The organism is Bacillus sp. FSL K6-3200 (assembly GCF_038630485.1).
Lineage (GTDB): Bacteria > Bacillota > Bacilli > Bacillales > Bacillaceae > Bacillus > Bacillus safensis.
This window is the reverse complement of record NZ_CP152032.1, coordinates 57,672-114,541: the sequence shown is the minus strand read 5'-3', so window position 1 is coordinate 114,541 and position 56,870 is coordinate 57,672. Positions and strand designations below refer to the sequence as shown.

Below are 56,870 nucleotides of genomic sequence, written 5' to 3'. Positions count from 1 at the left end.
ACCTCACAAGATGAACACGGTTTTTCTAAAGTGTATCAGCTTGATATTGAGCAAAAAGAGCTCAAATGGTTTGATACGATCAAAGGACACGGTTTTCGTGTAGCCAATCAAAACGAAAACTTTTTCTGTGCAGGTTTATATGAAAGTAAGTTTGTCAGGCCATATGAGGAGCCTGTGTTGATTCATTGATAAGGAGGAAGAAAAAGTGACAGAAAAGGTTTTATTGGTGTATGCCACGATGTCTGGGAATACAGAAGCGATGGCAGATTTAATTGAAAAAGGTATAACGGAAGCAGGAGCCAGCGTAGACCGGCATGAAGCGATGGATATTGATGCCGAGCTGCTCAATGATTACTCGCACATTATGTTAGGGGCGTATACATGGGGAGATGGCGATCTTCCGGATGATTTTATTGATTTATATGAAGAAATGGAAGAGCTTGATTTAACGGGAAAAGCATTTGCAGTATTCGGTTCTGGCGATACATCTTACGAACATTTTTGCGGAGCTGTTGACCTAATAGAAGAAAAAGTGAAGGAGCTTGGCGGTGACATTGTCCTGCCATCCGTTAAGATTGAGCTGAATCCAGAAGGAGAGGAAGAAGACGAATTAATTTCTTTTGGCAAACAATTTGTTCAGCTTCATCAGCAAGAAGCGGGATAATCGGTCCCGCTTGTTTTATTTTCCATTGTAGAGATGACTCTTTCACTTGTCATTAAAACTCTCCTTTGGTACAGTAATGAAGTATAAATTAAGAGGAGGACATACATACATGAAACAAATGGACGCTAATGAAATTATTTCATTTATTCAAAATAGTACAAAATCAACACCTGTCAAAGTCTATATTAAAGGTGACTTAGAAGGTATTGAGTTTGGTGAACATGCAAAAACATTCATCACAGGAAACACTGGAGTTGTTTTCGGTGAGTGGAGCGAAATTCAAGAAACTCTAGCATCAAACAAAGACAAAATTGAAGATGTTGTCGTGGAAAATGACCGCCGCAACTCTGCAATTCCGATGTTAGATTTGAAAAACATTAAAGCTCGTATTGAGCCAGGTGCCATCATTCGTGACCAAGTTGAAATCGGTGATAATGCAGTCATTATGATGGGTGCTTCTATTAATATCGGTTCTGTGATCGGCGAAGGTACGATGATTGATATGAACGTGGTGCTTGGCGGCCGTGCGACAGTAGGTAAGAACTGTCATATCGGTGCTGGATCTGTTCTTGCAGGTGTCATTGAGCCGCCGTCCGCTAAACCAGTTGTTGTAGAAGATGATGTTGTCATCGGTGCGAACGCTGTTGTTCTAGAAGGTGTGACAATTGGTAAAGGTGCAGTAGTAGCTGCCGGTGCAATCGTTGTGAACGATGTAGAGCCTTACACAGTTGTAGCAGGTACACCTGCAAAGAAAATCAAAGACATTGATGAAAAAACAAAAGGTAAAACTGAAATCAAACAAGAACTGCGTCAGCTTTAATTCTTATAATTCGCAGCTGAAGACAAAGACGTGGATGAGATATCCACGTCTTATTCGTATAGAAGAAAGGAAGCGAGTTCACTTGTTAAATCGTGAGCAATTAATATCCATTCGAAGAGATTTACACCAAATCCCTGAGCTTGGGTTCCAAGAATTTAAAACACAAGCGTATCTCATTGAGCATCTGGGCGCCTATTCAAAAGATCGAGTTGAGATTGAAACGTGGCGAACTGGCCTTTTTGTAAAAGTGAAAGGAACAAATCCAACGCGCATATTTGCTTATCGTGCAGATATGGATGGACTATCTATTCCTGAGGAAACAGGGTATCCTTTTGAATCTGTGCATGAAGGAAAGATGCATGCATGTGGACATGACCTTCATATGACCATTGCACTTGGTATCATTGATCATTTCGTTCATGAACCGATTAAAGAGGATGTATTATTTATCTTCCAACCGGCAGAAGAAGGCCCAGGCGGTGCCGAACCAATGCTTGCAAGTGATGTTCTCAAAAAATGGACACCAGACTTTATTACAGCGCTGCATATCGCACCTGAATATCCTGTTGGAACAATTGCTACAAAGCCGGGGCTGTTATTTGCCAATACGAGTGAGCTTGTAATTGATCTTGAAGGAAAAGGCGGACACGCTGCATATCCTCATTTAGCAAATGATATGGTTGTTGCTGCAAGTGCACTTGTAGGTCAGCTGCAATCGGTCATTTCGCGTAATGTCGATCCTCTTGATAGTGCGGTCATTACAGTCGGCACGATTACCGGTGGAACGGCTCAAAATATTATTGCGCAGCATGCAAAGCTTGACGGTACCATTCGCACACTTTCGCCAGAGTCTATGGACAAGGTGAGAAAACGAATTGAAGCACTGGCAAAAGGGATTGAAATTGGCTACGAATGCAAGGCAACCGTTCGATATCCTTCATCTTATTACGAAGTGGACAATTCAAAGGATTTAACAGAGGAATTTATGTCATATGTAGCCGAAGAAGGACTTGCGAATGTGATTGAATGCAGAGAAGCGATGACAGGAGAAGATTTTGGATACATGCTGAAAAAATATCCCGGCTTCATGTTTTGGTTAGGTGTCAATTCAGAATACGGCCTGCACCATGCAAAGCTCCAGCCTGATGAAAACGCGATTGAAACAGCTGTGAATGTGATGACGGCTTATTTTAAAAAGCAAGCTGGTGAATGAATAATCGAGCTGCCTCCTGTACACCTTATGAACAGGAGGTGTTCTTGATTATGACAAGAATTGGTGTAGAACAATCTTTATCCGATGTAGAAGAACTATTGAAGCAAAAAGGGTATGATGTTGTACGTATTCAAAATGAACAGCAAATGGATCAGTGTGACTGTTATGTCGTCACAGGACTAGATTCAAATGTTCTTGGCATTTCAGACACAACAACAAAGGCATCTGTTATTACAGCATCAGGTATGACGGCTGATGAAATTTGCCAAGAAGTAGAACAGCGTGTTCAATAAAACAAAAAAAAGAACCGGTAGATTATGATCCCGGTTCTTTTTGCTCTTTTTCTATATCGAGTACTTCTTTCATTTTTTTGCGCAAGATTCGTTCTACCCGCCATTGCTCCATTGTTTCAGTTTTCGCTATGATGCGCAGAACAAGGGAAGAAGAACCGAACGCCTCTACGCCGACAACTTGAGGACCTTCAATAATTTGAGGAGTTTCCTCCCGCACTTCATCACAGGCAGCTTGAAGGGCTGTGATCATTTGATCCACATTTTCATCTGGTGACAGCTCAATATCAACGAGTGCCTGCATCGTTCCTCTTGAATGATTGCTCACATTCAGTATGCTGCGATTTGGAATGAAATGAAGGGTGCCGTCAAAGCTTCGAAGCTGCGTGGTCCTTAGTCCAATTTGTTCGACAATCCCATCAAAGCCAGCGACTGTTATATATTCTCCTACATCAAATTGTTTTTCCAATAATATAAAGAATCCGGTCACAATATCACTCACTAACCCTTGAGCGCCAAAACCGATCGCAAGTCCCACAACACCTGCACCTGCAAGCAAAGCGGTCGGGTTATAATGAAATAAGTCGAGGATCATCACAACTAGAATAAAAATCAATAAGTAGGCGAAAATATTTAACGTCAGACTTTGCAGTGTCTGAGCTCTTGATAAAGAGACTTCATGCTTTTCAGCGAAAGTTGAATAGGCGCGCTTAATCATCTTGTTTCCTATCGCTCTGATGATAAAGTAAATGGCAAAAATGGCGACTAGTTTTAGCAAAATCATACTGCTATTGAGGATAATGGAAACCCAATCTACTTGTTGAAATACTCTCATAATCTTCAAAACCTTTCTATGTATGCTCTAAAAGAGAAGCTAATCATTTGTTCCCTTATGCAAGTCATGTTAAACTTTTGTTAAGTGGAGCAGGAAATTGTGACAAATCGTTAATTAAATTTATTATTAATTAATATTGACTAAAAATCGCATAAGTATTATAATTGTAATTGTGAAGTTATTAACTAAATGAGAATTTTAAGTTTTGATTCTCATTTTATATACAGCTAAGAAGCCTGTATAAAGATATTATTTTTTGGAGGGATTTACATATGGCAGAGCGTTTTGTAGGAAAACAAGCTCCACGTTTTGAAATGGAAGCAGTACTTGCTAACAAGGAATTTGGTAAAGTAAGTTTAGAGGAAAACATGAAGAATGACAAATGGACAGTTCTTTTCTTCTATCCAATGGATTTCACATTTGTTTGCCCAACTGAAATTACAGCAATGAGCGATCGTTATGATGAGTTCGAAGATTTAGATGCAGAAATCATTGGTGTATCTACTGATACAATCCACACGCACCTTGCTTGGATCAATACAGACCGTAAAGACAATGGTCTAGGAGAATTAAAATACCCGCTAGCTGCTGATACAAACCACACAGTATCTAGAGAATACGGCGTTTTAATTGAAGAAGAAGGAATTGCTCTTCGCGGTTTATTCATCATTAACCCAGAAGGCGAACTTCAATACCAAACAGTATTCCACAACAACATCGGTCGTGATGTAGATGAGACATTACGTGTTCTTCAAGCATTACAAACTGGTGGACTTTGCCCAGCGAACTGGAAACCTGGACAAAAAACACTTTAATTGATAGCTGAAGAAACAGGAGGGTCTAACTAATGTTAGACCTTTTTGTTTCGACACATACAATGGATGGAGGCGCTTCATAATGAAATTACGTCAACCAATGCCAGAACTAACTGGTGCAAAAGAATGGTTAAATGGAGAAGTAACAAAAGAAGATTTGATTGGTGACAAACCAACATTGATTCATTTCTGGTCAGTCAGCTGTCATCTTTGTAAAGAGGCAATGCCTCAAGTCAATCAATTCCGTGATGAATACAAGGATCAACTAAACGTTGTGGCAGTTCATATGCCTCGTTCAGAAGATGACCTAGATCTAGAAAAAATCAAAGAAGTTGCGAAAGAGCATGAAATCACGCAGCCAATCTTTGTGGACAGTGATCATCACTTAACAGAAGCCTTTGAAAACGAATATGTACCCGCATATTATGTATTTGATAAAACAGGTGCATTGCGCCACTTCCAAGCTGGCGGAAGCGGAATGAAAATGCTTGAAAAACGTGTCAACCGAGTGCTTTCTGAGTCTGAAAAGGCTGCAGAATAGGCTTCTCCCCCATTAATGGGGGTTTTTTCATGGGCAAAAATAGGCGGCATATTGCACTGGACGAGCTTTTATGTAGGTGTTATTCCTAAGAAAAGAGAAAATGAGGGAGTTTATTAAAAAATATCCCTGAAACAAAAAGGTATAAAGACCTATTTACATTTTTGTTTTGAAATGAAAATGTAAAGATTTTAACTTTTTACTATTCAGAACGTTTTTGCACAAAAGAAATTTCAGTTAGGTAAATAACTATATAAATCAAGTAGTATAAGCGTTTATTCAATTTTTTTACAATATTTTAAGGTTTGTCAAAAGCCTATAGTGGCAATGAAATGGGTGCCGATTTTTCCTCTTTGGCAAAATTTTAGTTGAAAATACCTATCTGTTAGCAAACTGTAAAATGATAAAAAAATAGTTGATAAAATTAGTTTTCTAATCTAATATTTACTATAGAATATTTTTTATATGATGAGGGGGAAATCCATTGTTTAATGAGAGGGAAGCGTTACGTTTACGATTGGAACAATTAAATGAGGCAGAAGTAAAGGTCATCCGTGAATATCAAATTGAGCGAGATGCGATTTATGCAAAATTAAGAGAATTAGACCGTCAAGGAACAGGTCTAGTGTCAGATACAAAAAAAGAAGTGCGTACAGAGAGAAAGACGGATTCACTCCCTGTATTAGCTGAGCTTGCTGCGCAAGAAATGAGAAGCTACCAGCAGCCGGCACAACCACAATCATCTTCTTTAGGAACAGGACAGCTAAACGGTGCACCTGTAGGTATTCCTGAAGGATCGACAAGACGCAGAAGAGGCACAGCCCGCCCTGGTTCAAAGGCAGCGAAGCTTCGTGAAGCTGCGATTAAAACGTTAAAGCGTCATAATGCAGCGATTAAAAGCTCAGAGCTTCAAAAAGAGATCGAAAAAGAGAGCGGTCTTGAAATCCCAAATATGACAACGTTTATGCAAAGTTTAATTAAAATGTACCCTGAAGTGAAGAAGCCTTATCGCGGACAGTATATTTTAGAAGGCGACATTCAAACAGAAGACGAATAAATAAAAAACTGCTGGGCGTAAAGCCAGCAGTTTTTTATTTCGAGAATTACTTCTTTTGATCAACTGTATAGACAATTTTGCGTTCCTTAGGCAGGTGATCACGCTGTTTTTTGAAGCCGTCGATTTTGACTGTCATGACCTCTCCATTACGCTGCACTGCATCGACTTGTTCCTGAAGTGTTTGAACTTGTTCGTTGAGTTTCTTCAAGATCGGTTCGATTTCTTCTGTCGTTTGCAGGATGCGGTCTCGTGAGAATGGCTGTGCATTTGTTTGTGCTGACTGGTCAATATCAGCAAAATGAGAGGCGATCCATTCTTCGCTTTCTGCTAACTGTTTTTGATAGCTTGTGAGCGTTTCGTAAAAAATCGCTTCTTTTGCTTTTTCAATTTGCAGTAATTTCTCCTGTGTTTCATAAAAACGCTCTTGAAGGTGTCTGACGCCTTCCTGTAATACATGGAGATCTGCGTTTTTATCGCCCAATGTTTGCTGCAGCTTCTCAATCACAGCGGATAAAGTATTTCCTTTTTTCTCCTCTTTTGCAAGTCGTTTATCTTGATCCTCTATCCGTTCATTTAATTGTTGGGAGATTTCTTTATATTTGACAACTTTCAAATGCAGCCTGTGTTTTTCTTCGGTTTCTTTTCTTCTATGATAGGTTTCCTTTTGCAGCATCTCGTGAAGAAGGACAATTTTATGTAATAATTCTGATTTGCTGTAGGAGAGATTCTGTATTTTTGAGGCAGCATCATGTTGATCATTGGTCATTTCATCCAATTGTTGTTTTAATTGCGTGAAATTCTTTTTCATCTCATGATATTCTTGAGTTAACTTCTTATTTTTAGAATACGTATATGAGGACTGTAAATCAGAGATCATTTGTTGATATTTGGCAGTTTCAGCTTTTAAGTATAAATTCTCTTGAGATAAATCATGGAATAGGGGAGAAGCATTGCGCCTGTTCATCGATAGACCCTCCTTATTCATGTTACCAATAAAGTATGCGAAAGGAGTGCGATTAGAACAACCATGTCAAAGGAGGCCTTAGGGGATGCACGTAGTGAATGTAATTTTAGCTGGAGGAGCTTCCAGACGCTTTGGAGAGCCAAAAGCAAGTCATATGTATCAAGGGAAACCATTATATGAGCATGTGAAAGAGCAGCTTTTAGAAGGGCAGACGGTCATCATCAGTCATCCATCACTTCTTTCTTTTTTCAAAGCAAGTGGTGAACAAAGTGTGTGGTTAGATGATGACGAGGTGCGCGGATGCGGACCACTTGCTGGTATATATACGGCGATGCAAAAGCAAGAAGCAGATTGGTATTTAGTGACGGCATGTGACATGCCTTTCATACGTAAGGAAACAGCGGAAGTGTTATCGTCTTATTGCAGCGAGCACGCAGACGCCATCATTCCGCTTGTTCAAGGCAGATTACAGCCTTTATTTGCGCTTTATCACCGCCGTTCTCTGCCGTTTATCCGCGCGTGTTTAAAAGAGAATCAATTTGCCGTCAAGGACTTGCTTCAAAAGCTTCATGTGCGCATCGTTTCAGAAGAAGAACTAAACGTGACATCAGACGAATTTCGTAATATCAATAAAAGAAGCGATTTACCTGAAAACGGTATGATATGATACATAAAAAACGGTGAGGAGAGAACAGCATTGAATGACCGATATTCAAGACAAATCTTGTTCCCTCCGGTTGGGGAAAAAGGACAGCATGCGCTGGCTGAAAGTCATGTTCTGATCGTTGGAGCAGGTGCACTTGGTACCGCCTCTGCGGAAGGGCTTGTCCGGTCTGGCATCGGTACGCTGACGATTGTCGATCGTGATTATGTGGAATTTTCAAATTTACAGCGGCAGCAGCTGTACACGGAACATGATGCAAAGGCACATGTGCCAAAAGCAGCTGCGGCAAAAAAACGTCTCGAGCAGATCAATCATGAAGTGACCATACACGCTCTGATTGAAGATGCAGGGGCGGAGCTGTTAAGGCCGTTATTCCAGAGAGCAGATATCGTCATTGATGCAACAGATAATTTTGAGACAAGAATGGTCATGAATGATTTATCTCTAGAAACAAAGACGCCATGGATATATGGCGCTTGTGTGAGCAGTCAGGGGATGTATATGACCATATTGCCAGATAAAACGCCATGTTTATCATGTGTGTTCACGGCAATGCCCGTTGGCGGCTTGACGTGCGATACAGCGGGGGTTATTTCACCTGCCGTTCAAATGGTTTCTGCTTATCAGCAAACAGAGGCACTCAAATATTTAACAGGTCATGAAGATCAAATTGAGCGGAAATTTGTCACGTTTGATCTTTGGCAGTCCACATCATTTAAAATGGATTTATCTCGCACTAAAGAAAAGAACTGTCCAACTTGCGGCACGGCAAGAACCTATCCTTATTTACATGACCAGCGTAAAAAAACGACGGTTCTTTGCGGACGTGACACCGTTCAAATTGTTTCAAAGGATTTAGCAAAACTATCATTTCAGCATATGAAAGAGCGGCTCTCATCTATATGTGAGGTGGAAGTGAACGACTTCTTAATCCATGTACGATACGAAAATTATCGGATGGTCTGTTTTAAAGGAGGACGTGCATTAATCCATGGGACAAATGATGAAAAAGAAGCCAATTCATTACTAGCAAGACTGCTAGGGATATAGGAGTGAAGTGTGATGGAAAGACGGCAGCCAATACCAGTAGAAGAGGCCATAAAGAAGGTTCACCAATACGAAAAACATGGAGAAATAGAATGGGTCCCTTTAAAGGATAGCCTTGGACGGTTTATTGCAGAAGATATTTTGGCAGACCATGATGTTCCGGCATTTGATCGTTCTCCTTATGATGGCTTTGCACTTCGGGCAGAAGATACAAAAGAAGCGTCAAGTGCGCATCCAGTTGAATTCGAGGTCATTGATCATATTGGTGCAGGAATGGTCTCAGCAAAAACCATCGGTCCCTTTCAAGCCATCCGTATTATGACAGGGGCAAAAATTCCAAATGGAGCAAATGTCGTCATCATGATCGAACTGACGAAGCCTTTCGAAAAAGACGGCAAATCATTCATGTCACTGAAAAGACCGCTGAAAAATGGAGACAATATTTCTCGCCAAGGAGAAGAGGTACTCAAAGGAAACGTGATGGTCAAAAAAGGAACAAACGTTACTCCTGGCGTCACGGCTCTATTGGCAACATTCGGATATGCGGTAGTACCAGTTGTCAAAAAACCAGTGATTGGCATTATCTCAACGGGTACAGAGCTTCTTCAAGTAAGTGATGCCATGGTGGACGGCAAGATTAGAAATAGTAATCTTAGTATGGTCTATGCGCAGGTACTTGAGGCCGGAGCTGAGCCGCTTGATTTAGGCGGAGTCTCCGATGATTTTGACAAAAGTTATCATGCAGTAAAAGCAGCCATGAGTAAGGTAGACATTCTGATCACAACAGGCGGTGTGTCAGTGGGTGATTTTGACTTTCTGCCTGCCATTTATGAAAAGCTGGGAGCCAAGGTCCTGTTTAATAAAGTAGCCATGAGACCTGGAAGTGTGACGACTGTGGCTGCAATGCCGAATGGTCAATTGCTGTTTGGGCTGTCCGGAAACCCTGCTGCCTGTTTTGTAGGCTTTGAATTATTTGTGAAACCGATCATTTATAAATGGTATATGAAAGAAAATCCGTTTCCCGCTTTTGCTGAGGCGAAACTCACACATGATTTTCCAAAAGCCAATCCGTTCACTCGATTTGTCAGGGCTGCCCTTCAATTCACTGGCAGTCAGATCAGTGTGACTCCTACAGGTCTTGATAAATCAAGTGCAGTGACCTCTATTGCAGAGGCTGACTGTTTCATCGTGCTGCCTGGGGGAACAAGAGGTTTTCAAGCAGGTGATCAAGTTGATATTCTGCTGTTTCAGCACAAAGGCGGTGGTTCCTCGTGCTGGATGACAAATTAAGCATATTACAGGTGGTCGGTTATCAAAATAGCGGCAAGACTACCTTGATCGAAAAGCTCTGTCAGCTGGCTGAACGTGAAGGGCTGAAGCTAGGCTGCTTTAAACACCATGGACATGGCGGGACACCAGATCGTCTTTTCAAAGAAAAAGATACCGATCGATATGTAAAAGCAGGGGCATATGCCGCAGGTGTTGAAGGAGAGGGTGAATTTCACTTTTCGATGCAGCACATCACGTTAGAGCAGCTGCTCAACATGTGTCAGCATCTTCCGTTAGACGCTGTGCTCATAGAGGGGTACAAACAGGCGCCTTATCGCAAAATCGTTTGTGTAAAGAATGAAGAGGAGCTTATTGACCTTTCGACACTTTCTAATATACAAGCAGCTATTTATTTTTCTCAAGAGGACCAATTAATCAAAAATTACCCGTTTCCTGTGTTTTCAGCTTTTGATAAGCGCGGGATGACATTTGCTTTTCACTTATTGAAGGGAGGCGGCACGTTTTGAACGAACTTTTTAAAATAACAAAAACGCCGATTGAGGTAAACGAATTGATTCAGCATATCACAAGACGAAAGGCAGGGGCGATTACAACGTTTATCGGGACGGTCAGAGAATGGACAAATGGCAAGAAAACATTGCGTTTAACGTACGAAGCATACATACCAATGGCAGAAAGCATGCTAAGGCAGATTGGACAAGAAATAAAGAATCGGTGGCCTGACACTGAAGCAGCGATTGTGCACCGAATTGGAACACTTGAGATAACGGATATTGCTGTTGCGATCGCCGTTTCGTCTCCTCATAGGAAGGCTGCCTATGAAGCCAATGAGTATGCCATTGAACGAATCAAGGAAATCGTTCCCATTTGGAAAAAAGAATATTGGGAAGACGGAGAGGCCTGGATAGGTGATCAGCTTGAAACGGTTTCATATCCAGAAGGTAAACCTAGCAATCTTCAACTTGCAGAGAAAGAAGGTGATCAGCATGATTAATGTATTATTGTTCGCCGGCCTTGCTGAGAAGGCCGGTAAACAACAAATCATCATTCAAAAAGATCAAACAACGGTTGATGAGATTAAAATAGAATTACAGGAGGTATATGGTGTTGATGCTGCACAAAACGTGATGGTTGCAGTCAACGAAATATATACGAGGGAAAATGCTGAAGTGCGTAGCGGGGACACTGTTGCACTCATTCCTCCTGTAAGTGGTGGATAATAGATATTAGAGGATTTGGTTATGGCCACCCGGCTGTAACCAATTTTTTATGTGTGAAAAGTTTGTAGAGGTATTTGGGTGTGATCTTCGTAAATAAAACATCCCCTTCTTGCTTTAGAAATGTGAGGATCGAGCTGCTGAATGAGATCATACAATTCGCTGATTCGTCTCACATTGAAATCTGTTTGGGCTTGAAGCTGTTCCTTTAATTCCTTTGTGCTCACAATGCTTCCCTTTTTCTCTTTAATAATATCTACACATCTTGCGGCGTAGTATATTTTGTCATTAGAAGGTCTGCTTTCTTTCATATCAAGTAATTTGAGCTCATGATAAATCGATTCTCGTTCCTTTCGAAAGTATTGCCATGCTTCTTGTTCCTTTTCATACAGTAAAATCAATTGCATTTTCAATTTTTCTCTTAACATTCACTTGACTCCATTTCCACTATCATTTAACCTACCTCTATTTTACATTATATGAAAAAATAACTTTTGATCAAGTAAAATCCTTTTATTTTTAATTTTTTAATATGAAAGTATTGATACTAAAGACTTATTTGTTCTGTAAAAGAAACCAATCATAGTCCTATAAAGCCGGGATTTGTCGAAATTACTAGGATTATTTTAACAAAAAATTGTTGTGTCTATCTAAGACCATGCGAATCCAAAAGAAAAGGATATTTATTCCGAAAGACATATTGTTTACTTAATAAAATGTTTTTAAGTCAGTAAAAGCACGATTCTTGATATGAATATGGTCGGATCAAGGGGGTATTTGAAGAGTTTCATTCGTGAAAATAGAATAATAGATAAAAATTTTTCTCAAGGAAAATAAGAAAATCAAATGATCGGTCACTTATTGGCAATCTTTTGATAAAATAGAAAGAAAAAGAGCGTCATTATGCGTTTACATACTTGTTTGAAATAGAGAGGATGACATTTGATGAATGAAAACATGCAAAAACCTACGATCATTGGAGTGAGTACAAGACCATCAGAGCACCTGAAAAGAGTATGGGAAAATCCAGTTGTTTGGTGGCCTTTATCTTGTGTACTTCTTTTAACAGTCGTTGTGACTTATTTGTCTGAGCTTGTAAATAAGGGAATGTGGGCAGATTTAAGCTTGCCGGTACCTGTTGTTTATGTGGTGACGCTTATTGGTCTGGTCTTTGGGATTGTCATCAATGCTGCTATATATAAGTTCATCGTATTTTTAGCGAAAGGTGATGCATCATTTCGGCAGCTGTTTTCAGCGGTCCTGTTCATTACTCCCGTTACGATCATTGGGACGATTATTTCTCATTTCGCAGTAATCTTTTTTCATGTTCCAAAAGACATCACGGTTACCTCGTTAAACGCGCTCATTCGAATTTCTGGTCCATGGCATGCGGTGTTAGCCAATATTGATCTATTTGTGATCTGGAATCTTGTTTTAACAGGCTTTTTATTCATCAAAGTGGGGCGTATATCACCGAGAATTTCTTGGGTGATTATAGGCGTCTTTTATATCTTATCGTTAATTTTTCAATATGTAGGAACAGCAATTAACATATCAGTAAGCTGGGGGTAGAAGGTTTTTATGAGAAAGAAAATCATCATCGGATCTATTTTAATTATTGTGATTGGGCTATTTATTGGATTTAATATTGCGAAAAACCAAGCAAAACCTGCTTCTACAGCAGCGATTAAAACAGTCAAACTCACGTCAAAAGAAATCACATCTACGGTGATGACACCCGGGACACTTTCATTCTCTGAAGAGCAGTTTATCTATGAAGAAGAGGAAAAGGGGAAATTGAAGGGAATTGCTGTGAAAGAAGGGGAAAAGGTAAAGGCTGGAACGCCGCTTCTTACATATGAAAATAAGGAACTGGAGCTTGAGGAGCAGCAGCAAGCGCTAGCAGCTGAGTCAAGTACATTAAAACTGGAACAATTGCAAAATAGGCTGAGTGAATTAGATGAGAAAAAAGCAGGCGGATCTGACGCTAATGCCAAAAGCGAGCGAGATCAGCTTCAATTAGAACTGAAAGCGGCTGAATTAGAACAAAAGCAAGCAGAGATCAGCCAAGAAAAAGTAAAGGCGCAAATAGAAGATTTAACCGTACATAGTAAAATTGATGGAACAGTGATTTCCATTGAGCAAGAGGCCGGGGCAGAGGGGCCGGAAGAAAGGCAGCCGATCATCCATATTGGTAATGAGAAAAAAATGATCGTGCGGGGTTTGATCTTAGAGTATGATGCCATAAAAATCAAAAAGAAACAAAAAGTGAAGGTAACGTCTGATGTCATTCGCGGGAAGAGCTGGCAAGGAGTCGTGAAAAAAGTGGGCGCTGTTCCTGTCCAGACAGCAGCTGAAACAACTTCGAGCGATCAAACGGTTCAATATCCTGTTGAAATTGAAATAAAGGGAAAGAAACCTGAGGCGAAACCTGGTTTTAAAATGATCATGGAAATTGAAACAGATAAGCGCCAAGCGCAAACGATTCCTGAAACAGCAGTAAAAAAAGAGACTGATGGACAATACGTTTATGTTGTTCGAAAAAATGTACTGAAAAAAGTAAAAGTGGTCATAGGGGAAACGTCAGGTCATGATCTTGAAGTGACAAAAGGTGTCAAGGCAGAGGATCAAATCATTGTTCATCCAACAGATGACATGTATGACGGAATGGAAGTGAATGCTGAATGATTCAGCTTTCCAACGTGACAAAAAGCTATGAGGTCGCACACGAAACATTTGATGTATTAAGTGACATGAATCTTGTCATTGAAAAAGGCGAGTATATGTCCATTATGGGCCCGTCCGGCTCTGGAAAGTCAACATTAATGAATATTATTGGCTGTTTAGACCGCCCGACGAAAGGACATTATCATTTTCAAGGTACAGAGCTGTCAGCAGCAAAGGATCAAGAACTCGCGGTCATTCGAAATCAATCCATCGGATTTGTTTTTCAGCAATTTCACCTGCTGCCAAGGTTAAATGCGAGGCGCAATGTGGAACTGCCGATGATTTACGCTGGGATCAGCCAAAAGGAAAGAAAAGAACGTGCGGAATTGGCACTTGAAAAGGTTGGTTTGGCAGATCGAATGAAACATATGCCAAGTGAGTTGTCAGGAGGACAAAAGCAAAGGGTGGCGATTGCACGAGCAATTGTCAATAAACCTCAGCTTATTTTAGCAGATGAACCGACTGGTGCTCTCGACTCAAAAACAAGCATCTCTATTATGGAACAGTTTACACAGCTGAATGAGGAAGGGACAACGATTGTGCTTGTCACCCATGAAGAAGAAATAGCTGCGTATACAAATCGGACGGTCGTTGTGAGAGATGGACGGCTTGTTGAAGATAGATGGATACAAGGGGACGCTATGAATGAAACTCTTTGAAAATATCAAAATAGCGCTGAATTCGGTTTTAGCTCATAAATTACGTTCTATTTTAACGATGCTTGGGATTATTATTGGTGTTGGATCAGTCATTGCCGTCGTGGCGATCGGTCAAGGCGGTGAGCAAATGTTAAAAGGATCGATTTCAGGTCCAAACAATACCATTGATATGACATATACGCCTTCTGACGAAGAGTTAAATGCGAATCCAAATGCCTTATTCGAAGCCGCATTTACTGAGGAAGACATAAAAAGCATTAGGACAATCAACGGGGTGAAGCAGGTCGCCTCCTCGACTGCACAAGGAATGCAGCTGAGATTTCAAGATACGACAGTTGATGCGACAGTTAACGGTATAAATGAAGGGTATACGGATGTACATTCATTAGAAATCGCAGAAGGACAGAATTTAAGAGATATTGACTTTAGAAGCGGCAGAAGAGCTGCCCTCATCTCAGATGGCTTACAAAAAGAACTATTCAACGGACAAAAGGCATTAGGCAAACTGATTTGGATGAACGGACAACCAGTTGAAGTCATCGGTGTTCTAGCAAAACAGAAAGGGATGTTTTCATTTGATATGAATGAAATATATGTTCCATTTGCGATGCTCACCTCCACATTTGGTATGAATGAATATGATAAGTTGTCTATTCAAGTCGCACATGCTGATCAAATGAAGGAAGTAGGAAAGAGCGCGGCTGCCATATTAAATGAAAATCATCATACAGAAGATGCTTACGAAATGATCAATATGGAAGAAATCGCAGAAGGGATCGGTCAAATAACGTCGGTTATGACAACAATTATTAGCTCAATAGCCGGAATCTCTTTACTTGTCGGCGGCATCGGTGTGATGAATATTATGCTCGTTTCTGTGACAGAGAGGACAAGAGAAATCGGTATTCGAAAGGCGATGGGAGCAACAAGGGCGCAAATTCTCGTTCAGTTTTTAATTGAGTCTGTCGTTTTAACACTCATCGGCGGGCTGATAGGGATCGCACTTGGTTTAGGCGGTGCTTCGTTAGTATCACTTTTTGCCGGCTGGCCGTCACTCGTATCTTGGCAAGTAGTATCGGGAGGCGTACTGTTTAGTATGCTCATTGGTATTGTTTTTGGGTTGATTCCTGCGAATAAGGCAGCGAGATTAGATCCCATTGAATCGCTCAGATATGAATAATTCGAAGAAGAATAATGCATACAAACGGTTTACATTTGCCTTCATTACTCATCAAAAGCTTTTATGCAAATCGCATAAAAGCTTTTTTTAGTTCGATTGAATGAAATAAAAAATGATAGAAATGCTAATATCATGACTTTCATCATTAATGTCACATATTTTTCAGTTTACAAATGGTACATATAAAGGTAAGATGACCATGGTGAAAGATTTTGATAGTTATTGAATGTATTTGATTGTTTTGTATTGATAATGTTGAAAAAAGCGATTACAATAAAGGTGCGCGCAAAATGAATACGTTTTCAAAAAAGGGGTGTTTTCGTGTTAACACCAGAAAGACATCAACTCATTATCGACAGCTTAGAAGAAAATGATGTCATTAAAATACAGGACTTAACGATGATGACGGATGCGTCTGAATCTACAATTAGAAGAGATTTATCAGCCCTTGAAGAAAAAGGATTTCTGAAAAGGGTTCATGGGGGAGCTGCCAAGATTTCGAGTATTCGCCTTGAACCAGATGTATTTGAGAAATCTGCCAAAAACCTTCAAGAAAAGTCATTAGTAGCAGAGGCAGCGGCATCTCTTTTAAAACAAGGTGACTGTATTTATTTAGATGCTGGTACAACCACACAGCAAATGATTGAATATATCGATGCAGATCAAGATATTGTCGTGGTGACAAACGGTGTGATGCACATTGAAGCACTCATGAGAAAAGGCATTACCTTTTACTTGATAGGCGGATCAGTGAAACATCGAACAGGAGCCATGGTGGGAGCCGCAGCTTTGACAGCGATGGAAAATTATCGTTTTGACAAAAGCTTTGTTGGGACAAACGGCATTCATCCTGAGGCGGGTTTTACAACACCTGATCCAGAGGAAGCGCTCATGAAAAAAAGAGCCATGAAACAGGCGAAAAAAACCTATATCTTATCAGATGCCTCGAAGTTTGGCGAAATATCGTTTTCAACCTTTGCTAGTTTACAGGAAGCCACCATTATCACAAACGACGCAAAAGAGGATTCATTCGATAATTACCATGAAAAAACGGTTATAAAGGTAGTGAAAACATGATTTATACAGTTACTTTAAACCCATCAGTTGATTACATCGTACACGTGGAGGATTTTGCAGTCGGCGGTTTAAATCGTTCAACCTATGATCAAAAATATCCAGGTGGTAAAGGAATCAATGTCTCAAGGCTATTAAAACGTCACGGTGTTGAATCAAAAGCACTTGGATTCATTGGTGGATTTACAGGCAAATATATTCAAGATTTTCTACAGAACGAACAATTACAAACAGCCTTTCACGAGGTGTCAGAAGATACAAGAATCAATGTGAAACTAAAAACAGGTGAAGAGACAGAAATCAACGGACTCGGCCCATCTATTACTGAAGCGCAATTTGAGTCGTTTCTATCTCAATTTTCTTCATTGACTGAAGGAGATGTCGTTGTTTTAGCTGGCAGCATTCCTTCTTCATTACCTCATAACACATATGAGCGTATTGCTGAAGTTTGCAAAGAGCAAGGTGTAAGAGTTGTTCTTGATATTTCTGGTGAAGCGTTAAAAAAAGCAGCAGATATGAAACCATTCTTAATGAAGCCAAATCACCATGAGCTGGGTGAAATGTTTGAGACGAGTATTTCATCAGCAGCAGAAGCAATTCCTTATGGGAAAAAGCTGTTAGAACAAGGTGCTGAACATGTCATCGTATCTATGGCTGGAGATGGCGCCCTTTTATTCAGTAAAGAAGGGATCTATCAATCCAATGTTCCAAAAGGAACGCTCGTTAATTCAGTTGGAGCAGGGGATTCAGTCGTTGCAGGGTTTTTAGCCGGCGTTTCAAAAGGTCTTTCAATTGAAGAGTCATTTAAGCTTGGTGTCACGTCAGGAAGCGCAACAGCTTTTTCTGAGGAGCTTGGCACAAAAGAGCTTGTCGACACACTATTACCACAAGTAAAAGTCACACGCATTTAAAGGAGGAGTCATCATGAAAATTACAGAACTACTCACGAAGCATACCATTAAGCTTCAATTAGACAGCCAGCAGAAAGAAGCAGTCATTGAAGAACTGGTCACTGTTTTAGATACAGCCGGCAAGTTAAATGATAAAGAGGGCTACAAAGAAGCTGTGATCAATCGTGAAAAACAGAGCTCTACCGGTATTGGCGAAGGAATTGCCATCCCGCATGCTAAAACAGCAAGTGTAAAAGAGCCTGCCATTGCATTTGGCCGCTCAACTGCTGGTGTAGATTATGAATCACTGGACGCGCAGCCGAGTCATCTTGTCTTTATGATTGCCGCAACTGAAGGCGCAAACAATACGCACTTAGAGGCACTTTCTCGTTTATCCACACTTCTTATGCGTGAAGAAATTCGAAAGCAGCTCCTTGAAGCGGCGACTGAAGATGAAATCATTGAGATCATCAATACACATGATCAAGACGATGAAGAAGAAGAGGAAGTTCAAGAGGAGCCGGCTGCAGAAGGAAAACCTGCTAAAATTTTAGCAGTAACAGCTTGCCCGACCGGCATTGCACATACATTTATGGCAGCAGATGCTTTGAAAGAAAAAGCAAAAGAAATGGGCGTTGACATTAAAGTTGAAACAAACGGCTCTGGTGGTATTAAACATGCCCTTACAGCAAAAGAAATTGAAGAAGCGCCAGCTATCATTGTGGCAGCGGACAAGCAAGTTGAAATGGAACGCTTTAAAGGCAAACATGTCATTGAAGTACCTGTAACAGCTGGTATCCGCCGTCCGCAGGAATTGATTGAAAAAGCAATCAATCAAGATGCACCGATTTATAAAGGTTCAGGCGGCAGTTCTTCAAAAGACGAAAATGAATCATCTGGCAAAGGAAGAAGCGGATTTTACAAGCACTTAATGAGTGGTGTAAGTAACATGCTTCCATTTGTTGTCGGAGGCGGTATCCTTGTTGCGATTTCATTCTTCTGGGGGATTAACTCAGCAGATCCTAAGGACCCTTCATTTAATTCATTTGCAGCTGTATTAAAAGGAATTGGCGGAGACAATGCGCTTGCCTTGATCGTTGCTGTATTAGCTGGATTTATTGCCATGAGCATTGCAGATCGCCCAGGTTTTGCACCAGGTATGGTCGGTGGATTTATGGCGTCAGCAGCAGGTGCAGGGTTCCTAGGCGGGCTGATTGCTGGTTTCCTAGCTGGTTATATCGTTGTGCTGCTCAAAAAAGTATTCACATTCGTACCGCAGACACTCGACGGGATTAAACCAGTTCTGCTCTATCCATTATTCGGTATTTTCTTCACAGGCATTATCATGCACTATATTGTCAACACACCAGTGAAAATGGTGATGGACGGATTAACACATTGGCTTGAATCATTAGGTACTGGAAACCTTGTCTTAATGGGTATTATTTTAGCTGGTATGATGGCAATTGATATGGGTGGCCCAATTAACAAAGCGGCTTACACATTTGGTCTTGCCATGATTGCTGCTGGCAACTATGCACCGCATGCTGCGATTATGGCAGGCGGAATGGTTCCACCACTAGGTATTGCACTTGCAACAACGATCTTTAGAAATAAGTTCTCAAAACGTGACCGTGAAGCAGGGATTACATGTTACTTCATGGGAGCTGCCTTCATCACGGAAGGGGCGATCCCGTTTGCGGCGGCAGATCCTCTTCGTGTCATTCCTTCAGCTGTTATTGGTGCAGCAGTTGCTGGTGGATTAACGGAATTCTTTAGAGTGACGCTTCCTGCACCGCATGGCGGACTATTTGTTTTCTGGGTAACAAATCATCCAGTTCTTTATATCATCAGCATCTTAATCGGTGCCGTTGTGACAGCGATTTTACTGGGTATTTTGAAAAAACCAGTCAGACAAGAAGCGTAATGCAGAAGAGAAGCATCGTGAAAAACGGTGCTTCTTTTTGTTTAATCATCAGTGAATTAGGAAAAAATATCTAATTAAATGGTTGTCTTGTGAATTTTTAAATGACATATGATAAAGTAAAGTTATTCAATTCACGTTTTATGTCTTTTAGTAGAAAGTCTTAGGAGGAAGCAGTATTTTGAACGAAGAAAACAAACAAAACGAAAATGAAATTCAATCTGATGCGAAGCAAGCCAAAACAGAGAAGAAAAGTTCACTGTTTGAATGGATCAAAGCCATTTTAATTGCACTTGCGCTCGTCTTGCTCATCCGTACATTTATATTTGAACCGTATGTAGTGGAAGGAGAGTCAATGGAGCCGACACTTCATGATGGGGAAAAGCTGTTTGTCAACAAAACCATTAACTATCTCGGTGGTGTGAAACGCGGTGACATCGTGATTATTAATGGAAAAGATGGTCAGAAGATTCATTATGTCAAACGATTGATCGGCCTTCCAGGTGATACGATTGAAATGAAGGATGATACGCTTTACATTAACGGTAAAAAAGTAGATGAGCCTTATTTAAAAGAGAACAAGGCGCATGCGAAAGAGTATGAAGTGCATTTAACTGGAGATTTTGGTCCAGTGAAAGTACCGAAAAACGATTACTTTGTAATGGGGGACAACAGACTGAATTCCATGGACAGCAGAAATGGACTTGGCCTCATTGAAAAGGATCGGGTTGTCGGGACATCAGAATTTGTTTTCTTCCCATTTGGCGACATTCGACAGACAAAATAAAAGCACCTTCTCGTGGGCAAGAGAAAGGTACTTGAACGAGCGACCCTTACAGAAGGGTCGTTTTTAATTTGGCGTGAGCACTGAAACAATGATCACAATCGCTAGAACAGAAACGAACACAGATCCGGTAATGGCTAAAACGGATCGAAACAATCCGATCTTTTGGTTTTCTTTGCCCCGCTTTTGTAAAAAACGTTTGGAAAAGATGTGGACCAGTGTGTAAATGAGGACAAGCCCAATATAAAGGCCAAAGTCCTTCGCATTAAAACCTGTTGCAGATAAATAAATGCCCATAAAGAAAATCAATAAACAGTATTCCATCAGTGTGAGTAATCTCAAATCGCACGAACTCCTTCAATCAATCATTCCTGTTTATTATACCATAATAGACAAAAAGCCTTCGTTCTTAGCGAGAGACGTTTCTATCAAGCGTTATTCATGTTATACTTCATAATGATGAATGAGTGATGGAGGATTAATAAATGATTGCAGTAAATAACGTTAGTTTGCGCTTTGCTGATCGTAAACTATTTGAAGAAGTAAATATTAAATTCACTCCTGGCAACTGCTACGGGTTAATTGGTGCCAATGGAGCTGGTAAATCAACGTTCCTAAAGATTCTTTCTGGAGAAATTGAAGCTCAAACGGGCGATGTTCATATGAGTCCTGGTGAGCGTTTAGCGATTTTAAAACAGAACCACTTTGAATACGAAGAGTTTGAAGTGCTAAAAGTCGTCATCATGGGTCACAAACGTCTATATGATGTGATGCAGGAGAAAGATGCGATCTATATGAAACCTGATTTCTCAGATGAAGACGGAATTCGTGCAGCGGAGCTTGAAGGTGAGTTTGCTGAATTAAACGGCTGGGAAGCTGAAAGTGAAGCAGCGATCCTATTAAAGGGTCTTGGCATTCCTGAAAGCCTTCAATCGAAGAAAATGTCTGAGCTTGGCGGTTCAGAAAAGGTAAAAGTTCTTTTAGCTCAAGCTTTATTTGGTAAGCCTGACGTTCTTCTTCTTGATGAGCCAACGAACCACTTGGACTTACAAGCGATCCAGTGGCTTGAAGAGTTCCTCATTAACTTTGAAAATACCGTCATCGTTGTTTCGCATGATCGTCACTTCTTAAACAAAGTATGTACACATATTGCGGACCTTGATTTCGGGAAAATCCAAGTATACGTCGGTAACTATGATTTTTGGTATGAGTCCAGCCAGTTAGCGCTGAAACTAAGCCAAGAAGCAAATAAGAAAAAAGAAGAACAAATTAAGCAGCTTCAAGAATTCGTTGCCCGGTTTAGTGCGAACGCTTCTAAATCGAAGCAAGCGACATCAAGAAAGAAATTGCTTGATAAAATCTCTTTAGACGACATTAAGCCGTCTTCACGTAAATATCCGTATGTTCATTTTGCGCCAGAGCGTGAAATCGGAAATGATGTTCTTCAAGTAGAAGGTCTATCAAAAACAATTGATGGTGTAAAAGTACTGGATAACGTCAGCTTTATTATGAATCGCGAAGATAAAATTGCGTTCTTAAGCCGTAATGAGCTTGCTGTGTCCACTTTATTTAAAATCCTTGCTGGTGAAATGGAGCCAGACAGCGGATCATTTAAATGGGGCGTCACAACGTCACAAGCCTTTTTCCCGAAAGACAATAGTGAATACTTTGAAGGGAACGACGTTGATCTTGTTGATTGGCTTCGTCAATATTCTCCGAATGATCAAAGTGAAAGCTTCCTGCGTGGTTTCTTAGGACGTATGCTTTTCTCTGGGGAAGAAGTGAAGAAAAAAGCAAGTGTCTTATCAGGAGGAGAAAAGGTTCGTTGTATGTTATCAAAAATGATGCTGTCTGGAGCGAATATTTTGCTGCTGGATGAGCCAACGAACCACTTAGACCTAGAATCCATTACAGCGCTGAATAACGGCCTCATGAGCTTTAAAGGAGCTATGCTCTTCTCATCTCATGACCATCAGTTTGTTGAAACAGTCGCAAACCGGATTATCGAAGTGACGCCAAATGGTATCGTTGATAAACAAACAACATATGATGAGTTCTTATCAGATCGAGATATCCAAAAAAGACTCGAAGAGCTGTACGCATAACAAAAAAAGACATCCTATGGATGTCTTTTTTGATTAAATCGCCCAGTTTCCATTTCGGAAGATCGGTTCGCGTTTCCCGTCTTTTGTGATTCCGTCAATATTCATTTCCTTTGAACCAATCATGAAATCAACGTGTGTAATACTGCTGTTCACACCCGCTGCATCCAATTCTTCTCGTTTCATCTCTTTTCCACCTTCGATATTAAACGCATATCCACTGCCGATGGCAAGGTGGTTTGATGCATTTTCATCGTAAAGTGTATTGTAATAAAGAATATTTGAGTTAGAAATTGGTGAATCATCTGGTACGAGGGCAACCTCACCTAGATAATGAGAGCCTTCATCTGTTTCAACGAGAGATTTCAAAATATCTTCGCCTTCTTTTGCTTTCACATCCACAATCCGGCCATTTTCAAAGGTTAATGAAAATTCATCAATGATGTTTCCAGCATAGCTGAGTGGCTTTGTGCTTGAGACTGTCCCGTTTACACCGTCTTTTTTCGGTACGGTAAAGACTTCTTCTGTCGGCATGTTGGCCATGAAGGAGACGCCGCGTTCACTTACGCTGCCAGCACCTACCCAAATATGCTGCTCTGGAAGCTCGATCGTTAAGTCTGTGCCTGGTGCTTCATAATGAAGCTTGTGATAGTGGCGTTCATTGAGTATTTTGACCTTTTCATTTAATGACGCATCGTGGTTTTTCCAAGCTTCAACAGGATCTGCTTGATCAGCGCGTGCGACTTTAAAGATTTGATCCCACAATAAAGTGACAGCTTCTTCATCTGTATGATCAGGGAAAATCTTTTTCGCCCATTCTTTTGATGCAGCGCCTACGACCGTCCAAGCCACTTTGTCTGATTGAACGTACTGGCGATATGTATGAAGGGCGGATCCAGCGGCTTTTTGCTGTGCAGCGATTTTTTTCGAATCAATGCCCCGCAGAAGGTCAGGGCTTTCTGACAAGATCGTGATAAAAGCGCCGCCACGTTTTGCGATGGTTTCCATCATCTGTGCTTCCCATTCTGGGAATTGCTCAAACACATCTTGCGGTGCATGTTCATATTTTAAACGAGCAAGAATACCATCACTCCAGCGGATATGTACATTTTTCGCCCCGCGCTCATACGCATGTTTCGCGACAAGACGAACAAGGTCTGCAGATTCAGTAGATGCAGATACGACGACTTCTTGTTCTTTTTGAACATTCACACCAACTTCAACGATGGTCTTTGCATATTGATCTAGTTGTTTTTCAAATGAACTCATAAAAACCCTCCTTTAGTCATGTTCATCATATCAGATTTAAGACCGAAAAGGAAAATGGAGAGCACGCTTAAAGCCAAAATAAAAAAGCCGCGTTCGTGCGGCTTTTTTAGCGGTTCAGTTGTTTCACAGGCTGTGCATTAGAAGGCGGCATATGTGAAAACGACAAGCTCATTCCTCCTAAAATAATACCCGTTAAAATGACTGTGACAACGACCCGTTTACCTAAATCAAGCAACATGTTCTTCCTCCTTCACGTTTATCCATTTCTCACAATATGATCGAAATGACGAAAAAAGAAGTATAACAAGAAGATTATTTTAAAGTTTTTTGCAATTTGTCGATCACTTCTAATGAACGGCCTGTTCCAATTGCAACAGATTCAAGTGGATTGGCTGCAATATGAACTGGAACAACAATCTCTTGAGAAAGCCATTCTTGTATTCCATTTAAAAGAGCACCGCCGCCAGTTAAAATAACGCCGCGGTCTACAATATCCCCGCTTAGCTCTGGAGGGCTGTCTTCTAATGTAGCACGAATTGCTTCTAAAATATGAAGAAGTGATTCGCGCATGGCGCCTTGAATTTCATGAGAGACAAGTGTGATCGTTTTTGGCAGACCTGTCACAAGATCACGCCCGCGCACTTCTAATGATTCAGGCTCATGCTCAATAAGACCATACCCAATTTCCATTTTCACCTGCTCGGCAGTCCGTTCGCCGATTAATAAGTTATATTTCTTTCTGACAAACGTAATGATATCTTCATCCAGCTGATCGCCGCCAATTCGGATCGAATGACAAGAGACAACGCCGCCAAACGAAATGATCGCAACTTCTGTTGTTCCGCCGCCAATATCGACTACAACGTTCGCAACAGGCTCGTCTACCGGAAGATCAGCCCCGATTGCAGCTGCAACAGGTTCTTCAATTAAATGCACATGTTTGGCTCCGCAGTTTTTCACAGCATCGCTGATCGCGCGGCGCTCAACAGCCGTTGAACCAGAAGGTGTACATACAACGACAGTTGGCTTTCTGAAGGTAAACCCGATATTTTTTCCTGCTTTTTTCATGATTTGTTTAAGTAAATCTGTTGTCATATCATAATCAGCGATGACACCGTCTTTCATCGGACGGATCGCAACAATTTTCCCAGGTGTTTTCCCGATCATTTCTTTTGCTTCTGATCCGACGGCAAGTACAGTCTTTGTTTCTGTATCGACTGCCACGACGGACGGTTCATTTAAAATAATTCCCTTATTTTTACTATAAACCAATATGTTAGCTGTTCCTAAATCAATTCCAATTTCGGCATTTTGAAACATGTTTTCACCCAATCTCTATTTTTGCTGTTTTAAACAATTTTACATTTAAAAGTTCAGAGGGTTGATGACATTTGTGGGGGTTTGTGATGACCTTGAAATGAATCTGTAAAATTCAAGTATCATTTTGACAATCACAATAAATTTTCCCTTTGTTTTTTCTTTTATGAAAAAAATTTTTATCGAGGAGAAACCTTTTAAGAATCTCTTACGTCTACGATATATCAATTGGTGAAAAACAGATTGATCTTGAGCTAATGAAAGAAAGAGGGAACGAAATTGAAATCTATCGGAGTCGTAAGAAAAGTAGACGAACTAGGGCGTATTGTCATGCCAATCGAATTGAGAAGAGCACTTGATATCGCTATTAAAGACAGTATGGAATTTTTTATAGATGGAGATAAAATCGTCTTGAAAAAATATCAGCCAGAGGGTGTTTGTCTCATGACTGGTGAGATTACATCAGAGAACCATGAATACGGAAATGGTCAAATTACATTAAGCGCTGAAGGCGCAGAACTGCTGTTAAAAGAGCTGCAAGAAGCTCTTCAGCAGTAATCAAAATAGCCTGCTCTCTTCCTTTGTGCTGAGAACAGGCTATTTTTCTTTAAAAAAGTTCCTTAAAAATGCCCCATCTCCCTCAAAAAATAAGTGGAAAATGGTACAATTGACAAAGAATCTCAGGGCGGCAGGTGGAATCATTTGAACAAAACATATCAAGTACGGATCATGTTATCTGTTCTTGCATTTATCTTAATCTTAAGCTGGGATTTCTTTTATTATCTGGGCGGCTATCAAATTAATTGGCCGCTCGATCTAGCCTTTACAGTTGTTGTGTTAGCAGGGATCTGGGTTGTCTCAGGTTATGTAGACCGTTTGAATTTACTGGTGTCAGATCTAAATAAGAGAGAAAAAGAAGCACACGAACTGACAGAGCGGCTGAATCGAATTACAGATAACTTGCAAGAAATCGTCTTTGAAACAAATGAAAAAGGGCAAATCATTTTCTTAAATCAAGCATGGAAACAAATGACCGGCTATGATATAGATGAATGTCTAGGTACGATGTACAATCAGTACTTTGATCAAGAAGAAAGAGTTATTCAGCATTTGTCATCTGTCATCCAAGAGCATAAGGATTCAGGGCGGATCGAGCTGCAGCTTCTTCACAAAGAAGGAAAGAAAGTATGGGGAGATGTTCATTATAAGCTCTACTTTGATGAGAAGCACCAGTTCACTGGAGGCATTGGAACAGTTGCAGATATTACAAAACAAAAGCTGGCAAAGCTTGAGCTTGAAAGATCAAATCAACAATTGCAAATGCAAGCGCAAAAACTGGCCGTTGCAGGACAAATAGCCGCTGGAATCGCTCATGAAGTCAGAAATCCGCTGACCTCAGTAAACGGCTTTTTGCAGCTGATGAAAACACAATATCCTGAAAGAACCGATTATTTTGACATTATCTTTTCCGAAATTAAACGAATTGATTTTGTTTTAAGTGAGCTGCTTGTGCTGGCAAAGCCGCAGTCGGTCCATTTTCAAGAAGTTCAGCTTCATGGATTGTTAGAGCAGGTCATTACATTGCTAAAAACAAATGCTGTTCTTTCGAATATTGATCTTAAACAGCCTTTTAAAAAGCAGGATGCCGGTGTTATATTAGCAGACGCTAACCAAATGAAGCAGCTGTTCATTAATTTAATCAAAAATGCCATTGAGGCAATGCCCGAAGGCGGAAGCATATACATATCAACAGAAAAATTGATGAACGAATGGAAAATTACCATTCAAGATGAAGGAAAAGGGATGTCTGAAGAGGATATTCAGAAAATATATGATCCTTTCTTCTCCACGAAAACAGAAGGGACGGGGCTTGGTCTCACCATCTGTGCAACGATTTTAAAAGATCATCATGGTAGAATGGATGTGTCTAGTGAGCTGGGGAAAGGTACAGCTTTTCATATCTATTTACCTGTGTGTCAAAAAAGCAGACAGCAGCAAGGCGAGAGGGCGTGATTTCATGACAATGAAAGCTTTATTTGTATATGGAACGCTTCTGCAGCATGAAGAGCACCATGAGACGTATATGAAAGAAAGCAGACCATTAGCTAAATCAGCTTGGATCAGTGGCAGAATCTATGATACAGGTCATGGGTACCCTGCGTGCGTTCCTGAAGAAAAAGGCACAGTATATGGAGAATTGTACGAGGTAACCACAAGCACGTTGAATAAGATAGATTTACTTGAGGAAGGGTATGACAAGCAGGTGGTCGATGTCATGACAGACCAAGGGCCGGTGGCGGCTATTACATACACTTTACCAAAGCAGAAAGCATCATCGCTGAAGGAGATTGAGAGCGGCTGCTGGAAGGAATATAGAATGTGGCAGCAGAAGCCGGCATCCTTCTATTATTTTGCCTATGGATCCTGTATGGATGATGCAAGATTTAAGCTGGCGGAGGTCGATCATTATTTTAAACAAATCATCGGTGGCGGTGCACTGAACGGCTTTACAACTAGATTTACATTGGTGAGACCTGATGGATCTAGAGCCGATATGGTAGAAGATGGCGGAGAAACAGAGGGCGTTTTATATGAGGTTCCTTTTGATGCCATTCGATATTTGTACAAACGAGAAGGTGTATATGAGGGCACATATCGTCCAGCTTTTGTCGATGTCAAAATAGGTGATCAAATATATGTGGACTGTTTAACCTTTCTTGTTCTTCAAAAGAGCGAAGAAATTGCTCCGCCAGGTCATTACCGCAGTGAAATTGAAAAAGGAGCAGATCTTTACTTAAGTGAAGCGTTCCGCAAAAAAATTCGCTCGCATATGGATTCATTAATCAAACCGTAGTAAAATGCATGGTAAGTGAGATAAAAGGAGTCTGAACATGAAAAAGGAATATGCAGTCATTGGTCTTGGACGCTTTGGCGGAAGTATTTGCAAGGCGCTGAGCGAAGAAGGACTTGAAGTCATGGCCATGGATATGAATGAAGATCGAGTGAACGAATACGCGAAAATTGCCTCACATGCGGTCATTGGTGATTCGACGGACGAATCTGTTTTAAAAAATCTCGGCATTCGCAATTTTGACCATGTCATCGTTGCGATTGGTGAAAACATTCAGGCCAGTATTTTAACGACGATCATGCTGAAAGAGCTTGGCGTTAAAATGGTCACAGTAAAAGCGCAAAACGACTACCATGAAAAGGTGCTAAATAAAATTGGAGCTGATCGCATCGTTCATCCAGAGCGGGACATGGGCAGACGAATTGCACATAAAATCATCTCCAACAACGTATTAGATTATCTTGAGCTGTCAGATGAGTACAGCCTCATTGAAATCGTTGCAAACAGCAGGCTTGCAGGGCATTCTCTTCTAGATCTCGATATTAGAGCGAGATATGGCATTAATATTGTGGCGATAAAGCGCGGAAAAGAAGTGATTGTTTCACCGCTCGCAGATGAAATGATTCAAAAAGAAGATATTCTGATTGTCATTGGGGCAGTTGCCGATATCGGACGCTTTGAAAAACGTGAAATGCAGAACGATTATTAAACACTCCTAGGCGGGGTGTTTTTTTATATGATTGTGTACACATGAGGTGGACAGTGGAGAGGAAAGAAGACATTAAAAAGGACTGGTTTGTTCTGAAATAAAAGCAAAAATCAATCATCATATTTTTCGTGCAATTACCACTATTCAGAAATAAAAATCAGTCTTTTTATCTGGTTGATTTTCTCTAAATGTCATTGACTGGGCAAACAGATTCGTTTACGATAAGAAACATTATATTGTTTACTTGGAGGAGGCAGTGTCGTTGGATAAGGAGCTTTTCAGACATCAAATTGAAGTAGCTGCAAAGAGAAAAAAAGCAGCCCTAGTGATTAAACATGCGAAGGTTATGGACGTGTTTAACCAGGAATGGATAGACGCTGATGTCGCTGTTGAAAATGGACAAATAGTAGGGATTGGAGAGTACGAGGGAGAACAGGAGCTGGATGCAGCAGGTCAAATGCTTGTACCCGGTTTTATTGATGGCCACGTTCATATCGAGTCCTCTATGGTGACCCCTGCTGAATTCTCCAAAGCTGTCGTCCCGCGCGGTGTGACAACTGTCGTAACAGACCCGCATGAAATTGCCAATGTGTCAGGAATCACAGGCATCCGTTTTATGCTGGAAGAAGCGAGAAAAGCTGCCTTAAATATTTATTTCATGCTACCTTCCTGTGTACCGGCAGTCAGTTTTGAACGATCAGGTGCTGTTTTAAAAGCGGAAGATTTAAAGCCCCTTTATCAAGAGAAGGAAGTTCTTGGCCTTGCCGAGGTGATGGATTATGTCGGTGTGGAGCAGGCAGAAGAAGATATGCTTCAAAAGCTGCTTGATGCTCAAAACGAGAATAAATTGATTGATGGCCATTTAGCAGGCTTAACGGACCGATTAATAAACGTTTACCGCACAGCGAGTGTCCAAACAGATCACGAAGTGACAACAGCTGAGGAAGCCCTTGAACGTGTAAAACGAGGCATGTATGTCATGCTGAGAGAAGGCTCTGTTGCCAAAAACGTGAAAAACGTTTTACCAGCTGTGAATGAAAAGAATGCGAGACGCTTTTTCTTTTGTACCGATGATAAACATTTAGATGATTTAATGGCGCAGGGAAGTATTGATGAACAAGTACGAATGTCTATAAAAGAAGGGTTAGACCCATTTTTAGCGTATCAAATGGGAAGTTTAAACGCAGCAGAGTGTTTTGGCCTCAAAACAAAGGGAGCCATTGCGCCAGGCTTTGATGCTGATTTTATGCTTGTCTCTGATCTTCATCAAGTAGACATCACCAGCGTATTTATTGCAGGAGAATTGATGGCGCAGCATGGAAAGTACAAGCCAAGTGTCGAAAAGATTGTACCGAGTCCAGCATTATTACAATCTGTTCATGCTATAGACGTTCAAGAGCAAGATCTGGTACTGCCTATCACAGACCATCAAAAAATGAATGTCATCCGCATTATTCCGAATCAGCTGGAAACAAAATTAGAACAAGTCCCTCCTTCAGAAACGAACGGACAATTCACTAGTGATACAGAAAGAGATGTATTAAAAATGGTGCTTGTCGAACGTCATCAAGGCTTATCTGAAATGGGGATAGGGGTTGTCAGCGGCTTTGGATTAGAAAAGGGTGCAATTGCAACAACGGTTGCGCATGATTCTCATAATTTAATTGCGGTTGGCACAAATGATGCTGATATCGTGAAAGCCATTGACGCGTTAAAAGAAGCAGGTGGTGGTTTGACTGTTGTCAAAGATGGTCAGTCTCTTCATACGCTTCCATTACCGATCTCTGGTCTACTTTCAGATCAGCCGGCACATCTTGTAAATGAAAGCCTTCATGCGCTCCATGAAGCGTTAAAAGAAACAGGTTTTACTTTAGACTTTAATCCGTTTTTGACGCTGTCCTTCTTGGCACTCCCAGTCATTCCTGATGTGAAAATGACGACAAAGGGCTTGTTTGATGTCAGAAGCTTTCAGCATCTCCCAATTCAATCATAAAAAAGAGACACAGCCAATCGGCTTGTGTCTCTTTTTGTGATTACACTTCCATAATAATCGGTAAGATCATTGGGCGGCGTCTTGTTTTTTCATAAAGGAAAGGTGCAAGAGTGTCAGTAATTTCGTTCTTAATTTCAGACCACTGAGTTGTCTTACGTTCCATTACTTTTTCAAGATGCTTTGAAATTAAATCCTGTGCATCGTTGATCAGGTCTCCAGATTCTCTCATGTAGACAAAACCTCTTGAGATCAAATCAGGCCCAGCAGAGATTTTAAATTCTTTCATGTCCATGCTGACGACTACAATGACAAGACCCTCTTCAGAAAGAATGCGGCGGTCTCTTAAGACGATGTTTCCGATATCGCCAATACCACTTCCGTCGATATACACGTTGCCTGATGGAATTTTGCCAGCGACACTTGCTTCGTCACCTTTCAGTGCAAGAACTTCACCGTTATCCATGATAAAGCAGTTTTCCTCAGGGATGCCGCAATCATTCGCAAGCTTGATATGCGTTTTTTGCATGCGGTATTCACCGTGAATCGGCATAAAGAATTTTGGTTTAATTAAACGGAGCATGAGTTTTTGTTCTTCTTGTCCGCCGTGACCAGATGTATGAATATTATTAAGCGAGCCATGAATGACCTCAGCGCCGGCACGATAAAGCTGGTTAATGGTGCGGCTTACGCTAATATTGTTACCTGGAATCGGTGAAGATGAGAAGACAACAGTGTCTCCAGGGTTAATGGAAATCTGGCGGTGAGTACCGTTCGCAATACGAGAAAGAGCTGCCATCGGTTCACCCTGGCTCCCAGTACAAAGAATGGTTACTTTGTTTGCTGGAAGGCGGTTGATTTCATTATGTTCAATAAACGTGTTTTTTGGACATTTAATATAGCCAAGATCTTGTCCAATATCAATAGCAGACTCCATACTGCGTCCAAATACAGCGACTTTTCTGCCGTTGGCAACAGCAGACTCAATCACTTGCTGAAGTCTGTGAATGTTTGAAGCAAACGTGGCAAAAATGATACGTCCATCGACTTTTCTAAAGATGTCATCAATGCTTTCACCTACGCGTCTTTCAGACATCGTAAATTCTGGGATCTCACTGTTTGTACTATCAGATAAAAGACAAAGAACGCCTTCTTTTCCGATCTCAGCCATTTTGGTTAAATTGGCAGGTTCGCCAACAGGAGTAAAGTCAAACTTGAAATCACCTGTATGTACGATGTTACCAGGAGGAGTCTTGACGACAATTCCATAAGAATCTGGAATACTGTGTGTCGTTCTAAAGAAAGACACAGCTGTTTTTCTAAATTTAATGGTATCTTCTTCTTCAAAAATGTGAAGTTTTGTTTGTCTCAAGAGACCATGCTCTTCCAATTTATTACGAAGTAGGCCGATTGCGAGTTTGCCGCCGTAAACTGGAATATTCACTTGCTTGAGAAGGTAAGGGATACCGCCAATGTGGTCTTCATGTCCGTGAGTGATGAAAAGACCTTTGATTTTATCTTCGTTTTTAACTAAGTACGTATAGTCAGGGATGACGTAGTCAATTCCAAGAAGCTCATCCTCAGGAAACTTAATACCTGCATCAATTAAAATGATTTCATCTTGAAATTGAACGCCATACGTGTTTTTACCGATCTCGCCTAAACCGCCGAGCGCAAAAACCGCCGCCTGATCGTTTTTAACAAATTTCATTCCTCTCATAGCTCCAATACTTTAAAATTTTCACTTTCTCGTTCATAGTCTAAAAAAGCACCGTCTACAGGCTGAATGAATTCAATGTTGTAGTTATGTTTTTTCAACTTATCGCGTACGTCTCTTTCAGAAACCGCTTCAACGTATAGTGAATCTGTGTGTTCTCTTACAGGTACCTCAGTAGTACTTGCCTGAAAAAATACCTTATATATCATCCAAATCTCTCCTTAAATACCGTATGTTACACTCGCTTATTCTATTATATTAAAAAAACGCGCATAAGAAAAGTCTCTGAGAAAAAAGGACCTTCGGCAAATGTGCGGAAGATCCCTTTAAGCAATCGATTTTTTACGAAGCATGTCCTTCCATTGTCTTCGGATTTTCTTGCGCAGACGACGAAGCATCATATGCCGCCTCCTTTCGGTTTGAAGTAAGCTAAAACAGCGTTTCCGGTCTCTCTATATACTTGTATTATATGATGTTTCTAATGAATGTTACATGGATATATGTGGGAAATAGGCGTTTTCATAAGGAATTGGTTTCGAAAGCGGAAATCTTTCTGTATGATGAAAAGGAGTGTGTATACATAACAAAGGGCAGGAGGGCGAGATATGAATAAAAAAGTCATCTTCTTTGATATCGACGGTACTTTATATGACCATGATAAAAAAATACCTGAGTCAACGAAGCAAGCAGTTCATTTATTAAAAGAAAAAGGCCATCACCTCTTTATTGCATCTGGGCGTTCTCCTTTTCTGATTCGGCCCATTTTAGAAGAATTAGGGCTTGACTCATTCATTGCTTATAACGGTCAGTATGTCATGTATGAGAGAGACGTTATTTATGGCAATCCGCTGAAGCAGGAGCTGATGGAGCGGATTTATGAGACAGCGGATCGTCATGATCATCCGCTTGTTTTTATGGGAGAAGAAACGATGAAGGCGTCTGTGCCGAATCATCCGTTTATCCATGAAGGAATCGGTACTTTAAAAACAGAACATCCTGAGCATGATTTGTCTTTCTTTAAAGAAAACGACATTTTTCAAATGCTTTTATTTTGTAAGGCAGAAGAGGAAGTGCAGTATAAGGCATTCCGCGAAGAGATTGATCTTGTCAGATGGCATGAGCTGTCAACAGACGTTCTGCCAAAAGGCGGATCAAAAGCTGAAGGGATTAAACGTGTCATCGAAAGACTTCCTTACGATCAAAAGGACACCATTGCCTTTGGAGACGGACTGAACGACAGAGAAATGATTTCGTTTGCTGGAACAGGCGTTGCGATGGGAAATGCTGTGAGTGAACTGAAAGATTTGGCCGATTTTGTGACAAAGCCAGTAGATGAGGACGGAATATTCCATGCAGTGACCCATCTTGGCCTCATTGAAGAATAAAAAAAGAAGACCCTTAGATCGCCGGGTCTTCTTTTTATGTTATGATCTGCCGATTGCAACAGAGTTTTCTGGTTCAGCGAATGGCTGATCCTTTTGGATATGATCATAAAACATAATGCCATTTAAATGGTCAATTTCGTGCTGAAAGACAATGGCGGGGAACCCTTTTAGGCGGATATCAATGTCCTCTCCTTCAAGAGTTGTAGCCTTGACTCTGATTTTTTGATATCGAGGAACAAATCCAGGGATAGCTTCATCAACAGATAAGCAGCCTTCACCAGTCGCTAAATAAGCTCTTTTGACTGAATGACTGACAATACGCGGGTTGAACAGAGCATAGCTGTATTCTTCTCCGTCTTCATCTTCGCAGTGAACAGCGATCATCCGTTTACTAATATTGATTTGCGGAGCTGCCAATCCAACGCCGGGTCTTAGTCCATATTTTTCAGCAATGTCAGCATCCTGACTGTTTTTAACGAATTCGATCATGTCAGCTAATTGCTGTTTTTCCTCTTCTGTCGGCGGGAGCTCGACCGCTTCAGCTGTTTGTCTTAAGACGGGGTGTCCGTCCCTTACGATATCATCCATGGTAATCACAAAACTTCACTCCTATTTCCTTTGTATGTAAAGTATATAAAATGATACACAACATATGCAATGAAATAAAGAAGACCGGTCCTATGAGACCGGTCAGAGGCTTAAGCCGCCTTAGCAGCAGCCACCGCCGCCTAAGAATGCTGCACCAACGATGATTAATAGGATGAAAAGCACAACGATTAAAGCGAATGTACGTCCGCCACCGTATCCGCATCCGTATCCACCGCCATAACTTGGGTAACAACAGCCACCGCCGTATCCATACCCGTAACCGCCGTATCCACCGTATCCACCATACATACTTCCATGACTATAATTAGACATACTTTTGACCTCCTTTGGAAATACACTCGGCCTCTCATAAGTGAAGGCGAAGCGTGTAATATAAACTATGTATGAATGCACTATTTGTATAGTCATGCGCCTATGGCTTGAAAAAAATCTTCTCCGTCTCATCTGACTGACCTCTTTCCTTGTCACAAACGCCTATAAAAATTATAGTGGTATGTGGAGATGTAAAGGGGGACCTTGTAATGAGACAGATGAAAAGAAGCATGAAAGCAGGTGCTGCTTTAGCGGGGATATGTACCCTTTTGCTGGCAGGATGCGGAGGTCAAAGTCCGTTCAATGATATGCAGGATGCGATGACGAAAATGAGTGAAAAAGAAGCATCTTTCGAAAAAGAGCAAGGTACACTGCAAAGCTATGAGAAAAAAGAGCAGAAGCTGTATACAAAAATGATTCAAACAACAAAGGACCATACAAAAACAGTGTCAAGTCTTTCTGATCAGGCGTTAGCATCAGCAGCGAAACGAGAAGAACATTTAAAAACAGAAAAAGACAGCATGGATCAATCGAAAAAAGAATTGAAAACGGTAAAGGAATCTGCCGGGCGATTGAAGGATGCGGAGTTAAAAGAGAAAGCCGATCAAACGGTCAAATCGATTGAGAAACGATATGCGTCATATGATCAGCTTTACAAGGAGTATCAAAAGGCGCTGAAACAAGATCAGCATTTGTATCAATCTTTAAAGAAAAAGGATTTAGGATATAAAGAGCTGAAGTCTAAGCTGAAGGCCGTGAATCGTTCATATAGTAAAGTCAGAAAAGAAAGTAAGAAGTTCAATCAATATACAGACCAATTGAATGAGTATAAACAGGCTTTGTATAAAGCGGCAGATCAAGAGTCAAAAAAGAGCTGAAAAACAGCTCTTTTTTTATTTTTCGACAAAAACAAACATTTTCTATTGTAGTACAGCAGTACACTCTATACTAGTACAGTTCGGGTTGTTTGTTAAACAGATTGATACAGTTCGCCATAAAAAGTAAAGCGAATACATTTATTTAAATAAAGCCGTTAAATCAATTGACGGACTATTTTTCTTGTTGTAAACTATTCCTTGTTAACAGAAGTTGTATTAGTTTTTTGTGAACTATCGTTAATACAGTTAGAAGGACTCAAAAACGAGTGGTCAACCAATGTTTCGACAACGATCTTAGTGGCTATTATATACAGGAGTCATATGAGTATTTTGGGTTATCCTATATCTGTATGTATAAATGGATTCACGACAAATGGACTGTTAAAAGAAAGGAAGAGGTGACTTTAGAATGGCTGCAAAAACAAAAAAAGCAATTGTTGATAGCAAAAAGCAATTTGATGCCATCAAAAAGCAGTTTGAAACGTTTCAAATTTTAAACGAAAAAGGCGAAGTCGTAAACGAAGCGGCAATGCCGGATCTTTCAGATGACCAATTAAAAGAATTAATGCGCCGTATGGTGTTTACACGTGTATTAGATCAACGTTCAATTTCATTGAACCGTCAAGGACGTCTTGGCTTCTATGCGCCAACAGCTGGACAAGAGGCTTCTCAGCTTGCAACTCACTTTGCACTTGAGAAAGAAGATTTCATTCTTCCAGGATATCGTGATGTACCACAATTAATCTGGCATGGTCTTCCGCTAACAAAAGCATTCTTGTTCTCTCGCGGACACTTTGTTGGTAACCAAATGCCTGAAGATGTGAATGCACTTTCACCGCAAATCATTATTGGTGCACAAATCATTCAAGCTGCTGGTGTAGCTCTTGGTTTGAAAAAGCGCGGTAAAAAAGCTGTTGCAATCACTTACACTGGTGACGGTGGAGCTTCACAAGGTGATTTCTACGAAGGTATTAACTTTGCAGGGGCTTACAAAGCGCCAGCGATTTTTGTTGTCCAAAACAACAGATATGCGATCTCTACACCTGTTGAAAAGCAGTCTGCTGCACAAACAATTGCACAAAAAGCAGCTGCAGCTGGTATCGTAGGCGTACAAGTTGACGGTATGGATGCATTAGCTGTTTATGCAGCAACTGCTGAAGCTCGTGAGCGCGCTGTAAATGGTGAAGGTCCAACATTAATCGAAACTCTTACATTCCGTTACGGCCCACATACAATGGCTGGTGACGATCCAACAAGATATCGTACAAAAGAAGATGAAAACGAGTGGGAGCAAAAAGATCCATTGGTACGCTACCGCAAATTCTTGGAAAACAAAGGCCTATGGTCTGAAGAAGAAGAGAATAAAGTCATCGAAGATGCAAAAGAACAAATCAAACAAGCAATCAAAGAAGCTGACGAACAGCCTAAGCAAAAAGTCACTGACTTGATTGAAAACATGTACGATGTGAAACCATTCAACTTAGTTGAACAGCTTGAAATTTACAAACAGAAGGAGTCGAAGTAAGCCATGGCGCAAATGACAATGATTCAAGCGATCACTGATGCGTTACGCACAGAACTGAAAAATGACGAAAACGTTCTCGTTTTCGGAGAAGACGTTGGTAAAAACGGCGGCGTATTCCGTGCGACTGAAGGATTGCAAAAAGAGTTTGGTGAGGATCGTGTATTCGATACTCCACTTGCTGAATCTGGTATTGGCGGTCTTGCTATTGGCCTTGGACTACAAGAATTCCGCCCAGTAATGGAAATTCAATTCTTCGGATTCGTTTACGAAGTGTTAGATTCTGTTTCTGGACAAATGGCTCGTATGCGTTACCGTTCTGGCGGACGCTGGCATTCTCCAGTGACAATCCGTTCTCCATTCGGTGGGGGAGTTCATACACCTGAGCTTCACGCTGACAGCTTAGAAGGTCTTATCGCACAACAGCCTGGTATCAAGGTTGTCATTCCTTCAACACCTTACGATGCAAAAGGACTTTTAATTTCTGCAATTCGTGACAACGATCCTGTAGTATTCCTTGAGCATATGAAACTTTATCGTTCTTTCCGTCAGGAAGTTCCTGAAGAAGAGTACACAATTGAAATCGGTAAAGCTGACGTGAAACGTGAAGGTTCTGACCTTTCAATCATCACTTATGGTGCAATGGTTCACGAATCACTAAAAGCTGCTGAAGAGCTAGAAAAAGAAGGCGTTTCTGCTGAAGTTATCGACCTTCGCACAGTAAGCCCGCTTGATATTGAAACAATCATCGCTTCTGTTGAAAAAACAGGCCGTGCGATCGTTGTTCAAGAAGCACAAAAACAAGCTGGTATTGCTGCAAACGTAGTAGCTGAAATCAATGACAGAGCGATCCTTAGCTTGGAAGCACCAGTACTTCGTGTAGCTGCACCTGATACTGTATTTGCTTTCTCTCAAGCTGAGAGCGTATGGCTTCCAAACCATAAAGACGTACTTGAAACAGCGAAGAAAGTTCTTGAATTTTAATTAAATGACAGAGGGGAAAAGAATTTATTTCTCTTCCCCTTTATCAATTACATGACCGTGTAAATATACACAACAAGGGTTCAACAAAATCTAGGAGGCGAAAAACAGTGGCATTTGAATTTAAACTTCCGGACATCGGAGAAGGTATCCACGAAGGTGAGATCGTTAAGTGGTTTGTTAAACCAAACGACGAAATCAATGAAGATGACGTTTTAGCAGAGGTACAAAATGATAAAGCAGTTGTAGAAATTCCTTCACCTGTTAAAGGAAAAGTATTAGAATTAAAAGTTGAAGAGGGAACAGTTGCAACTGTAGGACAAACAATCATTACGTTTGATGCACCTGGTTACGAAAATCTTCAATTTAAAGGCAGCGAAGAAGAAGGCGAAGCAAAAACTGAAGCTCAAGTACAAGGTACTGCTGAAGCTGGTAACGAACCAGAGAAGAAAGAAGTAGCACAAGAAGAAGCGGCAGCAGCAACTGGTGCAGGCGCACAAGAGCAAGTAGATGCTGATCCAAACAAACGCGTTATCGCTATGCCATCTGTACGTAAATATGCTCGTGAAAAAGGCATTGAAATTTACAAAGTTGCAGGTTCTGGTAAAAACGGACGTGTGTTAAAAGAAGATATCGACAGCTTCGTTAATGGTGGTTCTGCAGCTCAAGAAGCAGCACCTCAAGCAGCTGAAAGTGTGAAAGAAGAAGCAGCTCCTAAAGCGGCAGCAGCTCCAGTTCTTGAAGGAGAATTCCCAGAAACTCGCGAGAAAATGAGCGGAATCCGCAAAGCAATCGCGAAAGCAATGGTGAACTCTAAGCATACAGCTCCTCACGTAACATTAATGGATGAAGTTGATGTAACAAACCTTGTTGCACATCGTAAACAATTCAAACAAGTTGCAGCTGATCAAGGAATCAAGTTAACTTACTTGCCTTACGTTGTAAAAGCTCTAACTTCTGCTTTGAAAAAGTACCCAGTACTTAACACTTCTATCGATGATAAAACAGATGAAGTTGTTCAAAAGCATTACTACAACATCGGAATTGCAGCTGACACTGAAAAAGGCTTGCTAGTTCCAGTTGTGAAAAATGCAGATCGCAAAGCGATTTTCGAAGTTTCTAACGAAATCAATGAGCTTGCAACAAAAGCACGTGATGGTAAATTGGCTCCAGCTGAAATGAAAGGTGCATCTTGCACAATCACAAACATCGGTTCTGCTGGTGGACAATGGTTTACTCCAGTCATCAACCACCCAGAAGTAGCGATCCTTGGTATTGGCCGTATCGCTGAAAAAGCGATTGTTCGTGATGGCGAAATCGTTGCAGCTCCAGTCTTAGCTCTTTCCCTAAGCTTTGACCACCGTATGATTGACGGAGCTACTGCGCAAAATGCCCTTAACCACATCAAGCGTTTATTGAATGATCCACAATTAATTTTAATGGAGGCGTAATGTCATGGTAGTAGGAGATTTCCCAATCGAAACAGATACTCTTGTCATCGGTGCAGGTCCTGGTGGATATGTAGCTGCTATTCGTGCTGCACAGCTTGGACAAAAAGTAACAATCGTTGAAAAAGGAACACTTGGCGGTGTATGTCTAAACGTTGGCTGTATTCCTTCAAAAGCATTAATCAATGCTGGCCATCGTTTCGAAAATGCTAAGCATTCTGAAGACATGGGTATCAAAGCTGAAAACGTAACAGTTGATTTCACAAAAGTTCAAGAGTGGAAAGCTTCTGTTGTAAACAAATTAACAGGTGGAGTTCAAGGTCTTCTTAAAGGGAATAAAGTAGACATCGTTAAAGGTGAAGCTTATTTCGTAGACAGCAACTCTGTACGTGTAATGGATGAAAATTCAGCACAGACTTACACTTTCAAAAATGCAATTCTTGCAACTGGATCTCGTCCAATTGAATTGCCTACTTTTAAATACACAGACCGCGTGATCAACTCAACTGGTGCTTTAGCGCTTAAAGAAGTACCTAAAAAATTAGTTGTCATCGGTGGTGGATACATCGGTACTGAGCTTGGTACTGCTTATGCAAACTTTGGAACAGAAGTTGTGATCCTTGAAGGTGGAGACGAAATCCTTCCAGGTTTCGAAAAGCAAATGAGCTCATTGGTTAAACGTAACCTGAAGAAAAAAGGAAACGTTGAAATCCATACAAACGCACTTGCAAAAGGCGTTGAAGAAAAATCTGATGGTGTCACTGTTACGTTCGAAGTAAAAGGCGAAGAAAAAACAGTTGATGCTGATTACGTACTTGTGACTGTTGGTCGTCGTCCAAACACTGATGAGCTTGGTCTTGAGCAAGTTGGTGTTGAATTGACTGACCGCGGAGTTGTCAAAACAGACAAACAATGCCGTACAAGCGTATCTAACATCTATGCAATTGGTGACATCGTTGATGGACCACCACTTGCTCACAAAGCTTCTTACGAAGGTAAAATTGCAGCTGAAGCAATCGCTGGAGAGCCAGCTGAAATTGATTACCTTGGTATTCCTGCTGTTGTATTCTCTGAGCCAGAACTTGCAACTGTTGGATACACTGAAGCAGAAGCAAAAGCAGAAGGAATCGAAATCGTTGCAGCGAAATTCCCATTCGCAGCGAACGGACGTGCACTTTCTCTTGATGCAACTGATGGCTTCATGAAAATGATCACTCGTAAAGAGGATGGTCTAGTTATCGGTGCACAAATCGCAGGTGTTGGCGCTTCTGATATGATTTCAGAGCTTAGCCTTGCAATTGAAGCTGGAGTGACTGCTGAAGATATCGCAATGACAATCCACGCTCACCCAACATTAGGTGAAATTACAATGGAAACGGCTGAAGTAGCAATTGGAAGCCCAATCCACATCGTAAAATAATGAACCTATGAAACCCTCTCCTTGATGGAGAGGGTTTTTTTGGCGCCCTGAACACATATAAAAAACCCCTCATGAGGTGAGGGGGTTCAGCGTGTAGACAAACCCTCGCATTCTTTGTCAGTCCTGCGCGCTAGTGCTCACGAATGTCAAATTCGCTCCGCAAAAGTAGCTGTCCTTCCTAGACTTCAAAGGTTTTCTATCACGCTGAAAAGAAGACAAAGAGCTAAAATAAAGATCATTTTAGCCCTTTGTCAACAATCTGAAACCCCTCATGAGGTGAGGGGTTTTTTCATATGGTTATATATAAGTGCAAGGAAAATATCATTAGTTTGTATTGACGCGGTCCAAAGCATGGCATAAGGGCGATAAGATCTCCTGTTTACTGCGGACATTTCCTTCAACCTTGACGATGACTTTTTCATCATTGACAAGTAAAATAGCTGGCAGTTCATCAACTTCATTTTTCCAGCCTTTACGATCTTCTTTCACAATCATTTTTGACATTTCCTTAGGGTATTCATTTTTTAAATCGAGGACTGCATCATAATAAGGGCTTTCTTTATCAAGATTTTCTGCATCAGTAAAAAAGAGAATTCTCGGTTTTTGAATATGACGGACTTGGTCGGTCTGATTCGGTATGATATACGCAAATGAGCATGAACTAAGTACAAAGAGCATGGGGAATATAATGAGAAGTGTCCTCATAAAATTCAATCTATTCACCTCAAAATCATTTGGGGTTGTCCCAACATTTTTAGGAGCTTGTTCCCTGTTAGTCACTCTAGTGTATCATGTCCCTTTTGACAATTTTCGATTGTTACTCAATTGTTACAGAATTGATATGAAGGAAAATACAATTGAAACGTTCCCTCAATATGATGAGAAAAAAGCACATATTTATAAAAAATGATTAAATGTGTCATACAATTAACCGTTGACAACTTAATTGTGACATCATATTATAGAGATATGAAATAGATCAAACGCTTACAAACTATGAATGAAGAAAAGGGGAATGTACGTGGGTACAATTATTTGTCAAGATTGCAATGAAACCATTGATCAATTTGAAAATGAAAAAGTGATAACGTTATACGGAACATGTGGTCACTGTCATTGCTGTGATGAAGCCTCTGAATAAATAAAAAAGCATGCAGCTCCATTTGGGGCTGCATGTTTCTTTTTTATAAAATTGGTTTTTGTTCCTTAATCACACGAATCATTTCGAGCGTTGAATCTTCAGGCCCTTGGACAGGGAGACCAATTTCAATGTTTTTAAAGATATACGAAACATTTTCTTCTGTGATAATTTCACCTGGTATAAAAATCGGAATACCTGGCGGGTACACCATGACAAACTCTGCGATGATGCGGCCGGCTGCTTCCTTAAACGGAACGACTTCTGTTGTGGCATAAAAGGCGTCACGCGGCGTCATAGCAAGCGATGGGATCTCAGGCAGCAGCACTTCCGTTACCGCTTGTTTGCCGCTCTCACATGTAGAGGCTGCGGCAATTTCCTGCATTGCTGTCACGAGCGTATCAATCGTTTCATCTGAATCGCCAGGGGTGACGATACATAAAATGTTGTACAGGTCAGAGAGTTCTACTTCAATGCGGTAACTTTCTCTCAGCCACTTTTCGACATCATGTCCATTTAACCCAAGGTCTTTAATGGAAATAATTAATTTCGTTGGGTCATAATCGTAAGTAGAAGCTGAACCGAGTACTTCCTTGCCAATGCAGCTAATCCCGTCAATTTGATTCAAGCGGTCTCTCGCTGATTCAGCCAAACGAATGGCTTCTTCTGCAAGTGCCTTTCCTTCAGTGGCTAATCGCTTTCTAGCGACATCAAGTGACGCTAAAAGTAAATAAGAAGTGGACGTTGTCGTCAGCATACTCAAGATCGACTGCACGCGGTCTTTTGAAACAAGTCCTTCTTTCATATTTAAAATAGAGCTCTGCGTAAGAGAGCCGCCGAGTTTATGAACACTTGTTGCTGCCATGTCGGCACCTGCCTGCATCGCAGAGAGGGGAAGTTCATCGTGAAAATGTATATGCACACCGTGTGCTTCATCGACAAGGACAGGCACATCAAATGAATGGGCAATGTCTACGATTGATTTTAAGTCTGCTGAAATACCAAAATACGTTGGATTAATGACAAGCAAACCTTTCGCATCTGGATGCTCAGTGAGCGCCTTTTTGGCTGATTCAGGTGTAATACCGTGAGAGATACCAAGCTCTTTGTCTATTTCTGGGTGAATAAAAACAGGAACTGCGCCAGAAAATACAATCGCGGACATAATCGATTTATGGACATTACGCGGAACGATGATTTTATCCCCGGGCCCGCATACCGTCATCACCATGGTCATGATGGCGCCGCTTGTTCCTTGAATGGAGAAAAACGTATGATCAGCACCGAAGGCTTCAGCAGCAAGCTCCTGTGCTTCTTTTATCATCCCTTTAGGTGAATGTAAATCATCGAGAGGTTCTATATTAATGAGGTCAATGCTTAAAGCATTGTCGCCAATGAATGCTCTAAATTCAGGATCCATTCCGGCTCCTTTTTTATGGCCTGGAATGTGAAATTGGACTGGATTGGCTGCTGCGTGTTTTTTTAGTCCAGTGTATAAGGGTGTATCATGTTGTGACAATTGCTTTCCCACCTTCATCGAAATACCTGCTATTATTGTGCCAATAACAGCAGATTTCATTGCATAAAACAAAAGAATTATATTATGAACTGATCGGAATGTAAAGCATAAAATCAATCGGTTTCTGATCAAACAGATGCTATAATAAAAGTTCAAATCAGAAATGAGTGTTAAAGTGAGGGACAAGTAAATGGAATATCAATATCCAATGGATGTCGACTGGACGACAGAGGAAAAAGTTGCGGTCATTTCATTTTTTCAGGCTGTTGAAAAAGCCTATGAAAAAGGAATTGCGAAGCAGGAGTTACTGGATGCTTATAAACGATTTAAAGAGGTTGTGCCATCAAAAGCAGAGGAAAAAACGCATTGTGCGGCATTTGAAAAGGGAAGCGGGTATTCCCCTTATCGTGCAGTGAAAACCGCAAGAGAGGCAGAAGAGACAGCCATTATACGTATGTAAAAAACGAGCCTATAAGGGCTCGTTTCAGCATATAGACAAACCCTCGCATTCGGTGTCAGGTCTCCGTGCCGGTGCTCACGAATGTCAAATTCGCTCCGCGCCGGTACTCGTCCTTCCTAGACTTCAAAGGTTTTCTATCACGCTGAAAAAGAAGACAAAGGGCTAAAATCACAATCATTTTAGCCCTTTGTCAACAATTTGAAACGAGCCTATAAAGGCTCGTTTTTTTATACAGATTCTTTCTGTGTGAAACGGTATAGATACGTCAGCGTACGGAAGGCATTTTCGATTTTTGATAGAAATTCTTCATTATTCATTTGAACGACTTCCTCTCTAGGCAGCTGAATGCCGCAAAGAAGCTCGGCTTTCTTGACTGTTTGAACACGTTCAAACAGCGTTTTCAGCTGTTCGGAATCTAGTTCGCTGTGACGCATGACATCTGGTTTCATATGATCTTTAGACCAAACAAAATCTTGCGGTATTTTCTGCTGGATGGTGTCTAGCTCTTTTTCAAATAGCTGACCGTACTCACCTTTTACTGGAGATTCATAAATGAGCGCAAACCATACAAAGACATGTGTTTTCCAAAGTCCAATTTGAAAGTGAGGAAGTTTTTTATATCCTCGCTTACTGTTTGCAAAAGCAACCCACGTATCATTTGGCGGATTGACTGATCTTCTAGCATGCTTTGCGACGTGTACAAACATTTCGTCTCCTGTAATAGAAGAAAGAAGTGGTGCAAAATGTTCACCAAGTGCCTCAAGCTTTGGACGGACTCTTTCTTTTAATACAGTCATTCGTTCATCTAAACCATCAACTGTGAATGTCTCAAAATCTTCATCTCTAAAACGCATTTCACCCATGTTATGCCTCCTGTATCTTTTCGCTGATCATATTTTATCATAGCTTGGGTCAAGCTCAAAAAAAGATGCACCGTCAGATCAAAGATTGTAAAGGACGTGGTGCAGCGTTTAAAACCATTCATTTTGTGGTACATAATCAATAGGTAAAGACACAATTTTCAGAATGTCGTTGCGGTTATGCGATCGCTTCATACGATATAAGCAAGAACCATTTCTCTTATCGATTGAATTTTTTATCAATGAAAACTGACAAGGAATGAATCATTCTCTGGAAGGGGCGTTGACCAATGAAGCAAATCGTGAAGCAGGGGTATAGACAGGAGAAGAAGAATCGCATCGCTGTGTGGAGATTAGAGGTTGATTATGAGCTTTCTACGCTTCATGAAGCCATCGAACAAAAAGATGACATCCAAATTGAACGAAGCAAACGAAAGCTTGAGCGCCTAAGAAAAGAATGGGAGCAGCTTCAAGGGTAAAACAGGGTGAGGTAAAAACGAACCAATTCATCGGTTCGTTTTTGTATGAAGCTGCTTTTTTCTTGCTTTTACGTACATAATATCAGTATGCTATTACAAATAGGTTCTACATAGAAAAGAGGTTTACAATCTGATGACAAACTGGGTGGAAATTGACCGTCTTGCAAAGCTTTGGGTAAAAGAAGCGGGGAGCCGTATTAAAGCGTCCATGCAGGAAGGTCTATCAATTGAAACAAAATCAAATCCGAATGATCTTGTCACGAATATCGATAAGGAAACAGAACGTTTTTTTATTAAAAAAATACAATCGACATTTTCAGATCATCACATTTTAGGAGAAGAGGGACAAGGGGAAGAGGTGACCTCACTTGATGGGATTGTGTGGATCATTGATCCGATCGATGGCACAATGAACTTTGTCCATCAAAAACGCAATTTTGCCATTTCAATCGGGATATTTGAAAATGGTGTGGGGAAAATCGGTCTTATTTATGACGTCATTCATGACGAGCTCTACCATGCCATCAAAGGAGAAGGAGCTTATATGAACGATATCCTGCTCCCGCCATTAAAAGACGTGGAGATTGAAAAAGCCATTGTGGGTATTAATCCAACATGGGCGATTGAAAGTCCTTATTTTGATGCTAAACCGTTTGCCCGTCTTGTACGTGACGTGAGAGGGACACGAACGATTGGATCAGCTGCACTTGAGCTTGCTTATATTGCAAGCGGAAGAAGTGACGCATATGTCACGTTAAGGCTTGCGCCGTGGGATTATGCAGCGGGCTGTGTACTGCTTGATGAAGTAGGGGCTGTTTACTCAAATATCCACGGAGAACGTCTTACGTTCCTAGACAAAAACAGTATAGTGGCCGGAAATCGATCGATTTGCGAAAAAATCTTGCATGATTACATAAAAGGAAGCGGAAATAAAAAATAAACGAAATCACTTCATGAGAATGAAGTGATTTTTTGTTTTTCCTGAAACTTTTTGGTAAGGCGAATGTCTATACGAATGAGGCCTTAATTTCATGTAAAGGATTGTGTATCAATGTTTGATTTGTTTAGTGATTTATCGCTCCATTTTGAAAGGTATTTTATTTTAAACGAGTACAGTATCCACATCATTCAATGGTGTGTACTTGGACTATTTGTCCTTTTCATGACACTTCCCATATGGAAAGAAAAGAAGAGTGGTTATGCATTCTATGCTGGAATCGTATTAAGAGTTGTTCTGCTTGGAGGTATGACAGTTGAAATGATCCACCAAGTCTTAGCTAGACAGTATACGATCGAAACATTTGAAGTGCTGACAGATTTCATGCAATTTCTCATCTATGGGTATGTCTTGCTTGCATCACTGTACTATGTGATTACTCTTCCTTATTTAAAAAATAGAGGTATGTTTTTTGCTTTTGATTTATCTGTATTACTTCTGCCTTTATGTCAAACAGTGTTTATTGTGTTTGCTGAAAGCAAAAAGTTCTTTCTTAGCGGTGATACGGGGCTAGTATGGAGAGATATGATCACCATTTTGGTTATGGCTTGCTTTACCGCTTTGCTGCTGCACCTTTTCTTTCGCTTGTTTTGGCACTGGAAGTGGAAGGAATTGCTTTTATTCTATGGTTTGATTTTTGCAGCCTTGCTTTATATATTTTATCCTTCTATTTCGAAGTATGAGCTTCAATCGACATTTAAATCGATTGTCATTTTAGTAGCAGCAGCAGGAAGCTTTATGACGATTTATTTGTTATCTGCTTTACTACGGAACAAGGTGAGATTAAGGCAGTGGGGCGCTGGTTGTATAGCTGTCTTTTTTCTGCTATTACTCAACCCGATTGTCAATATTCCTCATACCATGTTCCAATTCACCAAAACGGAACTGGTAGATACTTTTTCAGATGAATATCGCCCTTTATCAGCAATAAGTGCAAAAGCATTCGCTTCAAAATTTGTACCAGAGGATCAATCGCTTTATTTAAATGCTAGTCATCAGCCTATCCCTTATCATTACGTGTTTGCAGATGATCAGTATGAAGTGAATATTTCTGCGTTTACAGGTGAATTAAGCGAATATTCTTATCGAGGTCGTGTAGAGGGAAAGGAACTGACCGATAAAGAATATAGGAAAAAAACCATCGAATTTTTCGAAAGAAGCGGGCGGTCAATTGATCTACAGCGCATTCAATTAGCTGTAAAAAAAGAGGGCGGAGAGACGGACGTTCTTCTTCTGCCAAAAATGTCTCAGAATGAAGAGGACAGTTTAGCGTTTGCCACCTGGAAAAAAGGGACGCTTCGACAAGCAGGATACGTAAACGCCATCTTTCAATTAAAGGATATAGACGGAATCCATCTAACAGAAACGGAGATAAAAAACAGGATCAACAGTATTTATAAACATTTAAATCTAGAGCCGCCAGCTTATCAAATCACAGGCATTGATGAATTTTATTTTGATTGGCAGCATGAAGTGAGGGTCACAACTAAAGATCACTCGGAGTTTCTGTTTAATGGCTCAACAAAAGAAGTTATCAGCTTTAAGCTGTCAAAAGCGATTCTTCAACAGAAAAAAGGGAACGTCAGCGATGAAGATTTGTTAAAAATCATAGGGAAAACGCCAAAAGACGTAAGGAAAGAAACAGGCACTAGTGAAAGTAAACAATATACATTTAAACACTCCTCTCAAGTCGTTAATCTGTTTAAAGGGGATGATGGAATTGAGTTGAGAGTGCAAGTTGCTTCTTCTATCCCGCACGCAGTATCTAATCAAGATCGTGAGGAAGTCTATCAGCAAGTACTTAAAAGGTATAAACCATATACGATCTATAAAAAACAAATAAAACCTGTGAGAATGATCGACAAAGAAGGAAACATCGACAATTCATGGCTTGTCATCATACAAACCTTCGGATCAAATGAGCATAAAATCTATGAAGTGAATGGGCGAACAAAAGAGGTGCATCGTTTTGACAGATAAAGAAAAACAAGCCATCTTTCAAGACTTATATGAACTGTATCAAGAAGGGGATCTAGGAGCCGAGGCAGCCAGCTGGATGAAGGCACACGAACAGCAATTTCAGCATGTGGCCTCGGGAAGAAAGCAGTCTTCAGCGCCGATGGAAAGCCATAATGACTATGACGAGTTAAAACGCATGAAAGGGTTTATTTATTCGTTATACTTCTTTTTTATCGTTTTATCGATTTGGATGACTGTGTGGTTTTATTTTTGATGTCCAGACCAGCTGATCAAATTGAAAAAATCTATGAAGATTATTTTCAGGAAATCACCAAATATTTATATCGCCGGACGGGAAATATGGAAACGGCCAAGGACCTTGCGCAGGACGTATTTATCAAGGCGCTGCATGGGTTGTCCTCCTTTAAGGGACATTCAAGTATAAAAACATGGCTTTATACCATTGCGTATCACACATTTGTAAATGATTATCGCCGAAAAATAAAATGGACTTTTACGAACGTAGAAGAAATGGATTTCTTAGAGCAGCAGTCGTTTACAACACCAGAAGATCACATCGAAACACAAGCTGACATAGAAAGGCTGTGGCATCATATTCATCAGCTGAAGGATTCATATCGGGAGGCCCTCATTTTAAGAGATATTCAAGAATTGTCATATGAAGAAGTAGCTGAAATTTTGAATTGGACTTTATCTAAAGTCAAAACAACCCTTCATCGAGCGAGATTAGAGCTGAAACGAATGCTACATTGTGAGGAGTTCAATAAATGAGCTGTTATTTGATTGAAGAATTGTTACCACTTTATATAGAGCGGGACACAAGTGCAGAAACAAATAAAATTGTTGCAGATCACATACAATCCTGCGAGAGCTGCCGTCACCTTTATCACGAAATGAAAGAGCCAATAATCCTTATCCAGACTCCTGATCTCGTGCCGTATATAGATGAAAAGGAAGAAAAAAGAAAATTTGAAAAGCGCTACTATGGCAAGCTGCTATATCGAGCAAGTATCGCGTTTGGTATAGGATACGTCATGATGATCATTCTTTATTGGCTGAAATAAAAAACCCCCATCTGGATGAACCAGGTGGGGGTTTTTCTGAGCTTAGCTTAATTTTTCTTTCGCAATTTGAACTGCGTCATAGAACACTTTTAATTGTTCTTGAGGAATTTTCTTAAGCATTTGGTTGAAAACAAGTAATTCAGTAGAGCTGAATCCAAGACCTTTTGCGATTTTTGAATCAATCACAACGTTTCCTTTTTTGTCTAGAACAAGAGCATCACCAGCAAGATCAGCAATTCTGATCACTGATTTGAAAAGCTTTTCGAATTTAGCCGCTTCTTCTTTTGTAAGACCAAGTTCAACAGCTTTTTCTGCATCAAAAACCAATTTCCCTTTTTCGTTTTTAGTGAGGCTTTCACTGAAAACGATTGTAAGAACAGCTGCGCGATCTAAGAATTTCTCAGCAGTCGCCGCTTCTTCTTCAGTTAGTCCGAGCTCAACAGCTTTTTTCACATCAAATGTGTAGTTGTTGTCTTCCTCAACAAATGAATTGATGAGAATGTTGATGACACGCTCGTTTTTCTCCAATAATTCTTTAATGATTTGCTGCTGTTCAAAAGGAATTCCTTTGAAAGTTGCAGCGCTTGCTTGCCCAGGAGCTACTGTTGTGAAAGTAAGAATGATAGCTAAAGCGAAAAATACAACAGAGCTGAGCGATTTGCTCAAAAACTTCTTCATGCTTCTTTTCTCTCCCTTTTCTGTTAAATTTTGTTGCAAGAAAAGCATACCATGAGAAACTTTGTGGAAGAATAGGAAAATTGTAACTTTCTGTTTGATTTTGGAGAACTATAAAAGTTCTTGTCGAAAAATGGAGGGGTTCAGATTGCTTACTTTTGTCAACTCTTCAAGATATGTTCTGTCTGATGAAGGAGCTTTCATAGGTGATTTGTCTTGTTTTTAATCAAAATAAAAAGCCTTCTACATGTAGAATGTAAAAGGCTTTTAACTAATTTTATGATTGCACGTTTAATTTTCTTTTTAATGTAAATCCTGTACCCATGAAAATCATGGCGAACACGATACTTAAACATGTGCCCAGTATGTTTTTTTCTGCAAGAGATACCCCAATAAACGCCATACTGACAACTGCAAGTAATGCACATAATAATAGAAGCCATTTGATTTGTTTCATTTGTCTCCATCCCTTTTTTTAGAGTTAATATAAGTTTACAGAAAAACGATCGGCATTTAAAGGGGATTGTGATATAATATGAAAGTTATCTAATTATTTTAGGAGATGAAAATGTGAAACTTCGAAAAGACCTTCGCAACATCGCAATTATTGCCCACGTTGACCATGGTAAAACGACGCTTGTTGACCAATTGCTCCATCAAGCTGGTACTTTCCGTGCGAATGAAAATATCGCTGAGAGAGCCATGGATTCAAATGATTTAGAGCGAGAGCGCGGTATTACGATTTTAGCTAAAAATACTGCGATCCATTATAAAGATACACGCATTAATATTTTAGATACACCAGGACACGCCGACTTCGGTGGTGAAGTTGAGCGTATCATGAAAATGGTAGATGGTGTACTTCTCGTTGTGGATGCTTATGAAGGCTGTATGCCTCAAACACGCTTTGTGCTGAAAAAAGCACTTGAGCAAAACTTAACACCAATTGTTGTCGTCAATAAAATTGACCGCGACTTTGCTCGTCCGGCTGAAGTAGTCGATGAAGTGATTGACTTGTTCATTGAATTGGATGCAACAGAAGAACAGCTTGAATTCCCAGTTGTCTATGCATCTGCAATCAATGGTACAGCAAGTAACGATGCGAGCAAGCAAGATGAAAACATGGAATCATTGTTTGAAGCCATTGTGAACCATATTCCTTGCCCAGTTGATAACCATGAAGAGCCGCTTCAATTCCAAGTGGCACTACTTGATTACAATGATTATGTTGGCAGAATTGGAATTGGCCGTGTATTCAGAGGAACAATGGAAGTAGGACAGCAAGTGGCCTTGATGAAAATCGACGGCACAGTGAAACAATTCCGTGTAACAAAGATCTTTGGTTTCCAAGGATTAAAACGAGTGGAAATCAACGAAGCGAAAGCGGGAGATCTTGTCGCTGTATCTGGAATGGAAGACATCAACGTAGGTGAAACGGTTTGTCCGGTAGAACACCAAGAAGCACTTCCAATCCTTCGTATTGATGAGCCGACACTTCAAATGACGTTTGTTGTAAACAACAGCCCATTTGCTGGCCGTGAAGGAAAATACGTGACATCACGTAAAATCGAAGAGCGTTTAGAGCAGCAGCTTCAAACAGACGTCAGTCTTCGTGTGGATCCAACTGATTCACCTGATGCTTGGGTTGTTTCTGGGCGCGGAGAACTTCATTTATCCATTCTCATTGAGAATATGAGACGTGAAGGATTTGAATTACAAGTATCGAAGCCAGAAGTTATTGTTAAAGAAGTTGATGGTGTTCGATGTGAGCCTGTTGAGCGCGTTCAAATTGATGTACCAGAAGAGCATACTGGCTCTGTAATGGAATCAATGGGTGCAAGAAAAGGTGAAATGATTGACATGATCAATAATGGTAACGGTCAAGTTCGCCTGATCTTTACAGTGCCATCACGTGGTTTAATTGGTTATACAACTGAATTTCTTTCATTAACTCGTGGTTTTGGTATTTTAAACCATACGTTTGACAGCTACCAGCCAATGCAGTCTGGTCAAGTTGGCGGACGCCGTCAAGGTGTACTTGTTTCAATGGAAACAGGTAAAGCGACTGCTTACGGAATCCAAGGTGTTGAAGAGCGCGGTGTGATCTTCGTTGAGCCGGGTACTGAAGTATACCAAGGCATGATCGTTGGGGAGCATAACCGTGAGAATGACCTTGTTGTGAACGTAAGCCGTATGAAACAACAAACAAACGTACGTTCAGCGACGAAAGATCAAACGGTTAGCATGAAAAAACCTCGTATTATGTCACTTGAGGAATCTCTTGAGTACTTGAATGAAGACGAATACTGTGAGGTTACACCTGAATCAATTCGTCTTAGAAAGAAAATTTTAGACAAAAACGAACGTGAGAGAGCAGCGAAGAAGAAAAAGCTAGCAGGATTATCTTAATTCCATGAAGAATTAAAAAAGATAGAACCCTGAAAGATAAGGGGAGGGAATCTTTTTGAATGATCAGGAAGTAAGTGAAAATCTATCCTTTTTCGCGATGCTGTTTCGTGTCGATGAAAATCCGCAAACAGGGATGTGGCTCCTATATGGCACCATCCTTGTTTTAGCGATTATTGTTTTTAAGCTCGGTTTTGCAAGACGCTTACCGATTTTAAAAGCGCTCGTGATTTATTTGTTTTTGATTTTTGGCTGCACGTTTCTTACATTTCTAGGAATCTTCCTGCCAGTAGCGGAAGGACTGGTTGTGGCAGCTGCCATTTTGATTATTTATAAAATACGGCTGCATCGTGCGAAAAAAGAAGGAACAGTCAATACGTAAAAAAAGACCTGAACATGTGTCAGGTCTTTTTTATGTCTTTTGTTCTTTCTTTCCTTTTTTCTTCTTTTTCTCTTTCGTCGCAGGATCTTGATAAAGAGAGAATCTGCCGGTTTTGATGCGGGCTTCTGTTTTTATTTTAATACGTTCTTGGCAGTCATCGCACATATATGTATGAATGGGCCGGTTTCTTAACCGTTTAGCAACGAGTGTATCATCATCAATGGTTTCAAGCTTTTCACATAATGAGCACTTCACTCTCATCATTTTCACCTCACTTTATTGCATTTATTATAGCATGTTTTACAGACACTTAAAATCAGCGTAGAAAAAGGCTTATATCATAGGAGATATAAGCCGTTCTCATTATTTCTTCTGATTCATATGATGGTTCGATTGGTCGTTTTGATTTTTTTCTAACTGCTTTTGATCATGTTCTTTGAGCTGATTATTCGGGTCATTTGTCGGGTCTTTTTCGTTACGTTCGATCTCATTTCTCGGCATCTCTGGCATCACGCGGCCGACAATGGCAGCTAGTTCATCCATAATTCCGCTTACAGGGCGGCCTGCTTGAATTTCTTTGCCCATTTCTTTTAAACGGCTGACTGTATCCGGGTCAGCAACCACAACTGCATTTGCACCTTCAGGGTCATTTCTCAGCGCTTTTGCAACTGAATATTTAATGGTTTCTACTTTGCTTCTATCTAAATCATCTTTTACATCAATACCAACAACAGCATAGCGTCCGATGACGATTGCCGTTGCATCATTGACATCTGCTACGTGCTCTGTCACATTGACAAGATGCTGCGCAACATCTGTGGATGGGCGGGCTTGATTGGTCTCTTTCTTGGATGAGTCAGACACTCTTACTAAGTGCTGGCGTCCATCTTGCTTGTCCAGCGCTTCTGGCTTTTCCTGCTGCTGGCAAGCGCCTAACAGAATGATCGTTTGAATCATGAATAATGTTAAAAATAGTCGCATCTAAATTCCCTCCTTCACAAACTGCATGATTTATTTTATTGTTGAATTAACCTTCTAACTTTATTCATGAAAACATATATTTTAACAATCGTTTTGGGAAAGACAAGGATGAATGAAACCCCGATCAGGAGGCGAAGGACCTGAGTAAAATTTATGTATTAGACACAAATGTGTTATTACAGGATCCGAATTCAATCTTTTCATTTGAAGACAACGAGGTCGTCATTCCGGCCGTTGTGTTAGAAGAAGTAGACTCGAAAAAGAGATACATGGACGAGGTTGGGCAAAACGCCCGGCGCGTTTCACGTTTAATCGACGGTTTGAGATCGAAAGGGAAACTGTATGAAAAAATTACGCTAGAGTCAAAAGGGACGCTGCGAATTGAGCTGAATCACCGCTCTTTCCATGAGCTTCAAGAAATTTTTATTGAAAAAACGAATGATAATCGGATTTTGGCTGTCGCGAAAAATTTGAGCTTAGAGGAAGAAACAAAGCCTCACGGACGGCCTGTCATTTTGGTCAGCAAGGATGTCTTAGTCCGGGTAAAGGCAGATGCCATAGGTCTCCAGGCAGAGGACTTCTTAAGTGACCGTGTGCTGCAAAATGAAGACATTGATAACGGCTATCATGAGCTCTATATTCCGACGGAGCAATTGAATACATTTTATAAGCAAAGTCAATTGCCATTGAAAGAAGTCACAAGTGCACCATTAAACCCTCATCAATTTGTCATTATGAAGGGGAATGAAGGCGGCTCTGCTTTAGGAATGCTTGATCAAAAAGCAGAGCACGTGAAACGGCTTATTTATGATCAAGAGCATGTTTGGGGAATCCGCCCGAAAAATGTTCAGCAGACGATGGCCCTAGAGCTGCTATTGCGCCGTGATATCCCGCTCGTGACATTGATCGGAAAAGCGGGAACTGGTAAAACACTGCTTGCACTGGCTGCCGGATTAATGCAGACAGAGGATCTCGGCATGTTTAAAAAACTGATCGTAGCCCGTTCCATTGTTCCTGTTGGCAAGGACTTAGGCTACTTGCCAGGTGAAAAAGAAGAGAAACTCAGACCATGGATGCAGCCGATCTATGACAACCTAGAATTTTTATTTAATACAAAAAAACCTGGTGAACTTGACGCGATTTTGGCGGGAATTGGTTCTATTCAAGTGGAAGCTTTAACGTATATCCGCGGAAGAAGTATCCCTGATCAATTTATTATCATTGACGAGGCGCAGAATTTAACGAAACACGAGGTAAAAACATTATTAACGCGAGTCGGAGAGGGAAGTAAAATTGTGCTGATGGGGGACCCGGAGCAGATCGATCATCCTTATTTAGACAGCTTAAATAATGGACTTACGTATGTCATTGAGCGGTTCAAAGGACAGCAAATATCTGGACATGTCAAGCTTGTCAAAGGAGAAAGGTCTGGACTTGCACAGCTTGCAGCTGATTTGCTGTAGTCCAGACCCTCTGTCTTATGTAATGATAAGCTCTTTGACACCTTTTATCGGCTGAGTGAGGTTGGACTGATCCGCGAAATAAACGTGGATTGGTCCTTCTTCTGTCATAGGCTTCCCATTTTGGCTGAAGTGTGCAATGCTTTCCATTGCCTGAGAAAGCGGCACAGCAATTGTCCCTGTTTCTGTGACAAATTCGCATGTATCTGCATGTTCAAGCGGTTCTGCATTTTTTAGCATATCACCTAGCTTCATTCCGAAGCTGCCTGTGACGAGTCTTTCCTTTTCGTACTTTTTCTCTGTTTTTAAAGTGGGTGGAAGTGTTTGCCCTTCTCTAATCACCCGCTCTTGGTCAAGCTCCTGATCCAGCTGATTTTCTTCATTTGCCGTGCTTTTTTCAAAAAATGAATCCATTAAAAATTTGCGGTCATCAAAAATCCATACGCTTGGATCAATGGTGATCTTGTACTTTACGTTCCCCTTAATTTGAATGATGCTCATGTTCAAGACAACCCCTTTCCACCATAAATTATAGAAGTTTTCGCCTGCTTTGTCACTTTCATAAACATGCTTCTCCTTGTACACACTAATCGTACATGAAAGATAGGGAGGATGTTGGGCATGGCATGTCGTGACAATGAAGAGCTTAAGCGATTTGTGGAGGAAGCAAAAAAAGTGGCCAAAGATGGCAAAGTAGCATCCTATATTCCCGCTCTTGCCAAAGCGGAACAGACAGATTTATCTGTGGCTGTGTACCATGTGAGTAATACTTGCCACTCGGCAGGAGATGTAGATAAACGCTTTACCCTTCAAAGTATTTCTAAAGTATTAGCCCTTGCGCTCGTGCTTTCAGAAGAAGGGCCCAAAAAAGTCTTCCAATTTGTTGGACAAGAGCCAACAGGTGACCCATTTAATTCAATGATTAAGCTGGAAACAGCAAGTCCGAATAAGCCGCTGAATCCAATGATTAATGCAGGAGCGCTTGCAGTCACAAGCTTAATAAGAGGAGCGACTCCGCAAGATCAGCTTAACCGCCTTCTTAGCTTTATTAGAGAGCTCGCAAATGATAAAAGCATTACATACTGCAAAGAAACAGCTGCATCCGAATTTGAGACTTCGATGATTAACCGGGCTATGTGCTATTATATGAAGCAATATCATATTATTAGAGGGAACGTAGAAGAGGTCATGGATGTGTATACGAAACAATGCGCCATTATGATGAACAGCTTAGATTTGGCGAAAATTGCTTGTGTTTTTTCATTAGATGGCAGACATCCAGAGACGGGGCAGCAAATTCTTTCAAA

General features: G+C 40.7%; 65 protein-coding genes (2 of these 65 cut by a window edge). 46 read left to right on the top strand and 19 right to left on the bottom strand.

Annotated elements, in window-relative coordinates:
- The 5 genes from MHI60_RS00595 to MHI60_RS00575 all read left to right on the top strand — a co-directional run.
- Window positions 1–189: the final stretch of an exo-alpha-sialidase gene (locus MHI60_RS00595; RefSeq protein WP_144470354.1), read on the top strand. Its footprint begins 705 nt before the window's first position; 189 of the gene's 894 nt are visible here — the last part of the coding sequence; its start codon lies beyond the left edge, outside the window; it ends in the stop codon at window positions 187–189.
- 49 nt (window positions 190–238) lie between these two features.
- Window positions 239–664, top strand: coding sequence for a flavodoxin (locus tag MHI60_RS00590; protein ID WP_047203713.1), 426 nt, complete (start codon window positions 239–241; stop codon window positions 662–664).
- Window positions 665–773: 109 nt separating this feature from the next.
- Window positions 774–1,484, top strand: coding sequence for a 2,3,4,5-tetrahydropyridine-2,6-dicarboxylate N-acetyltransferase (gene dapD, locus MHI60_RS00585; protein ID WP_095408367.1), 711 nt, complete (start codon window positions 774–776; stop codon window positions 1,482–1,484).
- Between the two features lie 34 nt (window positions 1,485–1,518).
- Window positions 1,519–2,697 carry an N-acetyldiaminopimelate deacetylase gene (locus MHI60_RS00580; RefSeq protein WP_144470356.1) on the top strand — a complete coding sequence of 393 codons (1,179 nt, stop codon included), beginning with the start codon at window positions 1,519–1,521 and terminating at the stop codon, window positions 2,695–2,697.
- Between the two features lie 50 nt (window positions 2,698–2,747).
- Window positions 2,748–2,990: a YkuS family protein gene (locus tag MHI60_RS00575; RefSeq protein ID WP_024424725.1), complete on the top strand. Its 243-nt coding sequence runs from the start codon at window positions 2,748–2,750 to the stop codon at window positions 2,988–2,990.
- A 22-nt stretch (window positions 2,991–3,012) separates the two neighbouring features.
- Here the strand turns inward: MHI60_RS00575 and MHI60_RS00570 are convergent, their stop codons facing one another.
- Window positions 3,013–3,822 (bottom strand): mechanosensitive ion channel family protein, encoded by an 810-nt coding sequence (locus tag MHI60_RS00570; protein WP_095408368.1) that lies wholly within the window; start codon window positions 3,820–3,822, stop codon window positions 3,013–3,015.
- A 272-nt stretch (window positions 3,823–4,094) separates the two neighbouring features.
- On the opposite strand from MHI60_RS00570, the gene ahpA reads away from it, so the two are divergent.
- From ahpA to rok, 3 genes are all read left to right on the top strand, one after another.
- Complete coding sequence (gene ahpA, locus MHI60_RS00565; protein ID WP_003211758.1) at window positions 4,095–4,637, top strand: biofilm-specific peroxidase AhpA; 543 nt, start codon at window positions 4,095–4,097, stop codon at window positions 4,635–4,637.
- Between the two features lie 82 nt (window positions 4,638–4,719).
- On the top strand, window positions 4,720–5,178 hold the full coding sequence (locus MHI60_RS00560) for a TlpA disulfide reductase family protein (RefSeq protein ID WP_024424727.1): 459 nt from the start codon (window positions 4,720–4,722) through the stop codon (window positions 5,176–5,178).
- A 481-nt stretch (window positions 5,179–5,659) separates the two neighbouring features.
- On the top strand, window positions 5,660–6,232 hold the full coding sequence (gene rok, locus MHI60_RS00555; RefSeq protein WP_024426871.1) for a transcriptional regulator Rok: 573 nt from the start codon (window positions 5,660–5,662) through the stop codon (window positions 6,230–6,232).
- Window positions 6,233–6,278: 46 nt separating this feature from the next.
- Here rok and MHI60_RS00550 read toward each other — a convergent pair whose 3' ends face one another.
- Entirely contained in the window at window positions 6,279–7,196 is a 918-nt protein-coding gene (locus MHI60_RS00550; RefSeq protein WP_095408369.1) for a sigmaE regulated sporulation protein, read from the bottom strand.
- 85 nt (window positions 7,197–7,281) lie between these two features.
- Here MHI60_RS00550 and MHI60_RS00545 point away from each other — a divergent pair, with 85 nt between their 5' ends.
- The 6 genes from MHI60_RS00545 to moaD are packed head-to-tail and all read left to right on the top strand — an operon-like array spanning window position 7,282 to window position 11,417.
- On the top strand, window positions 7,282–7,863 hold the full coding sequence (locus tag MHI60_RS00545) for a molybdenum cofactor guanylyltransferase (protein ID WP_144470358.1): 582 nt from the start codon (window positions 7,282–7,284) through the stop codon (window positions 7,861–7,863).
- Between the two features lie 30 nt (window positions 7,864–7,893).
- The gene (locus tag MHI60_RS00540; RefSeq protein WP_144470360.1) at window positions 7,894–8,910 is read left to right on the top strand and encodes a thiazole biosynthesis adenylyltransferase ThiF; all 1,017 of its coding nucleotides are present in this window, start codon (window positions 7,894–7,896) and stop codon (window positions 8,908–8,910) included.
- A gap of 9 nt (window positions 8,911–8,919) precedes the next feature.
- Window positions 8,920–10,197, top strand: coding sequence for a gephyrin-like molybdotransferase Glp (glp, locus tag MHI60_RS00535; protein ID WP_186318631.1), 1,278 nt, complete (start codon window positions 8,920–8,922; stop codon window positions 10,195–10,197).
- Window positions 10,179–10,703: a molybdopterin-guanine dinucleotide biosynthesis protein B gene (gene mobB / locus MHI60_RS00530; RefSeq protein WP_144470363.1), complete on the top strand. Its 525-nt coding sequence runs from the start codon at window positions 10,179–10,181 to the stop codon at window positions 10,701–10,703. Before glp ends, mobB begins: the two co-directional genes overlap by 19 nt.
- Window positions 10,700–11,191: a molybdenum cofactor biosynthesis protein MoaE gene (locus tag MHI60_RS00525; RefSeq protein ID WP_144470365.1), complete on the top strand. Its 492-nt coding sequence runs from the start codon at window positions 10,700–10,702 to the stop codon at window positions 11,189–11,191. Before mobB ends, MHI60_RS00525 begins: the two co-directional genes overlap by 4 nt.
- A complete protein-coding gene (moaD, locus tag MHI60_RS00520) occupies window positions 11,184–11,417 on the top strand; it encodes a molybdopterin converting factor subunit 1 (protein ID WP_039178180.1) in 234 nt (77 codons plus the stop codon). The genes MHI60_RS00525 and moaD overlap by 8 nt, the downstream gene beginning before the upstream one ends.
- Window positions 11,418–11,464: 47 nt before the next feature.
- Here the strand turns inward: moaD and MHI60_RS00515 are convergent, their stop codons facing one another.
- Window positions 11,465–11,842: a hypothetical protein gene (locus MHI60_RS00515; protein ID WP_048238818.1), complete on the bottom strand. Its 378-nt coding sequence runs from the start codon at window positions 11,840–11,842 to the stop codon at window positions 11,465–11,467.
- Window positions 11,843–12,359: 517 nt separating this feature from the next.
- Between MHI60_RS00515 and MHI60_RS00510 the strand changes: the two genes are divergently transcribed.
- From MHI60_RS00510 to lepB, 8 genes are all read left to right on the top strand, one after another.
- Complete coding sequence (locus MHI60_RS00510) at window positions 12,360–12,986, top strand: YIP1 family protein (protein WP_095408375.1); 627 nt, start codon at window positions 12,360–12,362, stop codon at window positions 12,984–12,986.
- 9 nt (window positions 12,987–12,995) lie between these two features.
- On the top strand, window positions 12,996–14,102 hold the full coding sequence (locus MHI60_RS00505) for an efflux RND transporter periplasmic adaptor subunit (RefSeq protein ID WP_144470367.1): 1,107 nt from the start codon (window positions 12,996–12,998) through the stop codon (window positions 14,100–14,102).
- A complete protein-coding gene (locus MHI60_RS00500) occupies window positions 14,099–14,800 on the top strand; it encodes an ABC transporter ATP-binding protein (protein ID WP_095408377.1) in 702 nt (233 codons plus the stop codon). The genes MHI60_RS00505 and MHI60_RS00500 overlap by 4 nt, the downstream gene beginning before the upstream one ends.
- A complete protein-coding gene (locus tag MHI60_RS00495; protein WP_144470369.1) occupies window positions 14,787–15,980 on the top strand; it encodes an ABC transporter permease in 1,194 nt (397 codons plus the stop codon). Before MHI60_RS00500 ends, MHI60_RS00495 begins: the two co-directional genes overlap by 14 nt.
- A 321-nt stretch (window positions 15,981–16,301) precedes the next feature.
- Window positions 16,302–17,057, top strand: a complete 756-nt coding sequence (locus tag MHI60_RS00490; protein WP_095408379.1) for a DeoR/GlpR family DNA-binding transcription regulator — start codon at window positions 16,302–16,304, stop codon at window positions 17,055–17,057.
- On the top strand, window positions 17,054–17,965 hold the full coding sequence (pfkB, locus tag MHI60_RS00485; protein WP_095408380.1) for a 1-phosphofructokinase: 912 nt from the start codon (window positions 17,054–17,056) through the stop codon (window positions 17,963–17,965). The genes MHI60_RS00490 and pfkB overlap by 4 nt, the downstream gene beginning before the upstream one ends.
- A 13-nt stretch (window positions 17,966–17,978) precedes the next feature.
- Window positions 17,979–19,871: a PTS fructose transporter subunit IIABC gene (locus tag MHI60_RS00480; RefSeq protein ID WP_041084976.1), complete on the top strand. Its 1,893-nt coding sequence runs from the start codon at window positions 17,979–17,981 to the stop codon at window positions 19,869–19,871.
- 211 nt (window positions 19,872–20,082) lie between these two features.
- Window positions 20,083–20,655 carry a signal peptidase I gene (gene lepB / locus MHI60_RS00475; RefSeq protein ID WP_029706712.1) on the top strand — a complete coding sequence of 191 codons (573 nt, stop codon included), beginning with the start codon at window positions 20,083–20,085 and terminating at the stop codon, window positions 20,653–20,655.
- A 63-nt stretch (window positions 20,656–20,718) separates the two neighbouring features.
- Here the strand turns inward: lepB and MHI60_RS00470 are convergent, their stop codons facing one another.
- The gene (locus MHI60_RS00470; RefSeq protein ID WP_095408381.1) at window positions 20,719–20,994 is read right to left on the bottom strand and encodes a hypothetical protein; all 276 of its coding nucleotides are present in this window, start codon (window positions 20,992–20,994) and stop codon (window positions 20,719–20,721) included.
- 143 nt (window positions 20,995–21,137) lie between these two features.
- Between MHI60_RS00470 and MHI60_RS00465 the strand changes: the two genes are divergently transcribed.
- Window positions 21,138–22,757, top strand: a complete 1,620-nt coding sequence (locus MHI60_RS00465) for an ATP-binding cassette domain-containing protein (protein ID WP_095408382.1) — start codon at window positions 21,138–21,140, stop codon at window positions 22,755–22,757.
- A gap of 33 nt (window positions 22,758–22,790) precedes the next feature.
- On the opposite strand, the gene MHI60_RS00460 is transcribed toward MHI60_RS00465, so the two are convergent.
- The 3 genes from MHI60_RS00460 to mreBH form a co-directional block, all read right to left on the bottom strand.
- Window positions 22,791–24,023, bottom strand: coding sequence for an aminopeptidase (locus MHI60_RS00460; protein WP_095408383.1), 1,233 nt, complete (start codon window positions 24,021–24,023; stop codon window positions 22,791–22,793).
- A gap of 106 nt (window positions 24,024–24,129) precedes the next feature.
- Window positions 24,130–24,261 (bottom strand): protein YkpC, encoded by a 132-nt coding sequence (locus tag MHI60_RS00455; RefSeq protein WP_003210922.1) that lies wholly within the window; start codon window positions 24,259–24,261, stop codon window positions 24,130–24,132.
- 74 nt (window positions 24,262–24,335) lie between these two features.
- Window positions 24,336–25,343: a rod-share determining protein MreBH gene (gene mreBH / locus MHI60_RS00450; protein WP_024424745.1), complete on the bottom strand. Its 1,008-nt coding sequence runs from the start codon at window positions 25,341–25,343 to the stop codon at window positions 24,336–24,338.
- A gap of 276 nt (window positions 25,344–25,619) precedes the next feature.
- Between mreBH and MHI60_RS00445 the strand changes: the two genes are divergently transcribed.
- The 5 genes from MHI60_RS00445 (at window position 25,620) to ade (ending at window position 30,893) form a co-directional block, all read left to right on the top strand.
- Window positions 25,620–25,898 (top strand): AbrB/MazE/SpoVT family DNA-binding domain-containing protein, encoded by a 279-nt coding sequence (locus tag MHI60_RS00445; RefSeq protein WP_017359400.1) that lies wholly within the window; start codon window positions 25,620–25,622, stop codon window positions 25,896–25,898.
- A gap of 144 nt (window positions 25,899–26,042) precedes the next feature.
- Window positions 26,043–27,353 (top strand): ATP-binding protein, encoded by a 1,311-nt coding sequence (locus tag MHI60_RS00440; protein ID WP_095408384.1) that lies wholly within the window; start codon window positions 26,043–26,045, stop codon window positions 27,351–27,353.
- Between the two features lie 4 nt (window positions 27,354–27,357).
- The gene (locus MHI60_RS00435; protein WP_095408385.1) at window positions 27,358–28,194 is read left to right on the top strand and encodes a gamma-glutamylcyclotransferase family protein; all 837 of its coding nucleotides are present in this window, start codon (window positions 27,358–27,360) and stop codon (window positions 28,192–28,194) included.
- Window positions 28,195–28,231: 37 nt separating this feature from the next.
- A complete protein-coding gene (locus MHI60_RS00430) occupies window positions 28,232–28,900 on the top strand; it encodes a TrkA family potassium uptake protein (protein ID WP_008345123.1) in 669 nt (222 codons plus the stop codon).
- A gap of 262 nt (window positions 28,901–29,162) precedes the next feature.
- On the top strand, window positions 29,163–30,893 hold the full coding sequence (ade, locus tag MHI60_RS00425; RefSeq protein WP_095408386.1) for an adenine deaminase: 1,731 nt from the start codon (window positions 29,163–29,165) through the stop codon (window positions 30,891–30,893).
- 40 nt (window positions 30,894–30,933) lie between these two features.
- Here the strand turns inward: ade and rnjA are convergent, their stop codons facing one another.
- Both rnjA and MHI60_RS00415 read right to left on the bottom strand, forming a co-directional pair.
- Window positions 30,934–32,601: a ribonuclease J1 gene (gene rnjA / locus MHI60_RS00420; protein WP_012009818.1), complete on the bottom strand. Its 1,668-nt coding sequence runs from the start codon at window positions 32,599–32,601 to the stop codon at window positions 30,934–30,936.
- 5 nt (window positions 32,602–32,606) lie between these two features.
- Window positions 32,607–32,816, bottom strand: a complete 210-nt coding sequence (locus MHI60_RS00415; RefSeq protein WP_008345114.1) for a DNA-directed RNA polymerase subunit epsilon — start codon at window positions 32,814–32,816, stop codon at window positions 32,607–32,609.
- A 396-nt stretch (window positions 32,817–33,212) separates the two neighbouring features.
- On the opposite strand from MHI60_RS00415, the gene MHI60_RS00410 reads away from it, so the two are divergent.
- A complete protein-coding gene (locus tag MHI60_RS00410) occupies window positions 33,213–33,992 on the top strand; it encodes a Cof-type HAD-IIB family hydrolase (RefSeq protein WP_144485111.1) in 780 nt (259 codons plus the stop codon).
- A 39-nt stretch (window positions 33,993–34,031) separates the two neighbouring features.
- Here the strand turns inward: MHI60_RS00410 and def are convergent, their stop codons facing one another.
- A complete protein-coding gene (def, locus tag MHI60_RS00405; protein ID WP_024424751.1) occupies window positions 34,032–34,589 on the bottom strand; it encodes a peptide deformylase in 558 nt (185 codons plus the stop codon).
- Window positions 34,590–34,700: 111 nt separating this feature from the next.
- Window positions 34,701–34,889 (bottom strand): YjcZ family sporulation protein, encoded by a 189-nt coding sequence (locus tag MHI60_RS00400; protein ID WP_181286150.1) that lies wholly within the window; start codon window positions 34,887–34,889, stop codon window positions 34,701–34,703.
- A 233-nt stretch (window positions 34,890–35,122) separates the two neighbouring features.
- On the opposite strand from MHI60_RS00400, the gene MHI60_RS00395 reads away from it, so the two are divergent.
- The 5 genes from MHI60_RS00395 to lpdA all read left to right on the top strand — a co-directional run bounded on the left by MHI60_RS00395 (window position 35,123) and on the right by lpdA (window position 41,162).
- Window positions 35,123–35,791, top strand: coding sequence for a YkyA family protein (locus MHI60_RS00395; RefSeq protein ID WP_111292904.1), 669 nt, complete (start codon window positions 35,123–35,125; stop codon window positions 35,789–35,791).
- A gap of 409 nt (window positions 35,792–36,200) precedes the next feature.
- Window positions 36,201–37,316 (top strand): pyruvate dehydrogenase (acetyl-transferring) E1 component subunit alpha, encoded by a 1,116-nt coding sequence (gene pdhA, locus MHI60_RS00390; protein WP_024424754.1) that lies wholly within the window; start codon window positions 36,201–36,203, stop codon window positions 37,314–37,316.
- A gap of 3 nt (window positions 37,317–37,319) precedes the next feature.
- Window positions 37,320–38,297 (top strand): pyruvate dehydrogenase complex E1 component subunit beta, encoded by a 978-nt coding sequence (gene pdhB, locus MHI60_RS00385; protein ID WP_012009824.1) that lies wholly within the window; start codon window positions 37,320–37,322, stop codon window positions 38,295–38,297.
- Window positions 38,298–38,404: 107 nt separating this feature from the next.
- Entirely contained in the window at window positions 38,405–39,745 is a 1,341-nt protein-coding gene (locus tag MHI60_RS00380) for a dihydrolipoamide acetyltransferase family protein (RefSeq protein ID WP_076839494.1), read from the top strand.
- Between the two features lie 4 nt (window positions 39,746–39,749).
- Entirely contained in the window at window positions 39,750–41,162 is a 1,413-nt protein-coding gene (gene lpdA, locus MHI60_RS00375) for a dihydrolipoyl dehydrogenase (RefSeq protein ID WP_039178233.1), read from the top strand.
- 324 nt (window positions 41,163–41,486) lie between these two features.
- Here lpdA and MHI60_RS00370 read toward each other — a convergent pair whose 3' ends face one another.
- Window positions 41,487–41,867 carry a hypothetical protein gene (locus MHI60_RS00370; RefSeq protein ID WP_223250976.1) on the bottom strand — a complete coding sequence of 127 codons (381 nt, stop codon included), beginning with the start codon at window positions 41,865–41,867 and terminating at the stop codon, window positions 41,487–41,489.
- 316 nt (window positions 41,868–42,183) lie between these two features.
- On the opposite strand from MHI60_RS00370, the gene MHI60_RS00365 reads away from it, so the two are divergent.
- Entirely contained in the window at window positions 42,184–42,303 is a 120-nt protein-coding gene (locus tag MHI60_RS00365; RefSeq protein ID WP_144485113.1) for a GapA-binding peptide SR1P, read from the top strand.
- Between the two features lie 43 nt (window positions 42,304–42,346).
- Here the strand turns inward: MHI60_RS00365 and MHI60_RS00360 are convergent, their stop codons facing one another.
- Entirely contained in the window at window positions 42,347–43,819 is a 1,473-nt protein-coding gene (locus MHI60_RS00360) for an aminotransferase class I/II-fold pyridoxal phosphate-dependent enzyme (RefSeq protein ID WP_095408684.1), read from the bottom strand.
- 190 nt (window positions 43,820–44,009) lie between these two features.
- Between MHI60_RS00360 and MHI60_RS00355 the strand changes: the two genes are divergently transcribed.
- A complete protein-coding gene (locus MHI60_RS00355; protein ID WP_095408389.1) occupies window positions 44,010–44,279 on the top strand; it encodes a UPF0223 family protein in 270 nt (89 codons plus the stop codon).
- Between the two features lie 227 nt (window positions 44,280–44,506).
- Here MHI60_RS00355 and MHI60_RS00350 read toward each other — a convergent pair whose 3' ends face one another.
- Window positions 44,507–45,142, bottom strand: coding sequence for a DUF1054 domain-containing protein (locus tag MHI60_RS00350; protein WP_095408390.1), 636 nt, complete (start codon window positions 45,140–45,142; stop codon window positions 44,507–44,509).
- Between the two features lie 287 nt (window positions 45,143–45,429).
- Between MHI60_RS00350 and MHI60_RS00345 the strand changes: the two genes are divergently transcribed.
- The 6 genes from MHI60_RS00345 to MHI60_RS00320 all read left to right on the top strand — a co-directional run bounded on the left by MHI60_RS00345 (window position 45,430) and on the right by MHI60_RS00320 (window position 49,659).
- Window positions 45,430–45,618: a hypothetical protein gene (locus tag MHI60_RS00345; protein ID WP_024424761.1), complete on the top strand. Its 189-nt coding sequence runs from the start codon at window positions 45,430–45,432 to the stop codon at window positions 45,616–45,618.
- A 133-nt stretch (window positions 45,619–45,751) separates the two neighbouring features.
- A complete protein-coding gene (locus MHI60_RS00340; RefSeq protein ID WP_144485115.1) occupies window positions 45,752–46,558 on the top strand; it encodes an inositol monophosphatase family protein in 807 nt (268 codons plus the stop codon).
- 111 nt (window positions 46,559–46,669) lie between these two features.
- The gene (locus tag MHI60_RS00335) at window positions 46,670–48,595 is read left to right on the top strand and encodes a hypothetical protein (protein WP_144485117.1); all 1,926 of its coding nucleotides are present in this window, start codon (window positions 46,670–46,672) and stop codon (window positions 48,593–48,595) included.
- The gene (locus MHI60_RS00330) at window positions 48,585–48,848 is read left to right on the top strand and encodes a hypothetical protein (protein WP_095408392.1); all 264 of its coding nucleotides are present in this window, start codon (window positions 48,585–48,587) and stop codon (window positions 48,846–48,848) included. The genes MHI60_RS00335 and MHI60_RS00330 overlap by 11 nt, the downstream gene beginning before the upstream one ends.
- Window positions 48,848–49,366, top strand: coding sequence for a sigma-70 family RNA polymerase sigma factor (locus MHI60_RS00325; protein WP_189310131.1), 519 nt, complete (start codon window positions 48,848–48,850; stop codon window positions 49,364–49,366). Before MHI60_RS00330 ends, MHI60_RS00325 begins: the two co-directional genes overlap by 1 nt.
- Complete coding sequence (locus tag MHI60_RS00320; protein ID WP_095408394.1) at window positions 49,363–49,659, top strand: zf-HC2 domain-containing protein; 297 nt, start codon at window positions 49,363–49,365, stop codon at window positions 49,657–49,659. Before MHI60_RS00325 ends, MHI60_RS00320 begins: the two co-directional genes overlap by 4 nt.
- Window positions 49,660–49,701: 42 nt before the next feature.
- On the opposite strand, the gene MHI60_RS00315 is transcribed toward MHI60_RS00320, so the two are convergent.
- Entirely contained in the window at window positions 49,702–50,337 is a 636-nt protein-coding gene (locus MHI60_RS00315; protein ID WP_095408395.1) for a hypothetical protein, read from the bottom strand.
- Window positions 50,338–50,611: 274 nt separating this feature from the next.
- On the bottom strand, window positions 50,612–50,791 hold the full coding sequence (locus tag MHI60_RS00310; protein ID WP_142944707.1) for a DUF5325 family protein: 180 nt from the start codon (window positions 50,789–50,791) through the stop codon (window positions 50,612–50,614).
- A gap of 113 nt (window positions 50,792–50,904) precedes the next feature.
- Here MHI60_RS00310 and typA point away from each other — a divergent pair, with 113 nt between their 5' ends.
- Window positions 50,905–52,743, top strand: a complete 1,839-nt coding sequence (typA, locus tag MHI60_RS00305) for a translational GTPase TypA (RefSeq protein ID WP_095408397.1) — start codon at window positions 50,905–50,907, stop codon at window positions 52,741–52,743.
- A 55-nt stretch (window positions 52,744–52,798) separates the two neighbouring features.
- Entirely contained in the window at window positions 52,799–53,122 is a 324-nt protein-coding gene (locus MHI60_RS00300) for a YlaH-like family protein (RefSeq protein WP_003210819.1), read from the top strand.
- Between the two features lie 30 nt (window positions 53,123–53,152).
- Here MHI60_RS00300 and MHI60_RS00295 read toward each other — a convergent pair whose 3' ends face one another.
- Both MHI60_RS00295 and MHI60_RS00290 read right to left on the bottom strand, forming a co-directional pair.
- Complete coding sequence (locus MHI60_RS00295) at window positions 53,153–53,386, bottom strand: YlaI family protein (protein WP_223250959.1); 234 nt, start codon at window positions 53,384–53,386, stop codon at window positions 53,153–53,155.
- Between the two features lie 99 nt (window positions 53,387–53,485).
- Window positions 53,486–54,103, bottom strand: coding sequence for a YhcN/YlaJ family sporulation lipoprotein (locus MHI60_RS00290; protein ID WP_048238848.1), 618 nt, complete (start codon window positions 54,101–54,103; stop codon window positions 53,486–53,488).
- A gap of 140 nt (window positions 54,104–54,243) precedes the next feature.
- Between MHI60_RS00290 and MHI60_RS00285 the strand changes: the two genes are divergently transcribed.
- Window positions 54,244–55,566 carry a PhoH family protein gene (locus MHI60_RS00285; RefSeq protein WP_144485119.1) on the top strand — a complete coding sequence of 441 codons (1,323 nt, stop codon included), beginning with the start codon at window positions 54,244–54,246 and terminating at the stop codon, window positions 55,564–55,566.
- A gap of 15 nt (window positions 55,567–55,581) precedes the next feature.
- On the opposite strand, the gene MHI60_RS00280 is transcribed toward MHI60_RS00285, so the two are convergent.
- The gene (locus tag MHI60_RS00280) at window positions 55,582–56,064 is read right to left on the bottom strand and encodes a hypothetical protein (RefSeq protein ID WP_095408400.1); all 483 of its coding nucleotides are present in this window, start codon (window positions 56,062–56,064) and stop codon (window positions 55,582–55,584) included.
- Between the two features lie 120 nt (window positions 56,065–56,184).
- On the opposite strand from MHI60_RS00280, the gene glsA reads away from it, so the two are divergent.
- Window positions 56,185–56,870 carry the 5' portion of a glutaminase A gene (gene glsA / locus MHI60_RS00275; RefSeq protein ID WP_095408401.1) on the top strand. The gene runs 244 nt beyond the window's last position, so only the first 686 of its 930 coding nucleotides appear in the window; its start codon is at window positions 56,185–56,187; its stop codon lies beyond the right edge, outside the window.

Coding starts and splice junctions, on each gene's coding strand:
- MHI60_RS00590 (WP_047203713.1), top strand. CDS start 239: ATGTCTGGGAATACAGAAGCGATGGCAGATTTAATTGAAAAAGGTATA.
- dapD (WP_095408367.1), top strand. CDS start 774: ATGAAACAAATGGACGCTAATGAAATTATTTCATTTATTCAAAATAGT.
- MHI60_RS00580 (WP_144470356.1), top strand. CDS start 1,519: ATGAGATATCCACGTCTTATTCGTATAGAAGAAAGGAAGCGAGTTCAC.
- MHI60_RS00575 (WP_024424725.1), top strand. CDS start 2,748: ATGACAAGAATTGGTGTAGAACAATCTTTATCCGATGTAGAAGAACTA.
- MHI60_RS00570 (WP_095408368.1), bottom strand. CDS start 3,822: ATGAGAGTATTTCAACAAGTAGATTGGGTTTCCATTATCCTCAATAGC.
- ahpA (WP_003211758.1), top strand. CDS start 4,095: ATGGCAGAGCGTTTTGTAGGAAAACAAGCTCCACGTTTTGAAATGGAA.
- MHI60_RS00560 (WP_024424727.1), top strand. CDS start 4,720: ATGAAATTACGTCAACCAATGCCAGAACTAACTGGTGCAAAAGAATGG.
- MHI60_RS00550 (WP_095408369.1), bottom strand. CDS start 7,196: ATGAACAGGCGCAATGCTTCTCCCCTATTCCATGATTTATCTCAAGAG.
- MHI60_RS00545 (WP_144470358.1), top strand. CDS start 7,282: ATGCACGTAGTGAATGTAATTTTAGCTGGAGGAGCTTCCAGACGCTTT.
- moaD (WP_039178180.1), top strand. CDS start 11,184: ATGATTAATGTATTATTGTTCGCCGGCCTTGCTGAGAAGGCCGGTAAA.
- MHI60_RS00515 (WP_048238818.1), bottom strand. CDS start 11,842: ATGTTAAGAGAAAAATTGAAAATGCAATTGATTTTACTGTATGAAAAG.
- MHI60_RS00510 (WP_095408375.1), top strand. CDS start 12,360: ATGAATGAAAACATGCAAAAACCTACGATCATTGGAGTGAGTACAAGA.
- MHI60_RS00505 (WP_144470367.1), top strand. CDS start 12,996: ATGAGAAAGAAAATCATCATCGGATCTATTTTAATTATTGTGATTGGG.
- MHI60_RS00500 (WP_095408377.1), top strand. CDS start 14,099: ATGATTCAGCTTTCCAACGTGACAAAAAGCTATGAGGTCGCACACGAA.
- MHI60_RS00495 (WP_144470369.1), top strand. CDS start 14,787: ATGAAACTCTTTGAAAATATCAAAATAGCGCTGAATTCGGTTTTAGCT.
- pfkB (WP_095408380.1), top strand. CDS start 17,054: ATGATTTATACAGTTACTTTAAACCCATCAGTTGATTACATCGTACAC.
- MHI60_RS00480 (WP_041084976.1), top strand. CDS start 17,979: ATGAAAATTACAGAACTACTCACGAAGCATACCATTAAGCTTCAATTA.
- MHI60_RS00465 (WP_095408382.1), top strand. CDS start 21,138: ATGATTGCAGTAAATAACGTTAGTTTGCGCTTTGCTGATCGTAAACTA.
- MHI60_RS00460 (WP_095408383.1), bottom strand. CDS start 24,023: ATGAGTTCATTTGAAAAACAACTAGATCAATATGCAAAGACCATCGTT.
- MHI60_RS00455 (WP_003210922.1), bottom strand. CDS start 24,261: ATGTTGCTTGATTTAGGTAAACGGGTCGTTGTCACAGTCATTTTAACG.
- mreBH (WP_024424745.1), bottom strand. CDS start 25,343: ATGTTTCAAAATGCCGAAATTGGAATTGATTTAGGAACAGCTAACATA.
- MHI60_RS00435 (WP_095408385.1), top strand. CDS start 27,358: ATGACAATGAAAGCTTTATTTGTATATGGAACGCTTCTGCAGCATGAA.
- MHI60_RS00430 (WP_008345123.1), top strand. CDS start 28,232: ATGAAAAAGGAATATGCAGTCATTGGTCTTGGACGCTTTGGCGGAAGT.
- rnjA (WP_012009818.1), bottom strand. CDS start 32,601: ATGAAATTTGTTAAAAACGATCAGGCGGCGGTTTTTGCGCTCGGCGGT.
- MHI60_RS00415 (WP_008345114.1), bottom strand. CDS start 32,816: ATGATATATAAGGTATTTTTTCAGGCAAGTACTACTGAGGTACCTGTA.
- MHI60_RS00410 (WP_144485111.1), top strand. CDS start 33,213: ATGAATAAAAAAGTCATCTTCTTTGATATCGACGGTACTTTATATGAC.
- MHI60_RS00400 (WP_181286150.1), bottom strand. CDS start 34,889: ATGTATGGTGGATACGGTGGATACGGCGGTTACGGGTATGGATACGGC.
- MHI60_RS00395 (WP_111292904.1), top strand. CDS start 35,123: ATGAGACAGATGAAAAGAAGCATGAAAGCAGGTGCTGCTTTAGCGGGG.
- pdhA (WP_024424754.1), top strand. CDS start 36,201: ATGGCTGCAAAAACAAAAAAAGCAATTGTTGATAGCAAAAAGCAATTT.
- pdhB (WP_012009824.1), top strand. CDS start 37,320: ATGGCGCAAATGACAATGATTCAAGCGATCACTGATGCGTTACGCACA.
- lpdA (WP_039178233.1), top strand. CDS start 39,750: ATGGTAGTAGGAGATTTCCCAATCGAAACAGATACTCTTGTCATCGGT.
- MHI60_RS00370 (WP_223250976.1), bottom strand. CDS start 41,867: ATGAGGACACTTCTCATTATATTCCCCATGCTCTTTGTACTTAGTTCA.
- MHI60_RS00355 (WP_095408389.1), top strand. CDS start 44,010: ATGGAATATCAATATCCAATGGATGTCGACTGGACGACAGAGGAAAAA.
- MHI60_RS00350 (WP_095408390.1), bottom strand. CDS start 45,142: ATGGGTGAAATGCGTTTTAGAGATGAAGATTTTGAGACATTCACAGTT.
- MHI60_RS00345 (WP_024424761.1), top strand. CDS start 45,430: ATGAAGCAAATCGTGAAGCAGGGGTATAGACAGGAGAAGAAGAATCGC.
- MHI60_RS00340 (WP_144485115.1), top strand. CDS start 45,752: ATGACAAACTGGGTGGAAATTGACCGTCTTGCAAAGCTTTGGGTAAAA.
- MHI60_RS00335 (WP_144485117.1), top strand. CDS start 46,670: ATGTTTGATTTGTTTAGTGATTTATCGCTCCATTTTGAAAGGTATTTT.
- MHI60_RS00325 (WP_189310131.1), top strand. CDS start 48,848: ATGTCCAGACCAGCTGATCAAATTGAAAAAATCTATGAAGATTATTTT.
- MHI60_RS00320 (WP_095408394.1), top strand. CDS start 49,363: ATGAGCTGTTATTTGATTGAAGAATTGTTACCACTTTATATAGAGCGG.
- MHI60_RS00315 (WP_095408395.1), bottom strand. CDS start 50,337: ATGAAGAAGTTTTTGAGCAAATCGCTCAGCTCTGTTGTATTTTTCGCT.
- MHI60_RS00310 (WP_142944707.1), bottom strand. CDS start 50,791: ATGAAACAAATCAAATGGCTTCTATTATTATGTGCATTACTTGCAGTT.
- MHI60_RS00295 (WP_223250959.1), bottom strand. CDS start 53,386: ATGATGAGAGTGAAGTGCTCATTATGTGAAAAGCTTGAAACCATTGAT.
- MHI60_RS00290 (WP_048238848.1), bottom strand. CDS start 54,103: ATGCGACTATTTTTAACATTATTCATGATTCAAACGATCATTCTGTTA.
- MHI60_RS00280 (WP_095408400.1), bottom strand. CDS start 56,064: ATGAGCATCATTCAAATTAAGGGGAACGTAAAGTACAAGATCACCATT.